This window comes from Kiloniella majae (genome assembly GCF_002118315.1).
Classification (GTDB): domain Bacteria; phylum Pseudomonadota; class Alphaproteobacteria; order Kiloniellales; family Kiloniellaceae; genus Kiloniella; species Kiloniella majae.
Map to the genome: position 1 here is coordinate 173,014 of NZ_MTSZ01000001.1, position 57,671 is coordinate 230,684.

51 protein-coding genes (2 of these 51 only partly in view) are annotated in these 57,671 nt (G+C 46.9%); 30 read left to right on the forward strand and 21 right to left on the reverse strand.

The features are described from left to right. Positions 1 to 903, reverse strand: the 5' portion of a protein-coding gene (gene preA, locus BKB51_RS00790; RefSeq protein ID WP_085899198.1) for an NAD-dependent dihydropyrimidine dehydrogenase subunit PreA. Its footprint begins 405 nt before the window's first position; the window shows 903 of its 1,308 coding nt (coding positions 1-903); its start codon is at positions 901 to 903; its stop codon lies beyond the left edge, outside the window. A 97-nt stretch (positions 904 to 1,000) separates the two neighbouring features. Then, a complete protein-coding gene (locus tag BKB51_RS00795) occupies positions 1,001 to 2,356 on the reverse strand; it encodes an NAD(P)-dependent oxidoreductase (protein WP_085899199.1) in 1,356 nt (451 codons plus the stop codon). 321 nt (positions 2,357 to 2,677) lie between these two features. On the opposite strand from BKB51_RS00795, the gene BKB51_RS00800 reads away from it, so the two are divergent. After that, positions 2,678 to 3,472 carry a substrate-binding periplasmic protein gene (locus BKB51_RS00800; RefSeq protein WP_085899200.1) on the forward strand — a complete coding sequence of 265 codons (795 nt, stop codon included), beginning with the start codon at positions 2,678 to 2,680 and terminating at the stop codon, positions 3,470 to 3,472. 21 nt (positions 3,473 to 3,493) lie between these two features. Here the strand turns inward: BKB51_RS00800 and BKB51_RS00805 are convergent, their stop codons facing one another. After that, complete coding sequence (locus BKB51_RS00805; RefSeq protein ID WP_085899201.1) at positions 3,494 to 3,958, reverse strand: Lrp/AsnC family transcriptional regulator; 465 nt, start codon at positions 3,956 to 3,958, stop codon at positions 3,494 to 3,496. A 428-nt stretch (positions 3,959 to 4,386) separates the two neighbouring features. Between BKB51_RS00805 and dgcN the strand changes: the two genes are divergently transcribed. The 5 genes from dgcN to BKB51_RS00830 all read left to right on the forward strand — a co-directional run bounded on the left by dgcN (position 4,387) and on the right by BKB51_RS00830 (position 9,113). Next, a complete protein-coding gene (gene dgcN / locus BKB51_RS00810; RefSeq protein WP_085900160.1) occupies positions 4,387 to 5,385 on the forward strand; it encodes an N-acetyltransferase DgcN in 999 nt (332 codons plus the stop codon). Then, positions 5,382 to 6,362 (forward strand): N-acetyl-D-Glu racemase DgcA, encoded by a 981-nt coding sequence (gene dgcA, locus BKB51_RS00815; RefSeq protein WP_085899202.1) that lies wholly within the window; start codon positions 5,382 to 5,384, stop codon positions 6,360 to 6,362. Before dgcN ends, dgcA begins: the two co-directional genes overlap by 4 nt. A gap of 32 nt (positions 6,363 to 6,394) precedes the next feature. After that, positions 6,395 to 7,243 (forward strand): D-amino-acid transaminase, encoded by an 849-nt coding sequence (locus tag BKB51_RS00820; protein ID WP_085899203.1) that lies wholly within the window; start codon positions 6,395 to 6,397, stop codon positions 7,241 to 7,243. A gap of 92 nt (positions 7,244 to 7,335) precedes the next feature. After that, positions 7,336 to 8,457, forward strand: coding sequence for an alanine racemase (gene alr, locus BKB51_RS00825; protein WP_085899204.1), 1,122 nt, complete (start codon positions 7,336 to 7,338; stop codon positions 8,455 to 8,457). 98 nt (positions 8,458 to 8,555) lie between these two features. Then, a complete protein-coding gene (locus BKB51_RS00830; protein ID WP_085899205.1) occupies positions 8,556 to 9,113 on the forward strand; it encodes a hypothetical protein in 558 nt (185 codons plus the stop codon). 691 nt (positions 9,114 to 9,804) lie between these two features. Here the strand turns inward: BKB51_RS00830 and BKB51_RS00840 are convergent. The 10 genes from BKB51_RS00840 to BKB51_RS00885 form a co-directional block, all read right to left on the reverse strand. After that, a complete protein-coding gene (locus BKB51_RS00840) occupies positions 9,805 to 11,988 on the reverse strand; it encodes a malate synthase G (protein WP_085899207.1) in 2,184 nt (727 codons plus the stop codon). A 141-nt stretch (positions 11,989 to 12,129) separates the two neighbouring features. Then, positions 12,130 to 12,663 carry an ureidoglycolate lyase gene (locus BKB51_RS00845; protein ID WP_085899208.1) on the reverse strand — a complete coding sequence of 178 codons (534 nt, stop codon included), beginning with the start codon at positions 12,661 to 12,663 and terminating at the stop codon, positions 12,130 to 12,132. Positions 12,664 to 12,680: 17 nt separating this feature from the next. Then, positions 12,681 to 13,682, reverse strand: coding sequence for an allantoicase (gene alc / locus BKB51_RS00850; RefSeq protein WP_085899209.1), 1,002 nt, complete (start codon positions 13,680 to 13,682; stop codon positions 12,681 to 12,683). Positions 13,683 to 13,734: 52 nt separating this feature from the next. After that, complete coding sequence (gene puuE / locus BKB51_RS00855) at positions 13,735 to 14,676, reverse strand: allantoinase PuuE (protein ID WP_085899210.1); 942 nt, start codon at positions 14,674 to 14,676, stop codon at positions 13,735 to 13,737. After that, positions 14,673 to 15,188 carry a 2-oxo-4-hydroxy-4-carboxy-5-ureidoimidazoline decarboxylase gene (gene uraD, locus BKB51_RS00860; RefSeq protein ID WP_085899211.1) on the reverse strand — a complete coding sequence of 172 codons (516 nt, stop codon included), beginning with the start codon at positions 15,186 to 15,188 and terminating at the stop codon, positions 14,673 to 14,675. Before uraD ends, puuE begins: the two co-directional genes overlap by 4 nt. Positions 15,189 to 15,220: 32 nt before the next feature. Continuing rightward, positions 15,221 to 16,405 carry a urate hydroxylase PuuD gene (locus BKB51_RS00865; protein WP_085899212.1) on the reverse strand — a complete coding sequence of 395 codons (1,185 nt, stop codon included), beginning with the start codon at positions 16,403 to 16,405 and terminating at the stop codon, positions 15,221 to 15,223. Positions 16,406 to 16,473: 68 nt separating this feature from the next. Next, positions 16,474 to 17,826 carry an 8-oxoguanine deaminase gene (locus tag BKB51_RS00870; protein ID WP_085899213.1) on the reverse strand — a complete coding sequence of 451 codons (1,353 nt, stop codon included), beginning with the start codon at positions 17,824 to 17,826 and terminating at the stop codon, positions 16,474 to 16,476. Positions 17,827 to 17,849: 23 nt separating this feature from the next. Continuing rightward, positions 17,850 to 19,193 carry a uracil-xanthine permease family protein gene (locus tag BKB51_RS00875; RefSeq protein WP_085899214.1) on the reverse strand — a complete coding sequence of 448 codons (1,344 nt, stop codon included), beginning with the start codon at positions 19,191 to 19,193 and terminating at the stop codon, positions 17,850 to 17,852. A 134-nt stretch (positions 19,194 to 19,327) separates the two neighbouring features. Further along, positions 19,328 to 19,675 (reverse strand): hydroxyisourate hydrolase, encoded by a 348-nt coding sequence (uraH, locus tag BKB51_RS00880; protein WP_085899215.1) that lies wholly within the window; start codon positions 19,673 to 19,675, stop codon positions 19,328 to 19,330. Between the two features lie 106 nt (positions 19,676 to 19,781). After that, positions 19,782 to 20,711, reverse strand: coding sequence for a LysR family transcriptional regulator (locus BKB51_RS00885; RefSeq protein WP_198946587.1), 930 nt, complete (start codon positions 20,709 to 20,711; stop codon positions 19,782 to 19,784). A 184-nt stretch (positions 20,712 to 20,895) separates the two neighbouring features. On the opposite strand from BKB51_RS00885, the gene BKB51_RS00890 reads away from it, so the two are divergent. The 10 genes from BKB51_RS00890 to guaD all read left to right on the forward strand — a co-directional run bounded on the left by BKB51_RS00890 (position 20,896) and on the right by guaD (position 33,909). Next, positions 20,896 to 21,828, forward strand: coding sequence for a LysR family transcriptional regulator (locus BKB51_RS00890; protein WP_085899216.1), 933 nt, complete (start codon positions 20,896 to 20,898; stop codon positions 21,826 to 21,828). 184 nt (positions 21,829 to 22,012) lie between these two features. Continuing rightward, entirely contained in the window at positions 22,013 to 22,366 is a 354-nt protein-coding gene (gene uraH / locus BKB51_RS00895; RefSeq protein ID WP_085899217.1) for a hydroxyisourate hydrolase, read from the forward strand. A gap of 5 nt (positions 22,367 to 22,371) precedes the next feature. Further along, a complete protein-coding gene (gene xdhA / locus BKB51_RS00900) occupies positions 22,372 to 23,865 on the forward strand; it encodes a xanthine dehydrogenase small subunit (RefSeq protein WP_085899218.1) in 1,494 nt (497 codons plus the stop codon). A gap of 4 nt (positions 23,866 to 23,869) precedes the next feature. Further along, positions 23,870 to 26,209, forward strand: a complete 2,340-nt coding sequence (gene xdhB, locus BKB51_RS00905) for a xanthine dehydrogenase molybdopterin binding subunit (RefSeq protein ID WP_085899219.1) — start codon at positions 23,870 to 23,872, stop codon at positions 26,207 to 26,209. Continuing rightward, positions 26,209 to 27,219: a xanthine dehydrogenase accessory protein XdhC gene (gene xdhC, locus BKB51_RS00910; RefSeq protein WP_085899220.1), complete on the forward strand. Its 1,011-nt coding sequence runs from the start codon at positions 26,209 to 26,211 to the stop codon at positions 27,217 to 27,219. Before xdhB ends, xdhC begins: the two co-directional genes overlap by 1 nt. 92 nt (positions 27,220 to 27,311) lie before the next feature. After that, a complete protein-coding gene (locus BKB51_RS00915) occupies positions 27,312 to 28,916 on the forward strand; it encodes an ABC transporter ATP-binding protein (protein ID WP_245813189.1) in 1,605 nt (534 codons plus the stop codon). Beyond that, positions 28,913 to 29,998, forward strand: a complete 1,086-nt coding sequence (locus tag BKB51_RS00920) for an ABC transporter permease (protein WP_085899221.1) — start codon at positions 28,913 to 28,915, stop codon at positions 29,996 to 29,998. Before BKB51_RS00915 ends, BKB51_RS00920 begins: the two co-directional genes overlap by 4 nt. A 5-nt stretch (positions 29,999 to 30,003) precedes the next feature. After that, a complete protein-coding gene (locus tag BKB51_RS00925; RefSeq protein ID WP_085899222.1) occupies positions 30,004 to 30,924 on the forward strand; it encodes an ABC transporter permease in 921 nt (306 codons plus the stop codon). A 182-nt stretch (positions 30,925 to 31,106) separates the two neighbouring features. Then, on the forward strand, positions 31,107 to 32,174 hold the full coding sequence (locus tag BKB51_RS00930) for a BMP family ABC transporter substrate-binding protein (protein ID WP_085899223.1): 1,068 nt from the start codon (positions 31,107 to 31,109) through the stop codon (positions 32,172 to 32,174). Between the two features lie 409 nt (positions 32,175 to 32,583). Next, on the forward strand, positions 32,584 to 33,909 hold the full coding sequence (guaD, locus tag BKB51_RS00935; RefSeq protein WP_218043932.1) for a guanine deaminase: 1,326 nt from the start codon (positions 32,584 to 32,586) through the stop codon (positions 33,907 to 33,909). Between the two features lie 12 nt (positions 33,910 to 33,921). Here the strand turns inward: guaD and BKB51_RS00940 are convergent, their stop codons facing one another. The 3 genes from BKB51_RS00940 to BKB51_RS00950 form a co-directional block, all read right to left on the reverse strand. Next, positions 33,922 to 34,416, reverse strand: a complete 495-nt coding sequence (locus tag BKB51_RS00940) for a hypothetical protein (RefSeq protein WP_085899225.1) — start codon at positions 34,414 to 34,416, stop codon at positions 33,922 to 33,924. Further along, entirely contained in the window at positions 34,409 to 34,792 is a 384-nt protein-coding gene (locus tag BKB51_RS00945) for a hypothetical protein (protein WP_085899226.1), read from the reverse strand. Before BKB51_RS00945 ends, BKB51_RS00940 begins: the two co-directional genes overlap by 8 nt. 199 nt (positions 34,793 to 34,991) lie before the next feature. Next, the gene (locus tag BKB51_RS00950) at positions 34,992 to 35,402 is read right to left on the reverse strand and encodes a DUF3010 family protein (RefSeq protein WP_085899227.1); all 411 of its coding nucleotides are present in this window, start codon (positions 35,400 to 35,402) and stop codon (positions 34,992 to 34,994) included. Between the two features lie 222 nt (positions 35,403 to 35,624). Between BKB51_RS00950 and BKB51_RS00955 the strand changes: the two genes are divergently transcribed. The 3 genes from BKB51_RS00955 to BKB51_RS00965 all read left to right on the forward strand — a co-directional run bounded on the left by BKB51_RS00955 (position 35,625) and on the right by BKB51_RS00965 (position 38,514). Continuing rightward, positions 35,625 to 36,371: a CARDB domain-containing protein gene (locus BKB51_RS00955; RefSeq protein WP_085899228.1), complete on the forward strand. Its 747-nt coding sequence runs from the start codon at positions 35,625 to 35,627 to the stop codon at positions 36,369 to 36,371. Positions 36,372 to 36,532: 161 nt separating this feature from the next. Next, the gene (locus tag BKB51_RS00960; protein ID WP_088245191.1) at positions 36,533 to 37,663 is read left to right on the forward strand and encodes a vWA domain-containing protein; all 1,131 of its coding nucleotides are present in this window, start codon (positions 36,533 to 36,535) and stop codon (positions 37,661 to 37,663) included. A 161-nt stretch (positions 37,664 to 37,824) separates the two neighbouring features. After that, positions 37,825 to 38,514, forward strand: coding sequence for a methyltransferase (locus tag BKB51_RS00965; protein ID WP_085899229.1), 690 nt, complete (start codon positions 37,825 to 37,827; stop codon positions 38,512 to 38,514). Between the two features lie 74 nt (positions 38,515 to 38,588). Here the strand turns inward: BKB51_RS00965 and BKB51_RS00970 are convergent, their stop codons facing one another. Then, positions 38,589 to 40,727 (reverse strand): YgiQ family radical SAM protein, encoded by a 2,139-nt coding sequence (locus tag BKB51_RS00970; RefSeq protein ID WP_218043962.1) that lies wholly within the window; start codon positions 40,725 to 40,727, stop codon positions 38,589 to 38,591. A 703-nt stretch (positions 40,728 to 41,430) separates the two neighbouring features. Here BKB51_RS00970 and BKB51_RS00975 point away from each other — a divergent pair. The 5 genes from BKB51_RS00975 to BKB51_RS00995 all read left to right on the forward strand — a co-directional run bounded on the left by BKB51_RS00975 (position 41,431) and on the right by BKB51_RS00995 (position 47,620). Beyond that, on the forward strand, positions 41,431 to 42,435 hold the full coding sequence (locus BKB51_RS00975) for a BMP family protein (RefSeq protein WP_085899230.1): 1,005 nt from the start codon (positions 41,431 to 41,433) through the stop codon (positions 42,433 to 42,435). A 233-nt stretch (positions 42,436 to 42,668) separates the two neighbouring features. Then, complete coding sequence (locus tag BKB51_RS00980) at positions 42,669 to 44,264, forward strand: ABC transporter ATP-binding protein (RefSeq protein WP_085899231.1); 1,596 nt, start codon at positions 42,669 to 42,671, stop codon at positions 44,262 to 44,264. Beyond that, on the forward strand, positions 44,254 to 45,303 hold the full coding sequence (locus tag BKB51_RS00985; protein WP_085899232.1) for an ABC transporter permease: 1,050 nt from the start codon (positions 44,254 to 44,256) through the stop codon (positions 45,301 to 45,303). Before BKB51_RS00980 ends, BKB51_RS00985 begins: the two co-directional genes overlap by 11 nt. A gap of 4 nt (positions 45,304 to 45,307) precedes the next feature. Continuing rightward, positions 45,308 to 46,255, forward strand: coding sequence for an ABC transporter permease subunit (locus BKB51_RS00990; protein ID WP_198946588.1), 948 nt, complete (start codon positions 45,308 to 45,310; stop codon positions 46,253 to 46,255). A 72-nt stretch (positions 46,256 to 46,327) separates the two neighbouring features. Next, positions 46,328 to 47,620, forward strand: coding sequence for an amidohydrolase family protein (locus tag BKB51_RS00995; protein ID WP_085899234.1), 1,293 nt, complete (start codon positions 46,328 to 46,330; stop codon positions 47,618 to 47,620). A gap of 182 nt (positions 47,621 to 47,802) precedes the next feature. On the opposite strand, the gene BKB51_RS20835 is transcribed toward BKB51_RS00995, so the two are convergent. Beyond that, positions 47,803 to 48,456, reverse strand: coding sequence for a hypothetical protein (locus BKB51_RS20835; RefSeq protein ID WP_198946589.1), 654 nt, complete (start codon positions 48,454 to 48,456; stop codon positions 47,803 to 47,805). A 303-nt stretch (positions 48,457 to 48,759) separates the two neighbouring features. Between BKB51_RS20835 and ilvA the strand changes: the two genes are divergently transcribed. Next, positions 48,760 to 50,037, forward strand: a complete 1,278-nt coding sequence (gene ilvA, locus BKB51_RS01005) for a threonine ammonia-lyase IlvA (RefSeq protein ID WP_085899235.1) — start codon at positions 48,760 to 48,762, stop codon at positions 50,035 to 50,037. Positions 50,038 to 50,131: 94 nt separating this feature from the next. Here the strand turns inward: ilvA and BKB51_RS01010 are convergent, their stop codons facing one another. Next, positions 50,132 to 50,554, reverse strand: coding sequence for a nuclear transport factor 2 family protein (locus BKB51_RS01010; protein WP_085899236.1), 423 nt, complete (start codon positions 50,552 to 50,554; stop codon positions 50,132 to 50,134). A 108-nt stretch (positions 50,555 to 50,662) separates the two neighbouring features. Between BKB51_RS01010 and BKB51_RS01015 the strand changes: the two genes are divergently transcribed. The 5 genes from BKB51_RS01015 (at position 50,663) to BKB51_RS01035 (ending at position 56,682) form a co-directional block, all read left to right on the forward strand. Further along, a complete protein-coding gene (locus BKB51_RS01015; RefSeq protein WP_085899237.1) occupies positions 50,663 to 51,088 on the forward strand; it encodes a hypothetical protein in 426 nt (141 codons plus the stop codon). A 292-nt stretch (positions 51,089 to 51,380) separates the two neighbouring features. Next, the gene (locus BKB51_RS21225; RefSeq protein WP_085899238.1) at positions 51,381 to 53,237 is read left to right on the forward strand and encodes a type I secretion C-terminal target domain-containing protein; all 1,857 of its coding nucleotides are present in this window, start codon (positions 51,381 to 51,383) and stop codon (positions 53,235 to 53,237) included. A gap of 113 nt (positions 53,238 to 53,350) precedes the next feature. Then, positions 53,351 to 54,742 carry an RNA polymerase sigma factor gene (locus BKB51_RS01025; protein ID WP_276327904.1) on the forward strand — a complete coding sequence of 464 codons (1,392 nt, stop codon included), beginning with the start codon at positions 53,351 to 53,353 and terminating at the stop codon, positions 54,740 to 54,742. Between the two features lie 144 nt (positions 54,743 to 54,886). After that, positions 54,887 to 55,345, forward strand: a complete 459-nt coding sequence (locus tag BKB51_RS01030) for a hypothetical protein (protein WP_198946590.1) — start codon at positions 54,887 to 54,889, stop codon at positions 55,343 to 55,345. Positions 55,346 to 55,587: 242 nt separating this feature from the next. Then, positions 55,588 to 56,682 carry a DUF418 domain-containing protein gene (locus tag BKB51_RS01035; RefSeq protein WP_085899240.1) on the forward strand — a complete coding sequence of 365 codons (1,095 nt, stop codon included), beginning with the start codon at positions 55,588 to 55,590 and terminating at the stop codon, positions 56,680 to 56,682. A gap of 47 nt (positions 56,683 to 56,729) precedes the next feature. Here the strand turns inward: BKB51_RS01035 and BKB51_RS20840 are convergent, their stop codons facing one another. Then, a complete protein-coding gene (locus tag BKB51_RS20840) occupies positions 56,730 to 56,894 on the reverse strand; it encodes a hypothetical protein (RefSeq protein WP_179188718.1) in 165 nt (54 codons plus the stop codon). A gap of 113 nt (positions 56,895 to 57,007) precedes the next feature. Next, positions 57,008 to 57,671 carry the 3' portion of a glutaminase gene (locus BKB51_RS01040; RefSeq protein ID WP_085899241.1) on the reverse strand. 266 nt of this gene lie beyond the right edge of the window, so only the last 664 of its 930 coding nucleotides appear in the window; the start codon falls outside the window, past its right edge; the stop codon is at positions 57,008 to 57,010.

Genomic DNA, 57,671 nt, shown 5'->3' on the forward strand with positions numbered 1-57,671 from the left:
GCCAGCATTTAGTTCTTCAATGATTTTAAAACCGTAGGTCATAGCAGCTGTACAAACCTGAACAGAACCAGATCCCAGTGCCATAAACTCGGCTGCATCTTTCCACGTAGTAACACCACCTATACCAGAGATTGGCAGACCATGCGTTTCAGGATCACGTGCAATTTCGGAAACCATACTTAAAGCGATAGGCTTCACAGCAGGCCCACAATAACCACCGTGCGTCCCTTTGCCATCAACAGTTGGATTTGGCGCCATTGCGTCAAGATCAATAGATACGATGGAGTTAATCGTATTGATAAGGGACACAGCATCAGCACCGCCGCGATGCGCTGCTCGTGCCGATTGTCTGATATCTGATATATTTGGTGTCAACTTAACGATAACCGGAAGATCTGAATGAGTTTTACACCAACGTGTTACCATCTCGACATATTCAGGAACCTGACCGACTGCAGCCCCCATTCCACGCTCTGACATTCCATGCGGACAGCCAAAATTTAACTCAACGCCATCACATCCTGTTTCTTCAACACGCTTTAGGATGTCAATCCAGCTCTGCTCTTCACAGGGGACCATCAAAGAGACAATCAATGCTCTGTCCGGCCAGTTCTTTTTTACCCGGGTAATCTCTTCCAGATTGGTTTCCAATGAACGATCTGTAATCAACTCAATATTATTTAAGCCAAGTAGACGACGATCCGGACCGTGGATAGCCCCATACCGAGGGCCATTCACATTCACAACGGGATCACCTTCTCCCAATGTCTTCCAAACCACGCCGCCCCAGCCAGCTTCGAAGGCTCGCACGACGTTGTATTCTTTATCTGTTGGCGGCGCAGATGCTAACCAGTAGGGGTTCGGAGATTTAATTCCGAGGAAATTGCAACTAATATCAGCCATAATCTTGTTCCTTAAATAAGGAGTGTCGTAAGAGCGGGAATATCCAAAAGCCCATTATTGATATTCCCAAAGGGATAAGCAGTAGCCAGCGACTGTGTTAAGCGCTCAGCACATCATTGATTGCTTCAGCAGCAACCTTTCCGTCTTCTACTGCTGCAACGGTGAGATCTTCACCACCTGCAATACAATCCCCTCCGGCCCAGACATCACCCAGGCTGGTACGGCGATTTTCATCAACCCTTATACGACCACTATCCAGTTCAATTGCTTCGGCAGATCCGTTCAACGGCGCGGCAACAAAGTTCTGACCAATTGCCTTGAACACCATATCGGCCTCCAACGTCAGTGTTTCGCCAGTACCGGACAAAGAACCATTTTTACTTTCCGTATACTCACATTCAATGGCAACAACCTTGCCATCCTCACCGATCAACTTGTTCGGTTTGATCCAGTGGCGGATCGTAACACCGTTGGTTTGTGCCAGTTCCTGTTCGTATTCACTGGCATTCATCTGTTCCTTGCCACGACGATAGAGAATGGTCACTTCCTCGGCGCCTAGCAGCTTGGTTTGAACAGCCGCATCAACTGCGGTCATACCACCACCTATAACAACCACTTTTCGACCAACGGAAATTTTCGACAGATCCGTTGCCTGACGTAGATCGGCAATGTAGGAAACAGCATCGACGACGCCATCAAGGTCTTCACCTTCGGCACGTAATGCATTGATACCCGCAAGACCCATTCCCAAAAAGACAGCATCAAAATTTTGTCTGAGATCAGCAAGAGAAATTGTCTCGCCCAGACGATTACCGTTTTCAATCGTTATCCCGCCAATAGAGAGCAGGAATTCAACTTCCTTTTGCGCGAAGTTATCAACAGATTTATAGGCGGCAATACCGTATTCGTTCAGGCCTCCAGCCTTTTCACGGGCATCATAGACAACCACGTCATGTCCATGCATTGCCAGACGATGTGCACAAGAAAGTCCCGCCGGACCAGCACCAACGACAGCAACACGCTTGCCGGTAAGTGCCGCTCGCTTGAAGATCTTATCTCCGTCTTCTAGTAGGTGATCAGTCGCAAAACGTTGGAGCAGACCGATTTTAACAGGCTTGCCCTCTGCTTCTTCACGAACACACGCTTGTTCACATAACGTTTCTGTTGGACAAACGCGAGCACACATACCGCCAAGGATATTCTGTTCAAAAATCGTCTTCGCAGATCCTTTTGGATTGTCGGCTGCAATCTGACGAATGAACATAGGAATATCGATAGATGTCGGACATGCAACAGTACACGGTGCATCGTAACAAAAATAGCAACGATCTGCTTCGACAAAGGCTTCGTGCTTACTAAGTGGCGGATGGATATCACTAAAATTCTTGCTGTAGTCTTCATCTTCAAGACGGCTAGACTGGATATCGGGCCGACTACCGGCGTTGGTACTCATCCATAATCTCCCTGACGTATATGTAATTATTATACTTTTGACGTAAGATCCGCCCTCTTGTGGGGTGGTATCTATCCCTGTTTGGTATAATTCTAAGGTGAAATAACCGCGCTAGTCAATTTTTTTTATCATTTGATAAATTTTTTATTATTTCACGATTACAAAATGAGCAATTTAGAACCGGGAAGCATATAGTTTATAGTATTTTATTGCGGCATTTTATTCCGTTATTTTATGGTTAACATTTGTCCGCTACAATTTCATTGCTTGTTGGTCCATTGCCAGTTGACAATATAAGGGGGCAATAAAAGGCTATGATAAATGTTAGCGATAGGAAGTGCCCGTAGAGCCCGGAACATTTCAAGCTCTATAAACATTCCGGTTTTTATGTATATTCTGGGTATTTTATTAAGCCCCTTCTTACTCCTGAAACCTGTCATCGCTGATGAGAAGATAAGATACGGCATCTCTCATTGGCCGCCCTATAGCATGACCGAGCAATCTCAAATTTCCGGCATTAACTACGATGTCGGACTGGAGATGGAAAAACGCCTCGGCGTTGAATTCGACATAAGAGTTTGCCCCTTTAAACGATGCCTTCTCGAGCTGGAAAGCGGCGCACTGGATCTGTTTTCCGGTGTCGCAAAAAACGCCGACCGCGAAAAATATATGGCCTATTCCTCCCCTCCCTATTCAGCGGTATCAGTTGTTTTCTATGTCCGGAATGGAGAGGCAGGCATTTTAAAAAACTATGATGATCTTTATAAACTTCGGGTTGGCTATGTTGCCAAATCCCATTACTTTGATCCCTTTAACAAGGATGAAACGATCCCTAAAGTCGATGTCGATAAAGAACAGCGATTACTTCCCATGCTCAATTCCAACCGCATTGATACCTATGTCGGAACAGACCCCAATGCATCCTATGAAGTTCTAACCATGGGCTTTAAAGGGAAGTTGGAAAAAGCACAGTACAATCCCAATGTCGAAGTGCCTCTCTATTTTGCCATGTCCCGCAAATCAAAGCATCTGGCTATTATCGACCATGTCGGTCAAGTCGTTCAAGACATGCACGATGACGGCACAATGAAGCGAATACACAATAAATATCAGTGACCATAGGCTAGGATGACTTTTCTAGAGATTATCACCAACCGGATACCCACGCCATGGCCGTACCGTGCGCAAGGTAAAGTTCGATTGCATATGTGCCACGCCCGGTAAACGGGACAAGGCCGATCTGTGAATACGTTCATAGTCGGCAACATTCTTGGCGACAATCCTCAAGAGATAATCCGCCTGCCCCGCCATAAAATAACATTCCGATATTTCAGGGGTTGCCTTAACAGCCGTTTCAAACTTATCAAAAGCCTCTTCACTTTGGGATGTCAGGGTTATCTCCATGAAAATCTCGATGGAATAACCCAAAGCCTTGGGATCAAGCCTTGCGACATAACCCGCAATCTGACCGCCAGTTTCCAAAATTTTCACACGACGATGACAGGCAGAGGGGGAAAGACCGACTTCGTCCGCCAAGGTAGCGATTGGTATTCTGCAATCCTTTTGAATAGCTGTAAGAATTTTCGCATCAATCTTATCCATAGAATATTTTCCTGACTTAATCTTCAATATTCGAATTTTATTCCAAAATTAAAATCACATATACTAAAATTTAGGAAACATTACGAGTTCAATTTTGTCATAATATTCGCGAAATTGGCCGATACCAGTAATACTAAAACTGTCCCGACAAGTGATTACCCAATATCACGCCCGAATTTCAGGGGTGCAGTAAGACATTGGTTGAAGGTTCAAAAAAGAAGTCTATTCTGTCTTTGAATGAATTCTCGTCTGAGGTTAGGATTACCGATCAAAATAAAGGATCGTTGATCCAAATCTTTCGGGATATTCAGGGAAATCGCAAAAGAGTAGCTTCCGGCAACCGTCCAGGACAGTCACATCAAGACAGTCACAAAGGGCACAAGAACAAAACCTTGCATCAAAAATGGTGCATTGAGGGAGTAACAAGTATGAGCATTAAAACACCTTATCTTCTTTTCCTCGGCAATGCCGCTGATCCCCTTGCCGCCAAGGTCGCCCAGGGCATTAAAGACTGGCGTCCGGAAAACTGTGTCGGACAGCTTCGTCTTGATGGCTGTAACGCTGATCTGGGGCTAACCGACATGACACCTGCCGAAGCAATTGCCAATGGCGCCAAAAGCATGGTTGTCGGGGTTGCCAACCGGGGCGGTGTTATTGATGCAACGTGGGTAAAGGCCCTGATCGAAGCCATGGAAGCCGGCCTTGATCTGGCCGCAGGTCTTCACAACAAACTTGCAGACGTTCCTGAACTAGCAGAAGCCGCAAAACGCCTTGGCCGTGAAATTCACGATGTGCGCCATCCATCCCGCAGCTATCCTGTTGCCGCAGGGACAAAACGTCCGGGCAAACGCCTGCTCGCCGTGGGAACCGATTGTTCTTGTGGTAAAATGTATTCCACCCTCGCCATTGAAAAAGAACTGCGCGCCCGTGGTGTTAAGGCTGATTTCCGTGCCACAGGTCAAACCGGGATCCTGATCACGGGTGATGGTGTTTCCGTTGATGCCGTGGCTGCTGATTTTATTTCCGGCTCTGTAGAAACCCACTCACCCGCCAATGATGACGATCACTGGGATATTATCGAAGGTCAGGGATCTTTGTTCCATGCCTCCTTTGCTGGCGTGACACTCGGTCTGATCCATGGGTCACAGCCCGATGCATTGGTCCTTTGCCACGAACCCACACGGACACACATGCGCGGACTTCCTGACTTTGGACTACCATCCATAAAAGAATGCATGGATGCAAATCTGGCCGCAGCAAAACTGACAAACAAAAATGCAAAGTTTGTCGGTATCGCCATCAACACATCAAAGTTGAGCGATGAAGAAGCCAAAGCCTATCTGGCAAAAACAGAAGAAGAGTTTGGCCTGCCGACTGTTGATCCTGTTCGTACAGGAGTAGCCGCAATCGTGGATAACCTGTCATGAGCCGCAAGATAACTATTTCTTCTACACCTTGGCCAATCCGCGGGTCTTTTACCATTTCCCGCGGGTCCAAGACCGAAGCTGTCGTTCTCAACGTTTACATTGAAGAAGACGGCATAAAGGCACAGGGCGAATGCGTTCCCTATCCCAGATATGGTGAGTCTGTGGAATCTGTGACGGCACAGATCAATGAAATCCTGCCAGCCCTTGAAGGCGGCATGACACGCACAGAGCTACAAGCCGCCATGCCCGCAGGTGCCGGACGTTTTGCCGTTGATGCAGCCCTTTGGGATCTGGAAGCCAAGAAGGCTGGCAAACGCGCGTGGGAAATCGCTGGTATTCCTATGGAACCAGCGACCACCGTTTATACTCTATCCCTGTCCGATCCGGAAACAATGGAACAGGACGCCCGCGACAATCAGGACAAACCCCTTCTAAAGCTCAAACTGGGCGGCGAAGGTGATCTTGCCCGTGTTGCCGCTGTGCGCAAAGGCCATCCAACAGCCCGTATCGTCGTTGATGCCAACGAAGCCTGGACCAAAGAGGTGTACAACGCAATTGTACCTGAACTGGTCAAGCTGGGCGTTGAAATGATCGAACAGCCCTTTCCCGCTGGTGATGATGACCTGCTCAAAGAACTGGATCGTCCAATCACGATCTGTGCCGATGAGTCCTGTCACGATCGGGCTTCCCTGCCCAAGCTTGTTGGCAAGTATGACATGATAAACATCAAGCTGGATAAAACAGGTGGCCTGACCGAAGCCCTCGCCATGAAACAGGAAGCGGAAAAGCTCGGCTTTGAAATCATGACGGGCTGTATGCTTGGGTCATCCCTTGCCATGGCCCCGGCGATGCTTATTGCCCAGGGTAGCAAGGTTGTTGATCTGGACGCGCCGTTGTTGCTGGCAGAAGATTGTGAACCCGGTCTGGTTTTCACTGGTGTTGAAATTGCCCCACCTGAAAAAGCGCTTTGGGGTTAAGCCCCTGTTGGGTCATAAGGAATTTTAAGAATATGAGCAGAACAGTTTATGTAAACGGGTCTTTCCTCCCCGAAGAAGATGCCAAGGTTTCCGTTTTTGATCGCGGATTTCTATTTGCAGATGGCGTTTATGAAGTTTCAACCGTCTTGGAAGGGCGTTTGATCGACAACGAAGCGCATCTTGTCCGCCTTCAGCGATCATTGGATGAGCTACAAATGACCAGCCCGGTTTCCATGGATGAAATCGTGACCATTCAAAACAAGCTGATCAAACAAAACGGCCTGAAAGAAGGCGGTTTGTATTTGCAAATCACCCGTGGCGCCGCAGACCGTGAATTTGGCTTCCCGAAAGACGCAACACCGTCACTGGTGATGTTCACACAGGAAAAGAACCTGTTGAACAGCCCCTCTGCTGAACGCGGCCTTGCCGTGATCTCTGTCGAAGACATTCGCTGGCAACGTCGGGACATCAAAACCGTTGGTCTCTTGGCCCCTGCCCTTGCCAAACAGGCCGCCGTGGTTGCAGGTGCGGACGATGCGTGGATGTACGAAGATGGTTTTGTAACCGAAGGCAGTTCAAACAACGCCTATATCATCAGCAAGGAAGGCAAGATCATTACCCGTCATTTGGGCAATGAAATCCTGCACGGCATTACCCGTCGTGCCGTGCTCTCCCTTGCCAACGAAGCCGATATGGAAGTGGAAGAGCGCCCCTTCACACTGGATGAAGTGCGCAATGCCGCCGAGGCCTTTGTAACTTCGGCTACCACCTTTGTGACAGCCGTTATTTCCCTTGACGGTGAGAAAATTGGGGATGGCAAGCCGGGTGAATTAACCAAGCGTTTGCGTCAACTCTATATTGAACAAGCTCTCGCAAGTTAAGCCTCAGGTTTAAGGAAAAACTCAATAAATGTAAAATAGGCTGTCCATCCCTAATTGGCAGCCTATTCTTTCATCAAGCAGGACCGCCATAGATGACACACCTACCTACCCGCAACGCTGTCCCTCAAAGCACCAGCCCTGAACTTATTGTCGATCTCAATGCGGTGGTTGATAACTACAAAACACTACAGGGTATGGTGTCGGGCGAGTGTTCAGGTGTTATAAAAGCCAATGCTTATGGCATGGGGAGTAATCAAATTGCTCAAGCCCTCAGTGAAGAAGGCTGTGAAACCTTTTTTGTAGCGCTGGCTAGCGAAGGTGTGGAAATCAGGGCTTTACTGCCCAACGCAACGATATTTGTACTCTCTCCTTTCCTCGCTCTGGATTGCGAGCTTCTCAAAGAACACAAACTTGTTCCCTGCCTCTATGATATCGAAGGTATTAACCATTGGATTTCGGCCCACAGCGGCCTTGCGCCCGTGGCGCTGCACTTTGAGACCGGGATCAATCGTCTGGGACTTTCTGCACAAAATTTGGAAACACTGCTTTCCGATAAAACAAAACTTGGGCAACTCGACATCAAGCTGGTGATGAGCCACCTATCGAGTGGAGATGAGCAACAGTCCCGTCACAATCCGGAACAACTCAAAGCCTTCAAAATGATACGAGCTGAGTTTCCGAATGTCCCAGCAAGCCTTGCCAATACCGGCGGCATTCTGCTTGGATCGGAATATCACTTTGACCTCGTGCGACCCGGAATTGGCCTTTACGGTCACGATCCGCATTATTATGAAAACAATTGTTCTCGCCTGAAAACAGTCGCAACCTTCAGAGCACCACTGGCGCAGATAAAACACCTAAAATCCAATGATTCCGTAGGTTACGGTGCAACAGAAATGAGCAAGGATAGTGAAATTGGCGTAATTCTCTGTGGCTATGCAGACGGGGTTATGCGCGCTTTCTTCCGACATGAAACCAGAGAAGGCCACAAAGTAGCTCTTAATGGGTTCAGCACACCAATGCTCGGTCGTGTCTCTATGGATATGATCACTATTGACCTCACAGACATTCCATCAGATGCTTACAAAAAAGGCGACATGGTTGAAATTTTCGGCCCCAACAGCCTGGTCGAAGACGCCGCCGTCATGGCTGGCACCTCAGCTTACGAGCTCTTCACCCGTGTCAGTGACCGGACAGTTCGGAAGTATGTTTGAGATTGTTAAATAATAAGTAAGATCAATAAAATAGATTATTTAAAAGGTAAATTTATTTCTGAATATATTGATTGGTAATTATTTACAGGGATTAATAAATGCCCGTTGGCTTTTACTTATTTATCTTATTTTCAAAACACGATGTCAGGATTTTATATGACAATTTAAAAAAGAACCAAGCAATCAACCACAAAGCATTAAATAGATTTTCGATATGTTTTCTATCTGCTTTATTAATATTAATCGCCATTGAAACGCCGCTAATTTACTTTCTCATAAGCAAATCATATGAGGAATTTCATTATTCATACCCTATTCTCATATTTCTATTTATTATTATCGGTTTCTACGTTGTCTATAAAAACTATTTTAAGATATTAACGAATGAGTTCCTATCTTATAATCAAGGACAAGTTTCAAAAGGAGTGATCGTTAATAAAATATATCATCATTATGGCATGTGTTCTGTCGCATACGAATTTACAGTGGAAAACAGAACATACAAAGGGCAATCCAATATAGGATCTTGGTTTTCTTCTTCTCAGTGGAAAGAAAAAGCTGTTGTTGATATTGTTTACTGGTCAAAAGATCCTAATTTCTCTACACTTTATCATTCAAAAGAACTTAAACATTATTCCTTATCTTATACGAGTTAGGTGATAAAGTTCTTTCACTTAAAGCATAACAATAGACACTAAAATGAGTACTTCAAAACTTATATTGAGTTTATTTAGTTCTAGAGATTTCAAAGAAATCTTAAAACAGCTTGAAAAAAAATGACCTGAACATAGCAAATCTTCAGATTTATAAATCAAAGCTTTTTAGACGTATTTTGCTAATAATATTCTTAATTCTGCTGATTTCTGCTATATGTTTTTACAGTTACATACAAAGCGATAAATTATTCCCCCTCTATGCAGGGTTATCAATTAATTTTCTTCTTATTTTTTCTATTTTTCTCGCCCCGATGAAACAGCATGAAAAAGTTATAATCGCCTGTACGAAACCATCCTTTATAACGGGACAAGTAACACGTCGATGGCTGGATAAATACATGCGATTTAGTGTCGATTATGCGTTTTATGTAGAAGACAGAAAATACACTAGTACCTACCATGCAGGTATAGGATTTTATTTTAGTAAGTGGTCAAAGAATAAGCCAACAAAAATTGTATACGCAACAACAAATCCCAAATGTTCTTGCCTATTTGAAAAAGCTAATTTTATACGTTGGTGTTTATCAAAAACAGAGTTAACTCAGTTTGAAAAAAGAAATAAGGAACTCAAATGGTGAACAAAAAAATTTCATTCACCATTTGAAGATAAGTTAAAGTATAAATTCACCCTTTACCCTTTCAACTCCAACCGCTTAGCATGTAATATCGGCTCGGTATATCCAGACGGTTGCACAGCACCTTTAAGAACCAGATCACAAGCCGCTTGAAAGGCGATTGAGGTGTCAAAATCATCGGCCATAGGCTTGTAGACTGGATCGTCTGCATTTTGCCCGTCGACGACGGTTGCCATGCGTTTCATGGTTTCCATGACTTGGGCTTCGGTGCAAATGCCGTGATGGAGCCAGTTGGCGATGTGTTGGGAGGAAATGCGCAGGGTTGCGCGGTCTTCCATCAAGCCGACGTTGTTGATGTCGGGGACTTTGGAACAGCCCACACCGTGATCGACCCAGCGGACAACGTATCCCAGAATGCCTTGGGCGTTGTTATCCAGTTCGCGTTGTACCTCGTCCGGGGACCAGTTGGTGTCTTTGGCAACAGGGACTGAGATCAAATCGTTCAGAGATGCACGCTCTCTTTGCGCCAGTTCTTTCTGGCGATCAAAGACGTTGATCGCGTGATAGTGGGTTGCGTGTAGGGTTGCCGCTGTGGGGGATGGCACCCAAGCCGTATTCGCGCCCGCTTGCGGGTGGCCGGACTTTTGGTCCAGCATATTGGCCATCAGGTCCGGCATGGCCCACATGCCTTTGCCAATTTGCGCACGGCCACTAAGGCCACAGGCAAGGCCAATATCCACATTCCAGTCTTCATAAGCCTTGATCCACGCGGCGTTTTTCATATCGCCTTTGCGGATCATGGGGCCAGCCTCCATGGCCGTGTGGATTTCATCACCCGTGCGATCCAGGAAGCCTGTATTGATAAAGAACACCCGATGTTTGGCGGCACGGATTGCTTCTTTTAAATTCAGCGTGGTCCGGCGCTCTTCATCCATAATCCCGATTTTAAGAGTGTGGCGTTTCAGCCCCAAGAGATCTTCGACCTTTGTGAAAATCTTGTCGGCAAAAGCCACTTCGTCAGGCCCGTGCATTTTAGGTTTCACGATATAGACAGAGCCTGTCCGGCTATTTCGTATAGACGCTTCTTTCGAACCGGAAGATTTGAGAAGATCGTGTTTGGCGATAACCGCCGTGATCATCGCATCTATCAAACCTTCGGGAACTTCGCGGGCGTCATCCCCGACCAGAATAGCCGGGTTGGTCATAAGATGCCCGACATTGCGGACCAGCATCAGGCTCCGCCCTTGCAAGGTGAGACTTTCGCCCGTACCAGTCTGATAGGTTCGATCATCTTTTAATCGACGGGTAATGGTCTTGCCACCCTTTTGCAGATCCGTGGACAGGTCGCCCCGCATCAGGCCGAGCCAGTTACGATAGACAGCAACCTTTTCCTCTGCGTCAACCGCAGCGACGGAATCTTCGCAGTCCATAATGGTTGAAAGCGCAGCCTCAACAATAACATCCGCAACACCCGCCGGATCTGTCTTGCCGATGGGATGGTTACGATCAACAGAGATTTCCAGATGCAGCCCATTATGACGGATCAAAAGAGCAAAGGCATTATTGAGATCACCGCGATAGCCTCTGTATTCAGCGATATCAGAAAGGGTTGCTCGTTGACCATTTTCCAGTGTCGCAACCAGTTTGCCGTCATCAACCTTATAACAAACAACATCTTTGTGAGAGCCACCGTTCAGCGGCGCAGCCTGATCAAGAAAATCCTTGGCCCAATCAATGACCTTTTGCCCCCGAACCGGGTTAAACCCAGCCTGTTTTTCTGCCCCATCGGTTTCCGGGATCGCATCGGTGCCATAGAGCGCATCGTAAAGGCTTCCCCAACGCGCATTGGCCGCATTCAGGGCATAACGCGCGTTCATCACAGGCACCACAAGTTGGGGTCCGGCGATAGAGGTTATTTCTTCGTCCACATTTGCTGTTTCAATGGCAAAATCAGCGCCTTCGGGAACCAGATAACCGATTTCTTCCAGAAATGATTTATACGCCCCATGATCTGTAATAGGACCGGGGTGAGCTCGATGCCAGTTATTCAGCTGGCCTTGCAACTCTGCCCGCCGCGCGAGCAGCTTTGCATTTTCCGGCATAAGATCTTGCAGCAGTTCATTCATGCCAGCCCAAAAATCATCAGGGGTAACACCTGTCCCGGGCAGGGCTTCGTTATTCACAAAATTATGCAGCGTTTTATCAATTTGCAGCGCGCCGACCTTAATGCGATCAGTCATTATTATCTATTCCAGTCTTCATATTTAAAATAAGGGCCCGTAATAGCTGTTTAACTTAACTCTTCACGCCTTAAGAAAAAATCAAGCTAAACAGCTATAATTATATAGTGTTCATCATATGGTAATTTTACAAAGAGGCTATTAAGGAATTTTCAGAAGAGCACCTCCCCCCTCAAACCAGCGTTCTTCCAAATTAGCCGCGCCTTCATCCGCAGGTCCTTTTCTGTCCAAAATCAGGAAATCCTGAGTTGGCTCTAACACCAGCAAGGGATGATGCCAGACATTTTTATGATACTGAATGCCCTGTACGCCAGATGCAAGAAAAGCCCGACATCCTGCAGCTGTTGGGTTTTCATCCTTACACACCACAACCAACCAAGGGGCAGGCTGCATGGGGATAAAAGCCTGTGATCCCAAGGGATGGCGTTCCATCATATAAATCGCAATTGGCAAAGGTCTTGGCGTCCCCCGAAAGATAGAGAAAATAGCCTCACCTTCTCTATCCCTGACGTCTGCCTGTGCCAAATCATGGAAACGACGGGTCGTTCCCTCGTTAATCAGGTAGCTTTTGTCATGATCCGCTTCGATAACCTGACCAAAGGGAGCAAAGGCCTCTTTGGTTAGGGGTTCAGGCCTCAAATCTATAAGAGTGGTTTCAGGTGATTTTGATGTCATCGGCTTATACTCATTCCCTACTTAGCCAATCTACCGAAAATACGTAATCGAGAAACTCCACCGTCCGGGAAGATATTCAGACGAACGTGAGTAATCGGTTTTGACGCGTTAAAGTGTTCACTATCAAAGATATGAATGCTATCGGCCTGAAGTTTCTGTTGAGGTAACAATTCATCCCAGAACATGGACTGCGTGATGATGGACTCATCTGTCCCTTCACTGACATGTGCCGCACAGATCGAACAGCTATCGGGGTAGTTCCCCTTGAAGTGTGCAGTATCAACCTCGATTTTATCAACGGTTCCCGCGTGCCCCAACGCAATAACAATCCAGTCATTACCGGGTTCACGACGACGACGCGTTTCCCAGCCATCTTCCATATCAACACCGCGTCCAGCGGTTAGCAATGACCAGACATTGCCATAGTGCGCGTCGTTATAGCCGACAACACGGCCACCATTGGTCAGCGCAGAGAGTTCATGAATGCCCGTGGCATCGCGACCATCCCAATCGCAAAAGGGTTCACCATAAACACGCAACCGCGCCACACCGCCATCGGGATAGATATGCAACCGCAGCCAGTTATAGGGTGTTTCGTCCTCGACCTTTACAAAGTGATGCGCAGAAGCACCCAGCGAAGTGGCAGGAACGATTTCGGCCCACTTGGAATTTTCGTCGGGCTCATCAACCGAAACACAGGCTTCAATTGAAGCGGCTGGCGGGTAGTTTCCCGTAAAATGAGACGTATCAATATCAACGCCGCGAATGGTGCCTTTGGCCCCTAAGCGGATCAGACAATGATCATGTCCTCCCCCCCTACGGCGGCGACTTTCCCAACCGTCCATCCACTTGCCGTGGTCATCAAATTTACCTTCGATAAAAACCGCATCACTATCAGCAATCATGCGTTCCTTGGCAGCAAAAAATTCATCCGTTGCCGAAACCACCTGTGTGCCAAATTTTGGCGAGGCAAGATTTACATATTTGGCGGCGTATTTTTCCAGTTCAGAATTACTCATTTATTTATAACCTTTGAATCCCATCAAGGTTAATTCCTTGCTTGCTAACAATTTAAGATCCTGTAACGGGATGATTTTTAATCCAGTGGTTGGCGATATCAATACGGCGCGCGCACCAGACATGATCGTGTGATTGAATGTAATCGACAAATTTCTTCAGACCAGCAAAGCGACCCGGGCGGCCGATCAAGCGACAGTGCAATCCGATGGACATCATCTTGGGTTCTTCCGCCCCCTCTTCGTAAAGAGTGTCAAAGGCATCCTTCAGGTAAGTGAAGAAGTGATCCCCGGTGTTGAACCCCTGTGCCGAGGCAAAACGCATGTCGTTGGTATCCAGAGTATAGGGCACGACAAGATGCGGCTTATCCACAACTTTTGACCAGAAGGGTAGATCATCAGAATAATCATCAGCATCGTAAATAAAGCCGCCCTCTTCTGCGACCAGCTCGCGGGTGTTTTCCGATGTCCGTCCTGTGTACCAGCCCAACGGACGCTCGCCCGTTATGCACTTCTGGATTTCTATCGCCTTTTGCATATGTTCACGCTCTTCTTCGCGCGACATACCGTGATAGTTGATCCAGCGATAACCATGACTACAGATTTCATGGCCATCTTTCATCGCCGCTTCAATTACTCCAGGATGGCGCTCCATCGCCATAGCAACGGCAAAGAGCGTGATTGGAATATTGCGTTCTCTAAACAATTTCAGAATGCGCCAGACACCTGCACGGGATCCATATTCATAGATTGATTCCATGGACATATGTCGTGCGCTCTCAAAGGCCGCCGCGCCGATAATTTCGGATAAAAAGGTTTCTGATGCCGGATCGCCGTGCAACACACAGTTCTCGCCACCCTCTTCATAATTGAGCACAAACTGTACCGCCACACGGGCTTTTCCCGGCCAGACAACAGTTGGTCTGTCGTTACCATAGCCCACAAGGTCTCTGGGATAGTTCTTTAAATCGTTAGGGGAATAATCAGAACTACTCATCCTACTCTGTCCTCTAGCCGAAAGCGTATAATACGCGCAATCTGTTGCAGAGCCGTTTCAAACTCTTTGGCCTGATCATTTTCGAGACGCTCAACAAAAGCATCCAGTATCATAAACTTCGTTGCCCCCTTCACCGCAAAGATGAAGGGAAAGCCAAAACGATCCAGATAGCGTTTGTTCAAATCAGTAAAGCGTTCGAACTCATCCTGGCTCAACTGATCAAGCCCAACGCCGGCCTGTTCGTTTTTGGAATCTTCTGTAAGCTCCCCCGATAAAGCAGCTTTTCCAGCCAGATCGGGATGTGCTCGGATTAAGGTCAATTGCGTTTCCTCACTAGCCCTTTGCATGACGTCCGCAAAACGGGTGATCATTTCGTCCCTATTTTGGAAAGGACGGTAACGACCCGCCCCCTCCGCAACCCAAGGAGAATGTTCGGCAATATCACCAAAGGCTTCAACGAAGGACTGGTCAGACATTGCGTTTACGGTTTCCAGTGAATAGCTATCTGTCATTTAACGTTCTCATACATCTAGATGTCCAGCTTTCACTCTTTGTTTTGGGCAATCCAGGCCCCCAAGGTCGTCCGCTCTTCCTCTGTCATGCCAGTTTCATTCCCAAGCGGCATCGCGTCGCTATCAACAGACTGCGCCTTGATACGATCAAGATAACGCTTGATATCAGCAATGCTTTCAAGCTTTACCCCCTGTGGCGCTTCTTCAACCCAATCAACGCTTGGCTTTGTTGCATGACAGGTTGTGCAATGGGTTTGAACAATATCCATGACCACCGTATCAGTCACTTGGTCTGATCCATAATCACGGTCCACCGGTGCAGTCATAATCATGGCGATGATCACCCCGACACCTGCAACAGGCAAGGTCCAGGCGAACTGTCTAAAAGTATCCCCAGCCTCGTGACGGTTCAGCAAATGACGAACAGCACCACCGATAATCAAGATCAGAGCAACCAATAACCAACTGTGGGGGTGCCCCGTCAGCATCGGGTAGTGATTACTGACCATCATCAAAAGCACTGGCAAGGTCAGATAGTTATTATGCACAGATCGCTGTTTGCCCATAATGCCAAAACGGGCTTCGGGTTCCTCCCCGCGCATCAAGGCTGCGGCAACCTTTTTTTGGTTTGGAATAATAATCCCGAATACATTCACCGCCATAATCGTACCCACAAAGGCACCAACATGAATTAACGCGCCACGACCAGAGAACACATAACTGAAGAGAATGCTCGCCGCCATAATCAGGATAAAGAGACAAACAGCCAGAACGCCCGTATTTCTACCGAGGGGGGAACGACAGATACCATCATAGATCAACCACCCGCCAATCAGACTGGCAACCGAGATGGAAATCGCCTGCCATGGTTCCAGTGCCATGACATTCGGATCAATCAAATAGGAACTGGCGTTGTAATAATACTGAACAACCAGAAGCGCGAAGCCTGTCACCCAGGTCAGGTAAGCTTCCCATTTGAACCAGACGAGATCATCAGGCAGCTTTTTGGGCGCAACGAGATATTTCTCGACATTATAAAAACCACCACCGTGCACCTGCCACGCAGATCCATAGACATCCTTGTCCAAGCCCTCACGCTTGCGAAGAGACAGGTCCAAACCAATGAAGTAAAAGGATGTTCCGATCCAGCCGACACCTGCAATCAAGTGAGCCCAGCGAAAAAGCAGGTTCAGCCAATCTGCTGCAAATGATTCCATAAGAGTTCATCCTTCCCGATCGTAATTCACGCGCTATATCGCGTTTTCATTCTTACTTCTTGCGTGATCTATTGCGCTTTGTTTGCGAGATCCACAGCAATGTTTCTGTGTTTTTGTAAAAGAGGCCGCATATCAAGTCGGGTAATTTTACCCTCTTTGACGAGTAACTCCCCACCAACAGCCGTATAGTTTGCATTCGCAGGCGTGCAGAGCATCAGCCCCGCGACAGGGTCCAGTTCAGCGCCTGAATGATAAAGCGGGTCCAGTTTGAAAGCTGCAAAATCAGCCTGATATCCCGGTGCCAGAATACCAACGTCATCCCGGTTAAGAACGCGTGCGCCGCCAACAGTCGCAACTTCTATCGCTTCGCGAATTTTCATGCCGCGCGCACCGTGCTTAACACGTTGTAACAACATCGCCTGCCTTGCTTCGCCCAAAAGATGTCCGCTGTCATTTGATGCCGATCCATCGACACCAAGGCCAACTTTCACCCCTGCGTCGTACATTTCACGGACGGGTGCTATGCCAGATCCCAAGCGCATGTTTGAGCAAGGGCAATGGGCAACACCTGTTCCACTTCGGGCAAAAAGAGAAATCTCGTCCGGGTTCAACTGAACACAGTGTGCGTGCCAGACATCATCACCAATCCATCCCAACTCCTGTGCGTATTCACCGGGTGTCAGACCAAATTTCTCCTTACTGAACGCAATATCCTCGACATTTTCAGCCAGATGTGTGTGCAGTCCCACCCCCATTGAGCGGGCCAGGACAGCTGATTCCCGCATCAAATCCTGAGAGACAGAAAACGGCGAACAAGGTGCTAAAGCAATGCGAAGGCGCGATCCCTCGGACGCATCGTGATAGGTTTCAATAAGACGCTGACTGTCTTTTAAAATAGCGGCCTCATTTTCCACAAGACTGTCAGGCGGCAAACCACCGTCACTTTCCCCTACAGACATTGATCCGCGCGTGGCATGAAAACGGATGCCCATTTCCATTGCTCCCTCGATAGAATCATCAAGTCGACTGCCATTGGGAAAAAGATAGAGATGATCACTCGTTGTTGTGCAACCAGATAGCAAAAGCTCTGCAATCCCGACCTGTGCTGAGACCTTGATTGCATCCGGTGTCAAGTGAGACCAGACAGGATAGAGTGACTGTAACCACGGGAAAAGCGGTTCATCCTGTGCAAATGTTCTGGTCAGGGATTGGTACAGATGATGGTGCGTATTCACCAAACCCGGAAGAACGATATGATCCCTGAGATCAAGTATTGTGTCAGCCTCGTGAGGAAGTTCATCAGCAGGCCCCACAGCCTTAATAACACCATCCACGGCGTAGAGAGCACCATCTTTCAACTCTCTGCGGTTCTCGTCCATCGTGAGAAGAACCCGCGCGTTTTTAATCAGCAGAGTTTTCATATCGTTCTATTTGTCCAGTACTCTTATGCTTCGTCAGAAGCGTCTTTTGGAATAATCAGGTTCAGGACAATTGCCAGAAATGCCGCAGGAACCAAACCAGATGTTAACAGTATTTTTGCTGTTTCAGGCATTGTTGCCACAGCTTCGGGTACAGACTTAAGCCCCAAACCAATTCCCAAAGAGACCGCGATAATCACCATGTCACGACGAGTTAAAGCCGTCATGGACAGTAACTTGAGCCCTGCCCCGGCAATCATGCCAAACATAATAATCGAAGCCCCGCCAAGCACTGCATTCGGCATAACCGAAATTACAGCACCTATCTTTGGAAATAGACCAGCGACAATAAGAAAAATCGCACCGCATGTTACCACATGCCGGCTCATCACACCCGTTAAGGCAACCAACCCGACATTTTGGCTGTAGGATGTGTTAGGCATTGCCCCGAAAAGCGCCCCAACAGCCGTTCCCAGACCATCAGCCATCGTCCCACCAGCAAGCTCTTTATCCGTCGCTTCCCGACCAGCACCACCCGTTGTGATCCCGGAAATGTCACCAACTGTTTCTATGGCACTGACCACAGAGACCAACAGCATTCCCAAAACTGCCGCCGTATTGATCTCAAATCCGTATTGCAACAGGGACGGAACAGAGAACCACCCCGCAGAAGCAACCCGGCCAAAGTCAACCATTCCCATTGGAATAGCGACAAGATACCCAACGATCAAACCAATAAGAACTGCCGAAGCTGAGAAAAAACCCTTGGTCATAAACTTCACGCCCAGCGTCACTACAATAACCAGTGTCGCAAGGAAGATATGATGCCAAGCTCCAAAGTCAGGCACTTTACCTGCCCCACCCGCAGCGTATTTAATTCCCACGGGAATAAGAGCCAGACCAATTGACAGCACGACAATACCGGTTACCAAAGGCGGCAAGATACCACGAATGCGGCCAATAAAAGTCCCGAGGATGAAGTGAAAAACACCCCCGATAGCCGCCGACGCAAAAAGAGCGCCGAGACCCGCCGTTTTCACAATGGGGATCATAATGGGAATAAAGGCAAAGCTTGTTCCCTGAACAATAGGAAGACGTGCCCCAATCGGACCAATACCAATGGTCTGCATAAGCGTTGCGATCCCCGCAACAAACATCGCCGTCTGGATCAGGAATATTTTGTCCCCACCGGATAACCCGGCAACACCAGCAATAATAATCGGCACAGTGACGTTACCCGCAAACATTGCCAGAACATGTTGCAAGCCAAGCGGCACAGCCTCTTTTAACGGTGGGCAATAGTTTGGATCTTTCAGGGTTTCCGCATCCACGGTCCCCTCTGAGCCTTTAGATTGAGTTACTTCAGTCATATTAAGGTTTCCCCCTGTTGGTTAAACCAGCCGGATATTATTTTTAGTATCCCGGCTTTTTGGGATGTGACGCTTTGGTATTTTGAGAAATGAAAGCAACACCCCGGCGACTATCGGACAAGTCAGGCTTAAAGCTAACTCCCGCGATAGGTTGAATAGCCATATGGCGATAGCAACAGGGGAACGTGATAATGCTGGCCTGCTTCAGCAATGCCAAAGCGAATGACAATAACATCAAGAAAGGCCGGATCAGGAAGATCCAAACCTTTGCTTTTCAGATAATCGCCAGCATGAAAGTGAAGTTCGTAACTACCTTTGGAAAATTCGTTTTCCCCGAGAATAGGACCATCAACACGCCCATCTTCATTTGTAATTACATCCTTCAGTGGGATGGTTTCACCAGTACGGAAAAGCTCTATCCGCAATCCCGATGCTGCGATACCAGATGCTGTATCCAGTACGTGCGTTGTTAAATATCCCATATTACCTCACCCTGAAGAGCTTTTTCATTATTATGTGAGGCAGTATGTCGCAGTCCGTATGAACGCAAAAGAAGTCTTTTTAGATCATATTGATGCCATTAAGAGATCAATTGAGTGAAATATAGTCACGTAATGCCTTCTCTGCATGCCTAGCAAAGATAGAAGGCGCAAGGGAAAGTTGGCGTGTAGAGTTGGTTAGAACAACAAGTCGATCACAGGGAATATCTTTATCCGTAAGTTCGATGTGCGCCAATAATCCCGCCTTTCTCTCTACCTCAATCCCGAGGATAGTCTGAAAAGTTACATAGTCAGATTTTCGCGCCATAGATCGCATAAAACGTAGGGAATTCGCTTTGATAAAAGACTTCGGCTTTGATTTTAGCTTGCTCAGCGGTACATCAATAATCCGCGCCAAAGAAAGATTTCCTGCGGGCAAAGCCAAGGGATATTTCAAACAGTCCTGAAAGGTGCACTTATCCCTTTTGGCAAGAGGGTGTTTGGGCGCAACAACCGCACCAACCTTGAGCTCCCAACTCACCATTTCACGTAAGCTGTCATGATCGGGTGGATTAAAGGTAAAACCAATATGCGCCGCCGCTGAGGAAATCATACGGCTAACTTTTTCAGAGCTAGTTATGGTGACTTCCAAGGTAATACCTGGATAGCTTTCGTGGAAGCTCTGCGTTAAATCCGGCAAGACAGCATCAGCGACGGATTCAACCGATGCAATCCGAACAATACCCTGCTTGATCCCTCTCAGATCATCCAATTGCTCACTGACAGCTTCAAAGTCGGACAAGACAGTTCGTGCATGCTGAAGCAATAACTCACCAGCTTCGGAAATACGCAAGCCCCGGCCAACACGTTCAAAAACCTGAACACCAAACTCTTCTTCAAGACTCAGAATCTGTCTGTTTACTGCTGACGAGGCAATGTTCAATTGTCGTGCTGCTTCGCGGATAGAGCCATATTCCGCAACTGCCACAAAGTACCGTAAAGCGGGAGAATACAATGTATGAGAACGCTCAATTTTCAATTATTCATTCCCCTCAGAAACAAGAGCCCCCAAAGGTATATTGAGATATATACCAGACATAATAAGGGGCAATTTCAGACAATCAGTTTGAAAATATGATCTTTTCTTATAGCCTAAGACAAAATCATCACAACAAGAACCGTCAAAGAATGAAATCTCATAATAAAAACTGTCGGATCATTTCATGCGCATAGATAACGCCTTTGTCTCAACCGCTTTCCGATACTTTGCAGCTACTGCTGAAGCAGGCTCTATCCGAGCGGCTGCGCGGGAACTGAATATTGCCTCGTCAGCAGTAAACAGGCAAATTTTGATGTTGGAAGAAGCTCTCGGAATGCCGCTTTTTGAAAGGACAGGGCGGGCGATGGTTTTAACCGAAGCCGGGCAGGTTCTTCTCAGTCAAACCAGAATTTCCTTGCGGGATTACGAAGATGCACTGGGCGTCATTGATGAACTACGCGGCCTTCAACGGGGGCGCGTCAGAATTGCAACCGCTGAATCGGTTTCCGTTAATCTGCTTCCAAAAATACTGGCCAACTTTTCAGAACAGTACCCATCCATTGAAACATTTTTGACAGTTACTGTCGCCGATGCTGTTACCGAGATGGTTCATTCTCGCGATGCGGATTTAGGCTTTACTTATAATCCTTCAGCCCTTGACGGTCTTGAAATTGGGTTTGAGAAAAGTATCGAAGTTGGTGCCATTGCATCTTCGAACCATCCCTTAAGTAAACAAAAGCAAGTCAGCCTCGCCGATTGTTTCCAATACCCTTACGCCTATCCAGCTCCGGGCCTTAGCCTGCGCCTTGCACTTGATGCGGCAACTGAGAGTATCAACAGCGCTCATCATAAAAAAAGAAAACCAATTCTGGAAGCAAACTCGTTGAGAGTCATGGCGGCGATGGCACAGGAAGGGCGTTGCATCACCTTTCAAACCCGTGTGGGAATAGAGCACCACCTCAAATCCGGAGCCCTGACATTCCTGCCTCTCACGGATACGAACCTACCTATGGATCGCCTGATGCTTATTAGGCAGTCGAGTAAAACACCATCCCCCGCAACTCAGATGTTTGAAAAATTTGCCGTTGATTATTTGGAACGGCACCCAATCAAGTGATGCCTTTTTTAGTCCTCAGACATCTAAACATTATTCTTTTTAGATCACAAAAATACTGCCATACTAATATGTAACGATAAAAAGCGTTAGCAATGTTACAGGACTAAACCTTACAGGGCTAAACGTCATATTCACATAAAGTTATATACTATACCTAGTATACAATTCAGGGGAGTAAAGTCGCATGGGGCGACTGACAACACATGTATTGGATACCGCACGCGGTATACCAGCTAAAAATATGACCATTGAGCTTTGGAAGCACAAGGGTGAGAACTGTAGTTTTGTGAAACGCGTTCAAACCAACGACGATGGTCGTGCAAATAGCCCTCTGTTAGACGACACAGAATTTACAACTGCCCAATACGAACTAAGATTTATGGCTGGTGACTATCTGAAATCACAAGATGATAACCTCCCCGATCCTTTATTCCTTGATATAATTCCGATCCGTTTTGGGATTGCTGACAAAGATGCCCATTACCATGTGCCCCTTCTTATTTCGCCTTTTGGCTATTCAACCTATCGCGGGAGCTAACAGTAATGCGACAAAGTGTTAAATTCCTTCGCGACGGCGAACTGGTCGAACTTAACAATGTAGAGCCAAATGAAACCCTGCTCGACTATTTACGCTTGAGAGAAGGGTCATGCGGTACCAAAGAAGGATGCGGCGAAGGTGATTGCGGTGCCTGTAGTGTGGCGATTGGCTCCCTGAAAAATGGAAAGCTGGAATATCAAGCTGTTAACAGTTGTATTCAGTTACTGGGGATGATGGACGGAAAAGAGATCATAACCGTTGATGATCTTTCAAAAAGCTCTCGGGCAAAAGGTTCTCAGGAACTCCACCCTGTTCAAGATGCAATGTTACGCCACCACGGATCACAATGCGGTTTCTGCACCCCGGGCATTGTGATGTCACTCTTTACCCTTTACCACGCGGAAATAGAAGCAAACAGAAATACAATCAACGATCAACTGGCCGGAAATCTGTGTCGTTGCACGGGCTATCGTCCAATTATTGATGCCGCACTGGAAAGCTGTACAGGAAAAGCCGAGGATCGCTTTCACGAAGACGCCCAGGTAAGAACGGACAAACTCAATAAACTGGATGACAAAGAAGATCTGTTTATCGGGGATGACGCAAAATTTTTTGCCGCGCCAGCATCCACGAAAACGCTGGCCTCAATTTACGAAAAACATCCCGATGCGGTGATCGTCGCGGGTGCAACCGATGTCGGCCTCTGGATTACCAAACAACTGAGAGATCTTCCCAAGATCATTCATATCGGGCGCGTTGCAGAACTTCAAAAAATCACCCATAACAACGATGAGATTACCATTGGTGCTGGCGTAACCTATGCCAATGCAAAGGAAATACTGGCCACTATTGATCCAGATGTTGCCGAGATTATCCGCAGGATTGGATCAACTCAGGTTCGCGCATCAGGCACAATTGGCGGTAACATTGCAAATGGGTCCCCTATTGGGGATAGCCCACCTTTACTTATCGCCCTGAATGCAAAGCTATCCTTGCAAAAAGGAACACATTCCAGAGAAATTGATCTCGAAGACTTTTTCATCGATTATGGCAAACAGGATCGAAAAGAAGGTGAATTTGTTAGCAAGATCCGTGTGCCGAAGCTGTCTAGTAATGAATCTTTCCGCAGTTATAAAATAAGTAAACGCTTTGATCAGGATATATCCGCGCTACTGGCAGCATTCAGACTGACCATTGATAACGGTAAGATTACACAAGCCCGTATTGCTTATGGCGGTATGGCTGGTACACCGAAACGGGCCGAGCATACAGAAAAAGCGTTACAAGGCATCGACTTGAATGCATCCCAAACATGGGAGAAAGCTGCACAGGCTTTGGAACAGGATTTTACCCCTCTCTCTGACATGCGTGCCTCTGCTGGGTATAGAATAGAGGCTGCAAAAGGTCTTTTGATTAAAGCCCTTCATGAAATATCGAACGAGAAAGCTGGTCAACAGGGCAATCAAACAAGAGTTATTGGTGTAAGGGAGGCTGTGTAATAAAATGCTTCACAAGTCACCTGTCACAAACGACTCAACAGCTACTGTCGGTAAAAACAACAAACACGATAGTGCAGAACGGCATATTAAGGGAACCGCGCTCTATATCGACGACATTCGTGAACCGCAAGGCACAGTTCACCTCGCCCCCGGCTATGCACAGGCCTCTTGCGGTAAAATCAAAAGCCTCGATGTAAGTGCTGTAAAATCTGCCCCCGGCGTTGTCGCCGTCTTAACAGCCAAAGACATTCCCGGGGTTAACGATTGTAGCCCGGCAATGGGCGATGACATGATCCTTGCTGATGGACACATTCTCTTTCATGGACAGGTTGTCTTTGCCGTCGCAGCGAAAAGCCACCTAGAGGCAAGAAAAGCCGCCAGATTGGCCAAGATCGAAATAGACGAAACAGCACCGATGGTGAGCGTGGAAGATGGCCTTGAAAAAGATGCATCCGTCTTGCCACCTTACGAGTTTTTACGCGGTTCTCCGGATGAAATGATCAATTCTTCCCCCAACAAGATTGCTGATAGTTTTCATATTGGTGGACAGGAACACTTTTACCTCGAGGGTCAGATCGCCATGGCCATTCCCGGGGATGATGGTGAGATACTGGTTCATTCATCAACCCAGCATCCGACAGAAATTCAACACACCGTTGCCAAGATGCTTGGTGTACAAGACGCTGCCGTTGTTTGCGAATGCCGCCGCATGGGGGGCGCCTTTGGTGGTAAAGAATCACAGGCCGCACAATGGGCTGCATTATCGGCCTTGGCTGCCTACGTCACAGGACGCCCGGCAAAGATGCGGCTTGATCGCGATGACGATATGATCATGACGGGCAAACGTCATGATCAGGCCTGTCACTGGCAAGCTGGATATGACGATCAGGGGAAGCTGACCGCCGTCAACGTTGAGTTCAATTCACGTTGTGGCTGTTCTGCAGATCTTTCCCTTGGAGTTAATGACCGCACGATGTTCCATGCGGATAATTCCTATTACTATCCGCAAGCACGCATCCTGTCCCGCCGCGTGATGACCAATACCGTTTCCAATACCGCCTTTCGGGGCTTTGGTGGCCCCCAAGGCATGGTCTTTTCAGAACGCATGATGGACACGATTGCCATTAAGCTGGGTATGGACCCACTTGATGTACGAAAGATCAACTTCTACGGCGATGAAGATCGCGATATCACACCGTTCGGTATGAAGGTTCAGGATAACATCCTCGATGAGCTTGTTTCAGAACTGGAAAACACCAGTGATTACCGTAACCGCCGTAAAGAAATAGACGCCTTTAACGAAAAAAGCCCCTTCCTCAAAAAAGGCCTCGCGCTTAATCCGGTAAAATTCGGGATATCCTTTACCCTCAAGCATCTCAATCAGGCTGGTGCCCTTGTCCATGTTTATACCGATGGATCTGTACAGGTTAATCACGGCGGCACCGAAATGGGACAAGGACTTTACACCAAAGTTGCGCAGGTTGTTGCCGAAGAATTTGGTATTGATCTAGAGCATGTTCGAATAACGGCGACCAAAACAGATAAAGTACCCAATACCGCCCCCACAGCTGCTTCATCAGGTTCTGATATGAACGGTATGGCAGCGAAACAGGCTGCTGAAACTATCAAAAATCGACTGATAGACCTAGCAAGCAAGCTCTATCAGGTGGATAAATCAACCATCAGCTTTGCCCATAACAAAGTAAAAATTGGGGACCGGGAAATTGCCTTTGCGGAACTGACACAACAGGCTTTTCTGGAACGGGTATCACTTTCTTCAACAGGGTATTATGCAACACCACATATTACCTGGGACCGAGACACCAAAGATGGCCGCCCGTTCCTGTATTTTGCCTATGGAGCCTGTTGCGCGGAAGTCACCATTGATACACTGACCGGAGAGATGAAAGTGGACCGGGTCGACATTCTGCACGACGTCGGAAAATCCCTGAACCCAGCCATTGACATCGGACAGATCGAAGGTGGTTTTGTTCAGGGCATGGGCTGGTTGACCACAGAAGAACTCGTCTATGATGATCAGGGACGTCTTCGGACTCATGCACCATCAACATATAAAATTCCGACGGCTTCCGATGTACCTGAAGATTTCCGGGTAAGTTTATGGAATTCAAGTGGAAACAAAGAAGATACTATCTATAGATCAAAAGCCGTTGGTGAACCCCCGGTCATGTTAGCTACGGCTGTTTTCTCGGCCGTAACCAATGCTATAGCCTCGCTTTCCCCCGGACAAGTACCGCAAATAAACACACCAGCCACCCCTGAGAATATTCTTCGCTCGGTTCAAGATATGAAACAAAAAGACAGAACGGCCGGAGAAGAATAATGAAAGTCTGGTCACTCATCGCAAAACATCTGGAAGACACGGGTTGTTGCGCCATGGTGACCATGACAGAAGTTTTGGGCTCTGCCCCGCGAGAAGCTGGAACACGTATGATTATTCGTCCAGATGGTGGCTTTCACGGAACGATAGGTGGTGGGACACTCGAATGGCATGTTCAGGCAGAAGCACAGAAACTCATGCGCAACCCGAAAGCGTTGTTAAACTTCAGCCAACATGCCCTTGGTCCGGAACTTGGTCAGTGCTGTGGTGGCGCAGTCAAGTTGCTCATCGAAGTCTTTACCAAAGAGCAGCTACATGAAGTTAAAGAGCTAGCGGCCCAAGAAGAAACGGGCCCCTTTTCAACACAAGGCCATTTTACTGCTGATCGTGTTATCCGTGAAGTCATCAATAAGACACACAATAAGCTGAGCTTTGATGCCAACGGTGATATTCTGGAAAACTTCGGCGAAAAAAAGCGTCAGGTTTATCTCTACGGTGCGGGACACATCGGGCGCGCGTTGATGCTCAATATCGCGGCGCTGCCCTTTGATCTTGTCTGGATTGATTCCCGTCACAATGCCTTGCCATCGGTTACAGCCGGTAATGTCGAGAAAATCTATACACCAACACCTGTAGAAACCTTGGCCACGGCACCAGATGGTGCTTTTATCGTGATTATGACCCACAGCCATTCGCTTGATCTTGATTTGGTCAATGCTGCCCTTGCAGCAGAACGCTTTGCTTATGTCGGGGTAATAGGATCGGACACAAAAAAAGCGCGCTTTAAAAGCCGCCTGAAATCATTTGGCATGGAAAAAACAAACGTCGAGAAACTGATCTGCCCGATTGGGATCGACGGTATAAAGTCCAAACATCCGGCGGCAATCGCCGCATCCGTGACTGCAGAATTACTTATAAAAGACGAGGAAGTATCCAAACAGGAAGCAGGTTTGGATTCCAATAATATGACAGACTTAAATAGAGTTGAAAAAACTGTGAAGTTTGTCCAATAAGACAAAAAAATGAATAAAAACTAGTAAGTTAAAAACCGGAGAGTTAAAAACTTACTGAACTGGGATAATAGGCTTATTGGGAGGGCAAGCAATTGGGGGATCATGTATCCACAAAAGTCGGCACAGCTGCAACGACAGATTATCTGTTGGAAGCACGCGGAATCACCAAGATGTTCGGGGATTTGGCCGCGAATGATGATGTTACGCTCAAACTTGCCCCGGGTGAAATTCACGCCCTGCTCGGCGAGAACGGGGCGGGAAAATCAACGCTTGTCAAAATTATCTATGGATCATTACAGCCCACCAAAGGCTCTCTGCATTGGCTGGGACAAGAAGTATCCATAGCCAACCCCGCTGCAGCCCGGAATTTGGGTGTCGGAATGGTGTTTCAACACTTCTCCCTGTTTGAAGCCTTAAGTGTTGTTGAAAATATCGCCCTCGCCCTGCCCAAAGACACAGATATCAAAAACCTTTCCCAGAAGATATCTAATGTTTCCAAAGAATATGGTCTTCCGCTGGAACCCACTGCTTTGGTTGCGGACCTATCCGTCGGCGAACGACAGCGTATCGAAATTGTCCGTTGCCTTTTACAAGAACCACGCCTGTTGATTATGGATGAACCAACAGCAGTTCTAACACCCCAAGAAGCAGATCAACTATTCCTGACACTGGAGCGTCTGGCAAAAGAAGGTTGCGCCGTTCTTTATATCTCTCACCGTCTGGATGAGGTTAAACGACTGTGCCACGACGCAACGATCTTGCGTATGGGCAAAGTTGTCGGACATGTTGACCCACAGGAAGAAACAGCTGCCAGTCTTGCCAGATTAATGGTAGGTGCCGATGTTCACGCGATTAATGCCAATAGAGAACACAATCCTGGTGAGACACTGCTGAAACTCAACAAACTATCCCAAGCTGCTGATGGTCCTTTTGGTGTTTCCCTTGTGGATATCAATCTGGATGTCAAAGCAGGCGAAGTTGTTGCCATTGCAGGTGTTGCCGGCAACGGACAATCAGAACTATTTGATGCGATTTCAGGTGAGCGCATCGCAGATAGTGCTGGAAACATTCAAATCGACGGACGTGATAGCGGTTTGGACACGATAACGGAACGTCGGCGAAACGGGGCAGGCTTTGTTCCGGAAGAACGGCTGGGTCACGGTGCCGTTCCGGGCCTTTCCTTGTCAGAAAATATCGTTCTGACCCGCCATTCTGATGATGCAGGTCTTTCAAAATCCGGGTTTATTGACCGAGAACATGCTGTTGCAATCAACGAACGGATCACCCGAGATTATGATGTTCGCAAAGGCAAACCAGACCCGGAAGCCAGATCACTGTCTGGCGGGAACTTGCAAAAATTTGTTGTTGGCCGAGAGCTGGATCGTAAACCAAAGGTTCTTGTGATCAACCAGCCTACGTGGGGCGTAGACGCCGGGGCTGCGGCCTTGATCCGGCAGGCAATGATCGATCTGGCCTTGGCAGGATCTGCTGTTCTGGTCGTATCCCAAGATTTGGACGAAATTTTTGAAGTCGCCGATAGAATTGCGGTAATTTCACGCGGTCAACTCTCAGAGGCTTTCCCGGCCAGTGATCTTACATTAGAGAAAATAGGCTTGCTGATGGCCGGTGCCCATGAAAAGAAGATCCCAAAGAAAAACCAAGAGAAAACCGGGACAGATGAGAAGGTAAGCGCATGAAACTCGTGTTGGAAAAACGTTCCGAACACTCGGAATTCATGACCCTTATGTCACCGCTTTTGGCGATTGCTCTGACGGTTTTCACTGGTGCCATCATTTTTGCCGTTCAGGGGCTCAATCCCTTCGAAGCACTCTATGTGTATTTCATAGAACCTTTGACATCAATGTGGTCACTGGAAGAGGTCTTTGTTAAGGCTGCTCCTCTCATTTTGATTGGTGCTGGTCTATCCGTTTGTTATATGGCCAACGTCTGGAATATTGGTGCAGAGGGCCAGTTGACCATGGGCGCGATTGTGGGATCAATTGTTCCTATCGTTTTCACATCCTGGCAATCACCGCTAACACTGGTTGCGATGATTACGCTCGGCGCTTTGGGTGGTGCGCTCTATGCTGCAATACCCGCTTTTTTAAAGAACAGATTTAACGCGAACGAAATCCTGACGTCCCTGATGTTGGTCTATATTGCGCAACTCTTTTTAGACTGGGTTGTTCGCGGTCCCTGGAAAGACCCAAAAGGCTTTAATTTCCCACAATCCATTGCCTTTGAAGGTTGGCAGTTATTCCCAACCCTCGGGGATGGTCGTGTGCATATCGGAATTATCCTTGCGGTTATCGTCGTTGTTATCCTCACTGTTCTCATGAGCAGAACACTAAAGGGCTTTGAGATACTGGTTATCGGGAACTCCCCTCGTGCTGGGCGTTTTGCAGGGTTCTCCAGAAAAAAAATTGTCTGGTTCTGCCTACTGCTTTCCGGTGGTTTGGCGGGAATTGCTGGAATTGGCGAGGTCGCAGGCCCAAGCGGACAACTACAGCCAACGGTCTCACCCGGCTATGGTTTTACAGCTATCATCGTGGCCTTCCTTGGTCGCTTGAACCCCATCGGCGTTCTCTTTGCCGGGATCATGCTTGCCATCACCTATATCGGCGGAGAAGCCGCGCAGATTGATCTGGGCGTATCTGATAAAACAGCACAGGTTTTCCAAGGCATTTTGCTTTTCTTTATTTTAGCGTGTGACACCTTAATCCTCTATCGGATCAAGATGCTGACCTCGACCAAACAACAATCAGTAGCGGCGGAGTAAGACAAATGGATGCAACACAAGCTGTCATCTTGACAATTATCACCGCCTCAACCCCTTTGTTACTTGCTGCAATTGGTGAATTGGTCACGGAAAGATCAGGTGTTCTCAACCTGGGTGTCGAAGGCATGATGGTTATGGGGGCTGTCTGTGGATTTGCCGCAGCCTACACCACTGGTAATCCCTACATAGGTATTCTCGCCGGTGTGCTAGGGGGCGTTGCCCTCGCCTTTTTCTTTGCTATTCTGACACAAACACTCGCGACTAATCAGGTCGCGACCGGACTGGCTCTTACGCTTCTAGGGCTTGGTCTATCAGGGCTTATCGGGGAATCTTTTGTTGGACTTCCCGGTGTAAAATTACAACAGCTTTCCATCCCGTTCTTCAGCACAATTCCCTTTATCGGACCAATTCTCTTTGGACAGGATATTTTGGTCTATACCTCTGTCGCTCTGATTTTTGGAACGACCTATGTTCTGTTTAAAACCAGAATAGGCCTGATCATTCGATCTGTCGGGGATAATCACAATTCAGCCCATGCATTAGGGTACAATGTAATCGCCGTCCGGTATGCCTGTATTATGTTCGGTGGGGCTTGTTCCGGTCTTGCAGGAGCTTATCTCTCTCTGGCCTATACGCCACAATGGATTGAGAACATGACAGCCGGGCGCGGCTGGGTCGCGTTGGCTTTGGTGGTCTTTTCGACTTGGTTACCCAAACGTCTTGCAATCGGCGCTTATCTCTTTGGTGCTGTGTGGATCATGGGTCTCTATGTACAGGCGCTTGGCTTCGGTATACCATCACAGTTCCTGTCATCATTACCTTACGTTGTAACCATCATCGCGCTGGTCATTATTTCTGGCAACAAAACGCTAACTCGTGTAAATACACCAGCATGTATCGGTCAAACCTTTGTTCCAGATCGGTAATATAGAATTCTCTGGTTGATCGAAACACCCGTGGCTTTACGTCATAGAGAACAACCGGGGAAACAGAATTAATACGGACGTCATCGCATAGATCGGCCAGCGCTGGTGTCAAAATAATGAAACGGCCACGAGGAGTTCTCTTGATCTTAAGAGAGCTCACTAATCAGGGAAGGATAACCCAAATGAAGAAAATCTTGGGATTTGCCGCCGCGATCGCACTATCCTTAGCGATAGTTCCGGCATCTGCTGCAGATAAGCTGAAAGTCGGTTTTATTTACGTTGGCCCCGTTGGTGACCACGGTTGGAGCTATCAGCACGACCAGGGCCGTAAAGCCATCGAAGAAAAATTTGGCGACAAGGTTGAAACAACCTTTGTCGAAAAAGTAGCCGAAGGCCCCGACGCAGAACGTGCAATTGAACGTCTGGCCCGTAAAGGTTCCAAACTGATTTTCACAACTTCCTTTGGTTTTATGGAACCAACTCTGAAAGTTGCCAAACGCTTTCCAGATGTAAAATTTGAACATGCAACGGGTTACAAACGTTCCGATAACGTTTCGACCTATTCTTCACGTTTCTACGAAGGCCGTTACATCATCGGACAGATTGCCGCAAAACAATCTAAATCCGGCGTAGCGGGCTACATCGCGTCTTTCCCAATTCCGGAAGTTGTTCGTGGTATCAATGCCTTTATGCTGGGCGCACAGTCTGTTAACCCAGATTTCAAACTGAAAGTCGTTTGGGTAAACTCATGGTTTGATCCAGGTAAAGAAGCCGATGCTGCTAAAGTTCTGATCGGTCAAGGTGCTGACATCATCACACAGCACACAGATTCAACTGCACCACTTCAAATCGCACAAGAACAGGGCGTACACGGTTTCGGTCAAGCATCTGATATGATTGCCTTTGCCCCAAAAGCACAGCTTACTTCCATCATTGATGACTGGGCGTCTTACTATGTCAGCCGTACACAGGCTGCGCTAGATGGCACTTGGAAATCCGAAGACACATGGGGTGGCCTGAACGAGAAAATGGTTGTGATGGCAGATTACACAAATCTTCCCGACGACGTGAAAAAGATGGCTCAAGAAACTGAAGCCAAGATCACATCCGGTGAACTGCACCCATTCCAGGGACCGATTACCAAACAGGACGGTTCAGTTGCCGCCAAAGAAGGTGAAACAGTTGCCGTTGGTGAGCTTCTTGGCATGAACTGGTACGTTCAGGGTGTTGACGATCAGTTGCCACAATAAAAGTTACAAAGGTGCCCAATAACTTAACATGTTGAATTCGGCATCTTGAAGAAAACACTGGGACACCACCAACCCCTGAAAAATCAGGGGTTGGTGCCCAGATGAAAAGATAAGCTTTAAAAGAAAAGCTGGATAGCCAGAATGATCGGGGCCTAAAGGGCTTACCTTTTCATTCAGCTATCAAAACAAGATTACAAAAAAAAAATGATAATCCCAAGACCTATTGTCTGGTGGGTAAACCTGCAAAGATCAATAATCTTGGATATAGAAACTTGCCTGTTGGAAAAGGCTTGGCATCTATCTTGTCGTGCACAAAACATGACCAGATGCCCAAGCTTTCTTACACCAAGCAGTCGAGTATGCAATGAAGATCAACTGCCGAATTTCCGGCTGATAACGCCAAGGTCATATGATGACAAACAGAGATCAAACAGCTGCCACGTTACTCCGCGGTGCGACCGTTAATTTTACCGATAATCCCCGTATCAAGGGTGATGATAACTCGGTCCAGTACGAAGCCAAGGGCGCTGTTGTTATCAGCGAAGACGGGCGTATTCTCTGGCAAGGTGCCTTTGTTCAATTGCCGGATGAATTTAAAGATCTGCCGTGCGATGATTACGATGATAAAATCATAATGGCCGGGTTTATTGATCCACACATTCATTTTCCGCAATACCGTATTCTCGCGGCCCCCGGTAAAGATCTTCTGGACTGGCTCAATCGTTTTACCTTCCCCGAAGAGAGCCGCTATAGCTCGGAAGAATATGCTGCCAAAGCAGCAGAGTTTTTCCTTGATCGTCTGTTTGCCAATGGCACCACTTCTGCCCTCGCCTTTTGTTCTGTTCACAAGACTTGTGCCGACACCTTATTTGCAGCTGCTGAAAAGCGCGGTATGTCCATGATCACCGGAAAGACAATGATGGACAGGCTTGCGCCTGATGCTGTTCTAGATACGCCAGAAACAGCGGCAAGAGACTCACAGGACCTAATCAACAAATGGGATAACAAAGGTCGCCTGAAATACGCCATCACACCACGTTTTGCCGTTACCTCGACCGATGCACAGTTACAAGTAACTGGCGATCTTTATAAAGATAATCCTGATTGTCTCATGCAAACTCATCTGTCAGAAAGTCCCGGCGAGATTGCTACAGTACAAAAACAATTCCCGTGGTCCAAGGATTACACCGACGTTTACGACCACTTTAACCTGTTGGGCGAAAATTCTTTTTTTGCCCATGGTATCCACCTGTCCGAACGGGAATGCCAGCGCCTTGCCGAAAGCAAATCCACTGTGGTGCATTGCCCGACATCCAACAATTTCCTTGGGTCCGGCCTGTTTGATATCGACCACCTGTCCAAACCGGAACGCCCCGTGGGTGTCGGCGTAGCCACAGACGTCGGCGGCGGCACCAGCTATTCCATGCTGCAAACCTTGGGCGAAGCCTATAAAGTCGCCATGCTCAAGGGACGGAAAATAACCGCGCACGATGCCTTTTATCTCGCCACCCTTGGCAATGCCAAGCAGCTCAAACAGGATAAAGACATTGGTAATCTGGAAGCAGGAAAGTACGCTGATATAGTTGTATTAGATCCCAAAGCCACGCCCGTACTTGAAAGCCGTCAGGAAGTTTCAGAAAACCTCGAAGACGTCCTCTTCTCCCTCATGATCCTCGGCGACGACCGCGCAATCTCAGCTACCTATGTGGCGGGAGAACGGGTTTATAAGGGATAAAATTATTCATCTTCATCCATTGGGACGGCTGTCAGTCAACTCACAGTCGTCCCAATCAACTCTGTGATAGCCATTGGACAGATATTTCCAACTGGTCTTAAAAGCTGTGTAATCTAGTTCTAAATCGTTATAGAGACCCAATCCTTTAAGTTTTCTTTCAAATTCTTCCCGGGATTTATAAAAGAGGGCTTCTCCTGACTCTGTAGAGAGAATGAAATAGTTTTCCTCATTACGGATACGAATTTTATATCCGTTACGTCCTCCATCACATTCCAGATATTCCGCAGGGAGTTGTAAACCAACATAATATCCAGGCATAATATCATGATCGACGACTGTCGCCTGAATAATAACGTCACCATCTCTACGAATAGTGTAATTATCCGGCCGGGTAAAATTGTGATAATAATATTCTTTATCAGAGTTGAATGCCTGAAAAACGAGATAAAGCATTCCCCAACCAAGCATGACACCGAAATATATAAGATATCTTTTGATCTTACTCAAAATCTTTGTCCTCGTAGCGATATACGATTTTAAAAGGAGTTCCCTTGCCATGCTCATCTATCGCAAGTTCATTTAAAAAATTTCTGGAGGTGATCCTGACTTTATCCACAATATCTGCGTCTTGGGGCATAGCCATTACTTTGGGTTCAAAATCATATCCTGCGTCATATATTCGACCATTCGCCGGATTGGTGGACACATGACCATGAACTTTAAGATCATCAAGAGGCATAGGAGCTGCTATCTGACTATCTTTACTGGTTCTCCACACTGTTAATTCCCTGCCGTCAACGACAAGAGGTTTTCCACCCGCATTTCGCCACCACCACTTCGCCTGTTCATAAGTCAGCTTATTCCTCTTACCAGCATGACCCATCAACAAACATTCTGAACATCCTGTCGTCTAACTGTTCTCTTTTCTGTTCTGCTTGTTCCTTGTCATTACCGTATAAAATTCCAGTATAATCCATTCCAATAACTTCCCTTATCAAATGATGAGAGATAAGGATTAGTCCAGAAGTCTATTAATACAATTCATCTCAATAGTTCACGTAAATTACGATCAAACCTTACAATCACTTTAACAACCAGACACCAGCCAAATACGCCACTTCTTGATACTTCATTAGACTGTTAGGGTAGATAATATCCTGCTTTTTCTCCATCGCGGCCAAGGCTTGTGGTGTAACTAGCTGTACTTCCAGATCGGGGATAGCTTGTATTAAGGCCTCCATTTTGAAGGTATCGGGGCCGCCAGCGAATTTGCCTTTTTTGGCGCGCTTTTTAATGGCGACTTTCAAGATATCGTTTTCTCTAAAGAAATTCGAGATTTTGCGCTGAAAATTAATAACATCCACAGCTTTGTCACTATCCCCAAGGGAAATCTTGCGCGTCGGTAGCTCGTGATGGACCGGGCCATCTAATGTAGCTTCTATAACGACCAGAATAGCTTCGTTACTTTTAAGTTCGATACCGCAAATCTTCATCAGATTTCCATCGTTAAGAGTTTAAATCTTCTTCAGTCTTAAAGCAGTTAAAGCAATCTGCAAAGATTTGAATAATCCCGTCACCAATCAGACAAAGATAAATTGAACCTTATGTTCTGTACGTCCGACCTATTAGGTATCCAGCGGAAACCCGGCAACAATATCTGGAATGGAAAAGGCTCTGATTTCCGCCCTGATTCTTATTTAGCAGGAGTACGAAAAATGAGTAACATCCAAAAAATCAAAACCCTTTGCGCCATCACTTCCGGCCTGTTTGCTGTGAATTACCTGATACTTGCAACGACGCCTGCCATGGCAGAATGTACAACTCAAGCTACAGGACAAACTTCAGGGCAAAACAATTGCAGTCGTAACACGTCGGCTACAACGACATCACCACGGACAGCCACTGCAAAATCTTTGTCCGTGAAAAGGACACAATATAAAGTTGTTGTGCCGCCCCGGCCCACGGCACCCAGAACGATTGTGCAAAAAAGAAAGAACGTCGCCCCGATCAGATCCCAGAACAAACGAGGCAGTGGTCCAGTTTACGGTCTGCCCAATGGCACGCCAGATCTGGTTGTATTGCCTGCATCAGCAGGAACAAACGGTATGCCGAACAGCGGTTATTGCGGCAGCTGGAATGGCGGTAATCAATCCATTCGCTGGATCATCAGAAATGCCGGTACAGGAATGGCCCCTGCGAGTGTGGTCAGTGTCGGGTTTGATGTTCCCCTTGGTCAGCCTTGGAATGATACCTACCCAACGCAACAAAGCTTGAATGTGCCACCACTGGCCCCCGGACAACAATTTGCGATGTCACACCCAATTGATCCAGTATCCTGGTCACCAACCGCACATCCCATAGTAAGCTTTGGTTTCTTTGCTGATTATCACGCAACCATCGATGAGGTTTCCGAAGCAAACAATCATGTGGAATACGCCCGTTGCTTGGGACCAGCGACATAAAAACGGACACCTATTTAAGTTTGTAAATAAGACTGTGGGTTTATTCCACGGTCTTATTTGCACCTTAAAGTAACCTTTTCTTGCCTTTTTCCTCTCCCTTTTACACCACAATAATCCCACATCTTGAAAGCCTATTCTCACAAAAAGATAGGAACGATCTGATGAAAAAATCAGTACGCGGATTAATGACAGGGCTTTTAACATCAACAGCACTTTATGGATTTTCTTCCCCCCTCATCGCCTCAACTGCCTTTGCAGATAATCAACAGGGGCAACCACGCATAGAAGTTGCTTTTGTTCTGGATACCACCGGGTCGATGGCCGATCTGATTGACGGGGCAAAACGCAAGATCTGGTCCATCGCCAACACGATCGTTGATATTCACCCCGATGCCAATATTGAAATGGCCCTGATAGGTTATCGCGACATCGGTGATGACTACGTCATCAAATCATATGATATGAGCCCTGACATACAGGGACTTTATGGCAATCTGGTTCACTTCCAAGCCAATGGCGGCGGCGACACCCCCGAGGCCGTGAACGAAGCGCTGGACGCTTCCGTTCGCCAACTTGATTGGACAGAAGGCGAAGACACCCAACGTATTGTCTTCCTTGTCGGAGATGCCCCGCCACATATGGATTACGACAACGCCCCGAAATACCCCGAGGTTATCAAGAAAGCCAGAAAAGAAGGCATTATTGTTAATGCTGTACAGGCAGGCGGTGATCGGGAAACCAAGAAAATCTGGAAAGAAATCGCCCAACTGGGTAACGGACGCTATATCCCCATTCCACAGGATGGTGGGCAAATCAAGATTATCGAAACGCCTTTTGACCGGGATATCATTATCCTGCAAAAACGTATTGATGAAACCGTTATTGCCTATGGATCAGAAGAAGAACAGTCAGCGGTACAGGATAAAATGGAGCTGAAAGAAGCGGCACCAAGTTCTGTACAGGTTGAGAATTCCAAATTTTATTCCAAACGTTCTTCGGTCAAGGAAGTTATAACGGGCGGTGGTGATCTGGTTGCCGATATCAAAAATGGTGCCGTCTCGCTTGATAAAGTTGAGGACGATAATCTACCAAAGGAATTACAGGGTAAATCCGATGGGGAAAAACAGGCCTATATCAATGCCAAGCTAGAGGAACGCGAACAGCTTGAAAAAGCCATGAGCAAGCTGATCACAAAGTATGATGCTTACGTTGCACAAAAAGCAAAAGAACAGGGCAAGACGGACTCATTTGATCAGGCTGTTCAGGAAACCCTAAAAAAGCAACTGTATTAAACTATACGTGATTGGGGGTGATAGAGCTGAATTCATCCCCATATGTTATAGTACAAAAACAAGAACTCCCATATGGTATCGTTAATACCAAGAACACAAAGTAATGAGTAAATTAAAGGCCAAGAGAGAATAAAACGGATCAATAGCATCGGTGATTATATATGAAGAAATTCAGCGCGGGATTACAGGAACTAACCATTCTCGAAACCGAGAAAATTCGCGTCACTCGCTATTCTGAATTTCTTCTTCTCTATCTGGAAAATCTGAATTTCTCGCAACAAATAATTTGCGATTTTGGCTGTGGCACCGGGGTGCTTGGTATCTATGCCGCCAAACGTGGCGCTCAGCTTGTAACCGGATTTGACATTGATCCCGATGCAATAGATTTAAGCAAAGAAAACATAGAGATAAACGATTGTTTTAATTTTCAACCTCACCCGATTGGTAACAGTGTTATTGATGAAACATACGATTTCATTATCTCTAACCCTGCGTCTCTACCGACTGTAAAAGCATCTGGGAAAGAGTTTTTCAGCGGCGGGATCTATGGCATTGATATGATTCAGGATCTTTTTGATTTCAGCGCCCAGCATCTCAAAAAAGACGGGCGTTTATTCTTTTTACAAACCAGCCTGTCATCGATCAACAAAGCCGCGAACTATGCTCATGACAAAGGCTTCAACTATAAAATCATCGGCGTTTTTCAAACCGAAATCAGAGATCATTATCAGGAATTCTGGCATCGCGTTGAACACAATCAACGCACAGGCGATGCCCACTTTGTTGAAATCAACGGTGTCCATTCCGAGATTGTTTACTTGGTAGAGGCCAAATACCGAGAAAGGCCCTAAACGAAAAAAGACCTGAAATGTTGGTCATAACATTCCGGGCCTTTTTCATATTCTAAACCAAAACAGACTTTGGTTTAAGTCCGTGTCCGCCGTCTTTGACCTGATGGTTTACGACGCGCAGGTTTTCCAGTGGGTTTCGCTTTGCCGTGTGCTGTTGCGCCGCGGGCTGGACCGTCAGAAGAAGTCCCGGAAGCTGGTCCTTTGTCATTTGCTCGACGACGCCCCTGCCCGGCATGCGTTGTAAAGAAAGCTTTCCCGCCTTTACTACCGTCTTTCTTTTTAGCGTAACCTCTGGCACCCGGCTTGTTATCACCTGTACCAATGGGTTGATGCGCAGGAACCAGATGTTTTTTACCCGGACCAATAAGATCAGCACGTCCCAGATTTCTGAGTGCTTCGCGCAGGATTGGCCAATTTTCAGGGTCGTGATAGCGAAGGAAAGCTTTGTGCAAGCGACGCTGTTTCATACCCTTTGCCGTATGGACCACTTCACCACTGTGACGACGGATCGGGCGTAACGGATTGCGCTCGCTGTGATACATTGCCGTGGAAAGGGCCATAGGGGATGGAATAAAGTTCTGAACCTGATCTGCCCGGAAGCCATTTTGCTTGAGCCAGACAGCAAGGTTCATCATGTCTTCATCTTCACAGCCCGGATGTGCCGCAATGAAGTAAGGAATGAGGTATAGCTCTTTACCAGCCTTTTTCGCCGCCGCATCGAACATGGACTTGAAGCGCTCATAGGTACCAATACCCGGCTTCATCATCTTGGAAAGCGCGCGTTCTTCAGTGTGTTCCGGAGCGATCTTCAAATAACCACCCACATGGTGGGTCACCAGTTCTTTGATATAGGTCGGGCTTTTGACCGCAATGTCATAACGAAGACCGGACTGGATAGAGATCTTTTTAACGCCCTTGATATCACGTGCCTTGCGATAAAGCTGGATCAGGCTTTCGTGACTGGTATCAAGGTTTTTACAAACATCCGGATACACGCAGGACAGGCGACGACAGACCTTTTGAATTTTGTCATCCTTACAGGCCATGCGGTACATGTTGGCGGTTGGGCCGCCCATATCGGTAATCTGCCCCGTAAAGCCATCAACCTTGTCGCGGATATCTTCAATTTCCTTAAGGATTGATTCCTCGGAACGGCTTTGAATAACCCGGCCTTCGTGTTCGGTGATGGAACAGAAAGAACAGCCACCAAAACATCCGCGCATAATATTCACGGAAAAGCGGATCATATCCCACGCGGCAAGCTTGGCATCACCATAAACTGGATGCGGCGCACGGGCATAGGTCAGATCGAACACGCCATCCATTTCTGGCGTGGTAAGCGGGATCGGCGGCTGGTTAATCCAGATATCGCGATCACCGTGTTTTTGCACCATAACACGGGCATTACCTGCGTTACTTTCCAGATGAACAACGCGAGATGCCTGAGCATACAAGGCTTTATCTGCGATAACTTCTTCGTATGACGGCAGGCGGACAGCGGTTTTATTCTTATCTGCATCACGCAGTTTCTTACGGGCTTCAGCACGATCGGGTATATGATGAAGATCATTGTCGTCATCAATGTCCGTCATATCGGCAACGGTCCAGCCTTCGGGAATTTCTTTTCGGGCAACCACGGTACCACGGATATCATCAATATCCTTTGGCGCTTCCCCCGCTGCAACCCGGTGGGTCAAATCAACAATGGCACGCTCTGCATTTCCATAAAGAAGGATGTCGGCTTTACTATCAATCAGCACGGAACGACGGACCTTGTCAGACCAGTAATCATAATGGGCTGTTCGACGCAGAGAGGCCTCGATACCGCCGATAACAATCGGCACATCTTTGTAAGCTTCGCGACAGCGCTGTGAATAGACGATGACAGAACGGTCCGGGCGTTTGCCGCCCTCATCATTCGGTGTGTAGCTGTCATTGTGACGAACCCGACGATCAGCCGTATAGCGGTTGATCATTGAGTCCATATTACCGCCAGTTACTCCATAATAGAGATTTGGTTTGCCCAGCGCCTTGAAAGCATCTGCATTTGACCATTCAGGCTGTGCAATGATGCCGACCCGAAAACCCTGTGCTTCGAGAAGTCTTCCCATAATCGCCATGCCGAAACTGGGATGATCCACATAGGCATCACCCGTGACGATAATCACATCACAACTGTCCCAGCCAAGCAGATCCATTTCTTCACGAGACATAGGCAGGAACGGAGCAATGCCAAAACGCTGCGCCCAGTATTTTCGATAGGAAAAGATGTTCTTGGCTTCGCTTCCAGCTTCTTTTTCGGCACCAACGTTACCCGCTTTTTTTCGGGCTTCGTTTTTCATACCGCTTTGGGGCGCACAACTGGCTGCATTTTTGGCAATATTGCAGGCTTCCGACATTACTTTGGCCTTCGCTAATTTCTCACTGACGATCAATCGCGGTCTTTGCCGCATGGCTCTTATAGCATGATCTGTTTCATCGATGATCAATACCAAGCTTAAATCTATTGCCCCCTTTTAACTACTTGAGCGCTTAGGTCAAGTATTCCTGTTTATCCTGCCCCGCAGAGCTGCCATCTGTTTTTCGAAGAGCTGAAGACTAAAATACTGATATGATTGACACATTATTAGCATCTCTATAAGTAAACATCACCATGACCAAGTACAGAGTTTAAAATATACAAAGATTTTCCGCTGTTTTATTTGACCAAGTGATAAAATAAATTTAGCATTTGATGCACAGTGAAAAGAGACGGAACAATCTGTCCTGACTGTAGAAGTAAAGAGCTCTGTACAAGTCGATTAACAGGAACAGCTGTTCCTGAAAGCAAATAAACAACGGCTAACGGTGAAATACCGATCTTGTATTTGGGCGCTTTCAGAGCTGTTTTACATCTATCCAGGGAGGGATTTCATCATGACAGGTTTATCCAGAAGAACCGTTCTTGCGCTTGCTGCCGCAGGTTTGGCAAGTGCAACGCTTGGCGCAACAGGTGCTTTTGCAAAAACCATTAAGGTCGCAGGTATCTATACACAGCCTATTCAGCAAAAATGGGATGCACGCCTGCACGAGGCACTGGTTGCCGCAAAAGAAGCCGGTGAGATCGAATATGTCTTTTCAGAAAAAGTTGCCAATACCGACTACGTTCGTGTGTTGAGAGAATATTCTGAAAGCAAAGTTGATCTGATCGTTGGTGAAGCCTTTGGTATCAGCCGCGAAGCCCGCAAAGTCGCAGATGATTATAAAGATGTTGCCTATTTGATGGGTGATCCCTTTAAACCCCACGGGGATAATTTCTCTGTCTTTGATAACTACATTCACGAACCCTGTTATCTTATGGGTATTCTTGCCGGAAGCATGAGCAAATCAGGCAAGATCGGCATGGTCGGTGGCTATCCGATTGGTGAGGTCAACCGTCTGTTCCACGCCTTTATGGCGGGTGCGCTATCCGTGAACCCCAATGCACAGTTCAAAGTCAACTTCATCGGATCCTGGTATGATCCCCCGAAAGCAAAAGAAGCCGCCTTTGCACAGATCGAAGCCGGGGTTGATGTTCTCTATGCAGAGCGTGCAGGTGTTGTTGATGCGGCACGTGACAAAGGTATTCTGGCCTTTGGTAACGTGAACGATATGAACAAGGAAGAAAATGGTAAAGATGTTGTTGTTACCTCTGCCCTTTGGCATATGGAATCAGCAATTGGACATGCCATTAGCCAGGTAAAAGCAGGTACCTATTCTGCTGCTGATTATAAAGAGTGGACCATGATGCAAAAGGGAGGAGCTTCCCTCGCCCCTTATTATGAGTTCGAAGATAAGATACCAGCAGATGCCAAGGCTAAGGTCGAACAAGTAAAAGCAGATATCCTCTCGGGTAAGTTTGTTGTTGAGATCAACGACAACGAGCCCAAATCGACCTATTAGCCGCCTTCCATCCCCGATCTTGTTTTTCCTCAAACCATTTTGGGGGGGGATCGGGGATTTTTTTGAAGGAGTATTTATCAGTTTTTCTTCAAAAACGTATTTAGGCGAATAGATAAAGATGTAATTATAATTGATACTTAAGCTTTGTTTGGGTATCAATCCAGGAATTATCCATTTCTTTCTCGTCCCGCTATTTCAAGACAATTCTGTTCTTGCATTTCTTGAGGCATAACATGGCTTTGCTTGCCTTTCATAACATTACCAAGCGCTTTGGCTCTCTTGTCGCCAACGACGATATTTCCTTTTCACTCGATAGAGGTGAGGTCATTGCCCTGCTCGGGGAAAATGGCGCAGGAAAAACGACCCTGATGAATATCCTGTACGGTCACTATACGGCGGATGAGGGATATATAGAAGTCGATGGACAGAAACTGCCCGCCGGGCAAACAGATGCCGCAATTAACGCCGGAATTGGCATGGTTCATCAGCATTTTACATTGGCTGAAAACCTTACTGTCCTTGAAAACATCATGCTTGGCACCGAAAGTTTGTGGTCACTGGGCCAAAAACGCGCGCCCGCCAAGGCAAAGCTGGCACAGATGTCAAAGGATTATGGCCTTAAGGTTAATCCCGATGCCCGTATCGCTGATCTGTCTGTCGGGGAACGCCAGCGGGTCGAAATTCTGAAAGCGCTCTATCGGGATGCCCGGGTTCTGATACTGGATGAACCCACAGCGGTTTTGACACCACAGGAAGCTGACAGCCTGTTTAAAACCTTAAAAAGCCTGACCAAAGAAGGCTTTGCCATTATCTTTATATCTCACAAACTTCACGAAATTCTTGCCATCAGTACACGGGTAGAGGTTTTACGACGCGGAAAAATTGTTGGCAGCATTGAAACAGAAAAAGCTGACCGAAAACTGCTGGCCGAAATGATGGTCGGCCGCACCGTTGAACGCCCGGTTCTGGAACAAATGACAATTGGAAAACCAATTGTCGAACTTGAAGACGTCAGCGTCGAAGACAAAAACAAAGACACCAGTGGTATTCCAAAACTCAATCAGGTCAATCTTACAGTTCATCAGCATGAAATTGTAGGTATCGCCGGTGTTGCCGGGAACGGGCAATCAACCCTTGCCGATCTGCTTTCCGGTCTGGAAAAACCTGATGCGGGCACTTTTACTCTGCTAGGTAATGCCGTAACCAGCGCTTCACCTGCCGACATTGTGCACCGGGGTGTCGGACGTATTCCCGAGGATCGTCATAGCTCTGGCGTCGTTGGCGAGATGATGCTGTGGGAAAACCTTATCAGTGAAGACTTACGACATGCACCCGTGTCCAAAGCCGGCGTTTTAATAGATCGAAAAGCCTGTCTGGAACGGGCCAACAAACTGATCGATGCCTTTGATATCAGATGCGAAGGCCCGGAAGCAGAAACCAAGCTGCTTTCCGGCGGGAACATGCAAAAACTCATTCTCGCTAGGGCTCTATCGCCGCAGCCTGATTTTATTCTCGCCAATCAACCTGTGCGCGGTCTGGATGAAGGCGCGATTGCCTATGTACATGGACAACTTCTTGCGGCCAGAAAACGTGGTGCTGCCGTTCTCCTCATTTCCGAAGATCTAGATGAACTCTTTGCCCTGTGTGACCGGATTGCCGTTATGTACCACGGCAACCTGACACCAAGTTACGATGCCAAAACTCTGACAACTGCCGAAGTAGGTTTGATGATGGCCGGAACAAACCATTCAGAACAGACACACTCTGAAAACACAAATCATTCGGTGACAACGAATTCTGGCAACGAGGAACAGCCCCATGCAAATTGAACCTCGGGAACACGTTGCCGCCTGGCGTATTGCCTTGGCACCAGTTGCCGCTGTCTTTATCTCACTGTTAATTGGATCTGTCCTGATCCTGTGGGTTGGTGCATCTGTGTTAGAAGCTTATAGCCTGTTGGTCAAAGGTGCTGTGGGGTCCAGCTTTGCCCTGACAGAAACACTGACGCGCTCTATTCCGCTGATTTTTACCGGACTGGCGGCAACAATCGCCTTTCGCGCCAAGTTTTATAACATCGGAGCCGAAGGACAGCTTTATTGCGGGGCCTTGGCCGCAACATTTTTTGGCACCGGCCTGATCACCCTGCCCCCGTTGCTGATGATCCCTTTCCTGATGCTGGTTGGTGCCTTGGCAGGTGGTGCAGCTCTTGCCGTGCCCGTTATGCTAAAAACCCACCTTAAAGTGGATGAAGTTGTCACAACCCTGTTGCTCAACTTTGTGATCCTGCTTTTTGTCGGGTATTTTCTGGAAGGTCCTTTGAAAGACCCAATGTCCATGGGCTGGCCGCAAGCTGAACCCATCATTGACGAAGGTCTTTTTCCCAGTCTCGTTGATAAAAGTCGATTACACTTTGGCTTTGTCTTTGCCATTATCGGATCTGTCCTTTGCTGGGCCATGATGCGTTTTACCGTATGGGGCTATGAAATCAGAGCTGTCGGGCTTAATGCCTCTGCTGCCAAGTTTGCAGGCATTAACGTAAACGCTACTGTCATCCGCACAGCTTTAATCAGCGGTGGACTTGCCGGGATTGCCGGGGTCAGCGAAGTCGCCGGGCTAAAGGGATATCTGACGCTCGACATTTCCCCCGGATTTGGCTACACGGGCATCGCCGTAGCCATGCTGGCACAGCTAAACCCGCTAGCAGTGATCCTCTCGGCACTTTTCATTTCCATGATTTATGTCGGCGCAGATTCCATGAGCCGGGCAATTAACATTCCGACCTATATCGCAGATGTTCTGGTTGGTCTTTCCGTCCTTTCCATACTTGTCAGTGTGATGCTAACCCGCTATCGCGTGAGGTTCAGATAAAGCCATGATGGATATTCTTGAAATACTCGTTTCTGCTGGCTTCTGGGCGGCAACAATTCGCATCGTAAGTCCACTAATTCTTGGCACACTCGGTGAACTTATCTGCGAGAGAGCTGGCGTTCTCAACCTTGGGATCGAAGGCATTATGACCATGGGCGCCATGTCTGGATGGATGTGGGTCTATATGGGGGGTGATTTATGGACGGGCGTTATGTTTGCAGCCTTTATGGGGCTGATATTCGGCCTGTTGCACAGCATATTCACCGTTTATCTGGGCCTTTCCCAGCATGTTACCGGGATCGGGATTACTCTCTTTGCCTCTTCGCTTAGCTATTACGTCTATCGTATGTTGTTGCCGGATGCGACCACGCCCCCGAAAATTGAACCTTTCCAGGTCTATGAAGTTCCCTTCCTGTCAGAAATTCCGGTTATTGGCGAAGCACTCTTTAGCCAGACGCCCCTGACCTATCTCGCCCTGATCCTTGTGCCTGTTGTCTGGTATGTGCTGTACAAGACGCCACTTGGGCTTGCCGTACGTATGGCCGGGGAAAACCCCATGGCAGTCGAAGCACAAGGCATTAACGTTCTTTCTATCCGGACCGGGGCCGTGATGGTCGGTAGTGCCTTTATGGCAGTGGGCGGCGCCTTTATTACCATGTCTGCCTTTGATGCCTTTTTCTTTGGTATGATCAATGGCCGTGGCTGGATCTGCATTGCGCTGGTTATATTTGCTTCGTGGAAACCCGGAAAGGCCTTGATAGGCGCACTACTGTTTGCCGGACTTGATGCGTTACAGGTACGTGCACAGCAAACGGCTGGCGCTTTAATCCCTTATCAATTCTTCCTGATGATGCCTTATATTCTCAGTATCGTTGCAATGGTTATCATGGCCCGCAAAGCCAGTTACCCCAAAGCCCTTCTGGTTCCCTTCCGCAGAGGCGAACGGACATGATACGAACGAACACAATGTTGGCACTTGATCTCGGCAACTGTATTTAACGAACGGTAATTAACGGAAAACCCCATGTTTGATCTCATTATCAAAAACGCCCGACTTGCTGATAGCACAGATGCTAAAAACAGCGTTGATATCGCCGTTAAGGACGACCGTATTGTCGAAATAAATCCGCATATTACGGATGGCATTGTCGAGGGACAGACAGAGATCATTGATGCCAAAGGCCATCTGGTTACTGCCCCCTTTATTGATCCGCATTTCCACCTTGATTCCACCCTCAGTCTTGGCCACCCCAGATTGAACGAAAGCGGTACTCTGCTGGAAGGTATTCAGCTTTGGGGAGAACTAAAACCGCACCTGACCCACGAAGCAATCAAGGAACGTGTGCACGCCCTCGCCCGCTGGTCCATCGCCCGTGGCACCTTGGCAATACGCAGCCATGTGGATACCAGCGACGACCGCCTGCTTGCTGTTGGTGCCCTGCTGGAAGCCAAGAAAGAACTCGCCCCCTGGATTGATATTCAGCTGGTCGCCTTTCCTCAGGATGGGTATTTTCGCTATGAGAAAGCGGCAGAGAACCTGAAACGTGCCCTGGATATGGGCGTTGATGTTGTTGGCGGCATTCCCCATTTCGAACGCACCATGGATGATGGTGCCCGTTCAGTAAAAGCACTTTGTGAAATTGCGGCTGATCGCGGTTTGCTGGTTGATATGCACTGTGATGAAAGCGATGATCCCAATTCCCGCCACATCGAAACCCTTGCCAGCGAAACCGTGCGCTTGGGCTTACAGGGACGTGTGGCCGGATCTCACCTGACATCCATGCATTCCATGGATAATTACTACGTCAGCAAGCTCCTGCCTCTGATCAAGGAAGCTGAGATCACAGCGATCCCTAACCCGCTGATCAACATAACGCTGCAAGGTCGCCACGACAGCTATCCAAAACGACGCGGCATGACACGGGTCAAGGAAATGACAGCCATGGGCATTAACGTCGCCCTTGGCCACGATTGTGTTATGGACCCTTGGTATAGCTTTGGCAGCCACGACATGCTCGAAGTCGCCCATATGGCAACTCATGTCGGTCAAATGACGGGCGTTGCAGAAACCAAAGCCATGTTCAAAGCTGTCACCGAAAATTCAGCCCAGGTCATGCACCTGCCGGATTATGGCATTGCCAAAGGCAACTTCGCTGATCTGGTGATCTTACAAGCAAAAGACCCCATCGAAGCCATCCGCCTGCGCCCTGCCCGACTGTATGTGATACGTCGGGGGAAGGTTATCAGCACAACCGCCCCCGTAGAGGCACAGCTTAATCTGGATGGGAAAAAGGAAACGGTGAATTTCCTGAGATAGCTGTAAGCAGCAGCACTTCAAGCTGCGTTTATCGAGTTTTTGATATAACATCAAAGGCGAATGAAATCAGATAACACGCGAATATCAATCAGATCAAAGCCTTAACTACTTTGTTTCATTAGTGGTCATCAGTGCATCTATTATACTGATTTATAGTCTAATAGATTAAAAAGATAAATTTGTTACTCTTGTAGAGATTTAATAATTTGTCGAATTTTCGTGGCATTTTCACTGGAGTTTTCAAAGATAAACGCACTTGAACACGGCGCTTGAAGGACGGTCATCAAATTTGGTTCAATACTTGACGGAATAGTTGCCGATGGTCCTCGTAATGGAGGGCGCGTATCGGTAGGATTCCTCAATGCTATTAAATATAAAGAATCAGAAAGGTTATCAGGCTCGCCAAAAGTTGAGTTGTTCCAAGTCACCGTAGTTGTGTTGGATACATTTCCTAAAAGCACCTCTCTAACATCGATATCGAAGCGCGCATAGTCAGTTAAAAATGAGCGTTGTTCTATTATACTCCTTTTTTCTGCTCGCTCTTTTTCTGATAGCCCCGTTTGCTTTTCGAGAGCAGCAATTGTTTGTTTCCTAAAATTTTTATCTTTAACAATCTCATAATTAATTACTTTGCCTACAACTACAGCTTCGGCATATTTGACATCTTCCAAAACCATTCTTGCGCTAATAATGCAGGCATTTGCAGGACTCGAAAGAAAAATAACGTACGAGCTTAAACACAATATAATCAGACGCTTTATGTTGTTTTTATTCTCGATTTTATTGGTATCATTACGGCCACCAAGGACTTCATTATTTCCGATAATCTTTGTCATTGAATTCACCTTGTTAGATTCAATATAGACAGTCCGCTTTTGGGCGATTGTGGAAGTACTTGTATTAGAAAAGACATTATATAAAACACCCAAAAATACAATCTTTAGTGTAATATTAAACTCTATAACTAATACCTTTTTCTTGACGCTAAAACGCTTTGACAATTGAAGGTAATAATTGTCAAAGATGCAACGCGTTTACAGAACTGCCGCGAATGCATGAGAGCTATTCGCATATGCCCTATACAAAAACCGGCAGAGCGACTATACAAATAGCTGTTGTTCTTCAAGGGTTAAGAGATAATGACTGCATTCAAGGGTTCCGTTCAGAAAGCGCGGCAAAATATTTCGACTGTTTTTTCGGAAACGCCGCTACAGCACAACCGTTTTCTGTCGGATAAATACGACTGTAATGTTTATCTCAAACGTGAAGACCTGACCCCGGTCCGCAGTTATAAAATCCGCGGGGCCTTTAACTTTTTCAGCAAGGCACTTGAGAATGGTCATGGTGCTACAGATGACCAGCAGTTTGCCGAGCAACAATTTGTATGCGCTTCTGCGGGGAACCATGCACAGGGCTTTGCCTATACCTGTAATCATTTCAAAAAGCGCGGCACGGTCTTTATGCCAACGACAACGCCGCAGCAAAAAATACACAAGACCCGTGCCTTTGGCGGTCAGTATATTGACGTAAAACTGGTCGGGGATATCTTTGACGAGGCCTACGAAGCAGCCCACAGGTTCGCCGATGAAGAAAATGCCTTTATGGTACCACCCTTTGATCATCCCGATATCATAGAAGGACAGGCAACGATTGGGCTGGAAATCATGCATCAACTGGGAGGCGAAGCTCTTGATACCTTGATCATGCCCACAGGCGGCGGCGGATTGGCGGCGGGCGTGACCCAATACCTTAAAGAAACATCCCCCGACACTGATTTCTGGTTTGTTGAACCCGAAGGCGCACCAAGCCTAAAAGAAAGCCTTGCCGCAGGCGAACGCATCAAACTGGACAGCATTGATAACTTTGTTGATGGTGCTGCCGTTGCCCTAATCGGGGAACATAACTTTGAAGCACTCAAGGATTTTTCTGCGGATCGCGTTCTCCTTGCCCCCGAAGATCGCCTGTGCGCCACTATGATTACCATGCTCAATATCGAAGGTGTTGTTCTGGAACCCGCCGGTGCCCTAACTATTGATATTCTGCAATCCCTCGATCCCGAAAGTATCAGAGGCAAGAACGTTGTCTGCGTTACCTCTGGCGGGAACTTCGACTTTGAACGCCTGCCCGAAGTAAAAGAGCGCGCCCTGAAATACGCTGGCCTCAAAAAATACTATGTTCTGCGCATGCCCCAGCGTCCCGGTGCATTGAAAGACTTCCTATTCCTTCTCGGCGAAGATGACGATATCGCCCGTTTCGAGTACCTGAAAAAATCTGCCCGCAACTTCGGTTCGATCCTGATCGGGATCGAAACCAAAAACCCGAAGAACTTCGAAACACTGATGGAAAAATTCCACGAAAACGGCATCCAGTTTCAGGACATCACCAACAATGAAATTCTGGCGAACTTTTTGATTTAGCAATTAAAATTAAAGAATTTTAAAAATAATTCTCGATCAATTCCATAGGTCATGAACAAGTTATTCCGTTAAATGAACTTCATTCAGCCCACCTTTACAATGCTGTAGTGACATCCCGTTGTATCAAGCCAGAATCAGCGACCTGCCACACTCCTTTTACACAACCATCTTTATCAATGTCCCAGCAATGCGAAAACCGGACTTCTATTTTGTTCGGCACATGCTTTCCTACTATATGATAATGCCCCAAAACCACCACTGTGTTCTCGCTATCAATAAAGCGGTCAGGATGTGCACCAAAAGACTCAAAATTCGCCAATAACTTCGGGTAAAACTCACCGAACACTTCGACAATACCCCGATAAATACCGCTTCCCGGAAAACCAGGTGATACATTCCAGACTGGCTCTTTCGTTAACAAAGACAAAAGGCCTTCACGGTCTTTTCTCTTCAGTGCCAAGTATAGGCTTTTGATGGTACGGATATTCGCTGAATCTTCTTCATTTAAAATCAACAAATCTAGTATCTCGTTTACATTTTAATAAAAATTACACTCCATTAAATTTATATAAAAACTAAATATTGTACAGTAATTTTCTTAAATAAATTAAATTGGATTATTTCAATGTCAGAAATGACTAACATCGCGATGATTTTGGCAGCTTTTTTAAGCGCTATTGCAGCCATCCTTCACATTGCTATCATATTTGGTGGCGCGTCTTGGTATCGGTTTTTTGGGGCAGGCGAACAGATGGCCATGGCTGCTAAATCTGGGCGCATCTACCCAGCATTCTTCACACTCATGATCGCCCTGGTCCTTACTATATGGGCTGCATATGCACTTTCGGGTGCTGAACTATTTCCGCCCTTGCCATTTTTGAAATTAATTCTCAGCTTAATCACTGTGGCATATTTATTACGCGGCAGCTTGATCTTCTGGCTTGTATTTTTTGATCGCAGTAAGATGACCCCATTTCTTTGTTGGAGTTCAATAATTTGCCTCTTCTATGGGATCGTCCATCTCTATGGTATCTTTCAAATTCCAGACTAAGACAACAAACCAAACTCCTAACAATAAAAAATAAACCTTTCTCAGTGTTTACTTTGCACCACTGCTGTCATTTAGGGATAGGTTGGTGGAATTTCTTTTCATGGGCAGTGGACTAAAATTGGCATCACAGAGTCACCCAAAAGTAGGCACTATTTCTCTAACGAGAACAGAGGTAATTTTATTAATTCAAAAATAATTTAAAAAAAATGGAATAAAAAGAAATCCGGGCTGTAGTCCTAGTAACTTTCGAATTTGTTTGCTTGTCAGACAAAAGAATATACGGGACAAAGCTATGACGACGCGCATTGAAAAAAATTCTGCACTCATCGAAGAAACAACCCCTGTTTCACAAGATCTTGATACGAGCTTAAACCATCTGATTCCCCCTGATACAGATACCAATAGCATAATATCTTCGCAGGCTTCTGCCAGTTCGAATGACCCTTTAATTGAATTCGCCAGTGCTTTGGGTAATCCCGATTACTTTGCCGAGATCATTGCAACCCTTTCCGAAGAAGAAAAAGAAGAGCTTGCCAAGATATTGGATCAGGCCCCCATCGAGACGGCAGCGGGGGATGCCGTAGCACTCGTTGGGGGCGGAGGAAGCCAATACAGCGATGACTTGGGAACCGCAATCGACCTGTTAAACCGACAGGGTGTTATTGATCCGACAGAGTTGGAATTTGGTCTTATTGGTAATCAGCCTGATACAACGGATCGGGGGAATACAGGCAATTTAGATACCCCGCTCGCTCCTTTTTTAAACCTGTCACTGAACTTACTGCCCACTTCAATCCGCGATCAAGGGACCTTTAACAATCGGCCAATTACCTTGAGGGGCGGAGATGGAAACGATGTTCTGGTCGATAGCGGTATTATTGTTGGTGATGGCGCAAATAATGTTTATCAAATTAGCTTTGCCCACAATCTGTCCCCGACAGAAACCATTCTATTACAGGGTTTCCCAGCCGGGACGGTCCTTAATCAGGGTACAATGGTTCCCGGAAGCAACGGCACTGCATGGGAAGTAACTGCGCCTTTTTCATCCATTATCTTTTCAGCCGATAATGCCTGGACGGCTGGTTCCTATAACATTCAAGCAACCAGCGCCGGACTGGCATCGTCGGTCACGATCACCCACCAAACGTCAACATCATTTGGGGATGACCACATCACAGGACTTTCCACAGACGATACGATCTTTGGGGATGGTACTTTCATAACGAACGCTGTTGCTGGTGATGATGTTGTCAACGGTGGCGGCGGAAACGATTACATGAATGGTGATAGCTACTATCTGACCAACTCTGTGGGGGGGAATGACACGCTTTCCGGGGGAACCGGGAACGACAGTATTCATGGAGATTCTGATGTCATCAACGATTCAGTCGGTGGCGATGATATCATTTACGGTAATGATGGGAATGATAATATCTATGGGGATGGCAGACTTCTAAATGATTCAAACGGCGGAAATGACATCATTTACGGCGGGGATGGGGATGATGGTATCGTTGGGGACGCAGGGAGCATAAACGTCTTTGACACGAACACCTATTCCGGTGGAGATGACATCATTTATGGTGGAAATGGAAACGACCGTATTTGGGGAGATTCTATACATCAAAACGGCTATATCCAAGGTTTCGGGTTTAACTTCGCATTGGGAGGCGATGATATTATCGATGGGGGTGATGGCGATGACATCATTTACGGGGATAGCCAAACCTATCCAATGAGTACTGGTCATAATGTCGGGGGGGATGATATAATCATTGGTGGTCGCGGGAATGATACCATGTACGGCGTTGGTGGAAGTGATCGATTTGTGTTTCGTCAGGCAGACATTGCCACCAATGGCCCGGTTGAAACAGATACCATCAAAGATTTCCGGTTTGATGATGTGATTGATCTCGGCGATTTACTCAATACGGCGCAGACGGTATCCAATCTCGATCAATATTTGGATTTCAGTCAGGGCACAAACGGTGTTAATATTAACATTGATACCAATCAGGATGGGGCTACAGATCACGTCATTGTTCTCGAAAACCAAACACTCTCTAGCCTTGGTTGGCCGACTGGAACCTCTGATACTGACATCCTGACCAACATGTTAAACCATAATACGCTTGATACTCTGGCTTAGACAGCTATGGTGCAACGGTTATTTTACCACCAAAAGATGTTATTTCATACGCGCGGCATCAATGCTTACGCAAAAGCAATTAGACACAAACAAATTTGATAAGGCCCAAGCAATTGAATTTTGAGCAAAAATTAGAATCCTCTATGCCAAAGCTTAAACGCTATGCCAAATATTTAACAAAAGACGACGACCTGGCTTCCGATCTGTTTCAGGAAACATATGGCCGTGCCCATGCCAAAAAGCATCTCTATAACGATGCTTATGAAATGGAACAGTGGTTATTCCCTATGATGAAGAACCTCTGGATCAACCAGATAAAGCGTCGGCAAAAGGAGTTGCAGTCTCAAACCGAAATTGAAAATGACAGCATCCAGAACAACATCTGTTTTGCCAAGGAAATAGAGCACCGTTCCCTCTTGAACCGTGTGCAGGATGTTCTTAAGAACCTGCCGCAAAAGGATCAGGAAGTTCTGGAACAAATCGTTTCCTTTGGCCACAGCTATGAAGAAGCAGCCAAAAGTCTTTCTGTTCCAATTGGCACAGTAATGAGCCGATTGTCACGTGCTAGAAAACGCCTGAAAGAGAAACTACAGCTCGGTGAAGAGTTTATCTTTATGTTCATCCCTCCTGTGTTTTACGACCCGGCGGATGTGGACAAATCTTTGGATACTCTTTTTATGGATCCAAACCCTGCATCAGATCAGGATGACACCTCAAAGAACGCAGGTTCGCCCCCTTCTGTTATGACGTCCCGTTCCAAACGACTGGCATGGAAAAGCAAATCTGATCTTTTGGCGCTGTATTATAAAAAGCGTCAAAAAAATACACAGCGCGATCCCTATGACTATCAACTCCATGCCTCTTTTATCATTTTGGGGGTAGAAGGCTTGTTTGAAACGCTTCCTGCACTCCAGACCGAGGAAGATTTGGCTTTAACCGGAACAGCATCAATTGATCCACAAGCAGAAGATAGAACCGTTCAGTTTTCAGAAATTCAAGAGACACGCATAGCACAAAATAAAGACCATTCCCTTTTGGAAGATACCCAGCACCTCAACCTATTAGACGAAGAGCTTGATGATCCTTTGGCGTCCCTTATCATCACAGGCGCATCAAAAGAAACTGCGTTGTCCCCAGAAGACACCACCAGCCTAAGCGGACAATCATACCACCAAAGCATTGGTACAATTCTGGAATTATTGAGTACACAAGGTGTATTGGACCCCACAGAGATTTTAAGCACCGCTGCACCAATCGACGGGACAGAAACGTTGTCGTCTGCCGGGATCGACACACCAAATCAAGCCACGACATCGATTATTCCCTTCAGCGATTTACTGGGGTCAGGTTTTTCACCTGTGTTTACGGATCCCCAAACAACCACAAATACCGCTAGCGACGGCTTTGTTGTTGTCACCACGTCTGGCGGCGGCAGTATACTGGAAACAGTCTTAGGGAACGATCCTACTTTATTAGGCGGAGACCCGACACTTCCCATCATATAGCCCCTTTTCATAAATAACCTCACAAGTACCGTTTAAGAAAACTCCTTCAACACAAAATCCCCGATCTTTGTGAACAGGACAGCTCTGTTCAAAATTCAGAGATCAAATCAATAAACTCTCACTTATTTAGCTATGGATAACAAAATGAAAACAGTAACTTGCATCGCCCTCGGCGCACTTATCACCCTAAGTCAGCCCGCTATGGCAGAGCCATCCATCAATAATATGCAAGGGTGCCAGGCCCTCATTGATTTTCTCGATGCCAAGCTTGATCAGACATCCTATGATTCATCTGATGTTACCAAGGTTCAAGGTGGTCTGGCAGCCTATAACAGCTATATACAAAACGAAATCATTACACCGGGACTGCTAAAATTCAGTAATGGTGACAAATCAAAAGCCAGTAAACTTCAAGAACAGGTGGATGCTTATAAAACCCAAGTCGTGGCTGGATATAACAAGAGATACCCACAAAACCGTCTCTTCATGGATCATGTTGTCGCCCTCAATAACTGTACACAACAGGCCATTCCACAAGGTGCAGATCTACAGGCCCTAAAAACATCTATGGAAACAATGGTTGCGATTTTAAAAGCAAGCTAAACAATACATTTTTCTACTTTTATTACGTAAAAGCAGTCGTTTCCAGCGGCTGCTTTTTTGTTTTTTTTGTTCTAAAAATAGAGTTTTATAAATCAGAATTCAGACATCATATTTTCTGTTGCTTGTCAGTAATCTGTCAGCTTGGTTAGTGTACGACCACATCCTATAAAACCCGATAGAGTTATTCAGTAAAATAAATAAACACCTAGTATTACTTAAAAGTCATTATACAGGAAAGATTTATGACGACGACTGCACGACTTGAAGGTCTGGATTTTGCCCGTTTCATAGCATTTATTGGTATGGTTCTGGTCAATTTCACAATTGCCATGGGCGCAGAAGGGCAAGGATCTTTCCTGGCAACAAGCTTTGTTAGCGCTTTGGAAGGGCGGGCAGCAGCAACCTTCGTCGTACTTGCCGGCATAGGCCTTGGATTAGCGGCAAGCAAAAGCAACCCAAATCATGAGTTTAACGACAATCTTGTCTGGCTCACCACAAAACGGGCAGTATTCCTCCTCGTCATTGGCCTTTTAAACAGTCTGATTTTTGATGCTGATATTTTGCATTACTACGCACTCTATTTCTTTTTTGGTGTCTTCTTTATCCGCATGAGTTCCGGCGGGCTTATAGTCGCTATAATCGCCCTACTCATCGGCTTTGTTATTATGCTCTTCACCCTTGATTACGATGTGGGTTGGGACTGGAAGACATATACCTATAAAAATTTTTGGACTCTGGAGGGTTTTGTTTGCAATCTCTTTTTCAACGGTTGGCACCCCGTTGTTCCCTGGCTGGCATTCTTTCTTTTTGGTATTTTTCTCAGCAGGCTGTCCATGGATCAAGCGCACACACAATTTCAACTTTTCATTTTCGGCTTGATTGCCCTGCTCACTGTTGAAGGCTTATCGCTTTTCACCCTTGCCTTGCTTACTGGTGCAGAGCAAGATTTGCTAGATATTGCCACCACTGAGCCTATTCCGCCAATGCCCTTTTACATGATTGCGGGCATGGCGAGTGCCTGTATGGTCCTAGCCTTTAGCCTTTGGATTAGTTCTGTCTTTTCCAAGTCATCTGGCCTATCAAAAATGCTTGGTTTTAAGCTCTGCAAACAAATAGGCCGCCAGACGCTTACCCTCTATGTTGCCCATATACTTCTGGGTATGGGGACCTTGGAAGCACTAGGACTTCTTGATGGACAAAATGCATCTGGAACCACAGATGATGCAATTCTTGCCTCTGGAATTTTTCTGCTCGCTACAGCTTTCTATGTATGGGCATATTCCAAGTTCTTCGCACGTGGCCCTGTCGAAAACCTGATGCGTATCATCACCGGATAAGGCACTTGGCAAGGTGAAAATTTCGGGACGATAGATCATTTAGAAGCCTATAATGCATAAAAGGCTATCGTACCGGTAACAACACCCCAGACACACATGTTGATAAAAGACCGCAAAATACCGCCATCTTCTTCAACCGTTACGCCCAGCTTCTGAACCACAATATCACCAGGGAAAAGAAAAGCAGTTTCAAGCCAACGCAGAAAAGTCATGTCGCTTCCTCCACAAACATTCATTTAATATATATGTTTATGGATAACTTTAACAAAGTCAACTTAAAAGCCCCAAACTCTGGTGGGACCATTGGACGCAGCAGAGGTTTAATTTAAAAAATGGACAGTCCGGTTTTGGTCGTAAAAATCTCTAGGGCTTTTCCACCAACAAATGAATTTCCGTAATGATCAAGTTCAGGAGACCAGACCGCAACGGAAAATTCCTTTGGCAAAACCGCAATAATGCCGCCGCCGACACCACTTTTTGCCGGCAACCCAACGGTATAGGCGAAAGATCCTACTGCATCATAAAGCCCACAGGTCAACAGCAAAGCATTGATCCGCTTTGCATCCCGGCTTGTCATAACCTGTTCATTCGCAACCGGAGAGTACCCTCCACAAACAAGCGGCATAGCCGCACGCGCAAGATCCAGACAAGAGGTTGTCAGGGCACACTGCCGGAAATACACATCCAGCAGGTCTGGAATGGGTGTATGGATATTCCCAAAGCTGCACATCAGGTTCGCCAGGGCGGCATTCCGATAGCCCCATTCCTTTTCAGATGTAGCAACTTCTTCGTCCGGGCGGTTTTCCTCATTGCCCGAAAGCATGCGGTAATAATCAACAATTCGACGCGACGCATCTGCTGATCGTCCCGCAAGAATATCTGTTATTACAATGGCACCGGCATTGATAAAGGGATTACGGGGTATTCCCTGTTCATATTCCAACTGCACCAGAGAATTAAAAGCAGTTCCTGATGGTTCTCGCCCAACG

Coding starts and splice junctions, on each gene's coding strand:
- alc (WP_085899209.1), bottom strand. CDS start 13,682: ATGAGTAATTCTGAACTGGAAAAATACGCCGCCAAATATGTAAATCTT.
- BKB51_RS00960 (WP_088245191.1), top strand. CDS start 36,533: ATGAAAAAATCAGTACGCGGATTAATGACAGGGCTTTTAACATCAACA.
- BKB51_RS00865 (WP_085899212.1), bottom strand. CDS start 16,405: ATGGAATCATTTGCAGCAGATTGGCTGAACCTGCTTTTTCGCTGGGCT.
- BKB51_RS20840 (WP_179188718.1), bottom strand. CDS start 56,894: ATGACTTTTCTGCGTTGGCTTGAAACTGCTTTTCTTTTCCCTGGTGAT.
- BKB51_RS00820 (WP_085899203.1), top strand. CDS start 6,395: ATGAGCAGAACAGTTTATGTAAACGGGTCTTTCCTCCCCGAAGAAGAT.
- dgcN (WP_085900160.1), top strand. CDS start 4,387: ATGAGCATTAAAACACCTTATCTTCTTTTCCTCGGCAATGCCGCTGAT.
- BKB51_RS00985 (WP_085899232.1), top strand. CDS start 44,254: ATGCAAATTGAACCTCGGGAACACGTTGCCGCCTGGCGTATTGCCTTG.
- BKB51_RS01035 (WP_085899240.1), top strand. CDS start 55,588: ATGACGACGACTGCACGACTTGAAGGTCTGGATTTTGCCCGTTTCATA.
- BKB51_RS00805 (WP_085899201.1), bottom strand. CDS start 3,958: ATGGATAAGATTGATGCGAAAATTCTTACAGCTATTCAAAAGGATTGC.
- uraD (WP_085899211.1), bottom strand. CDS start 15,188: ATGACAGATAGCTATTCACTGGAAACCGTAAACGCAATGTCTGACCAG.
- BKB51_RS00975 (WP_085899230.1), top strand. CDS start 41,431: ATGACAGGTTTATCCAGAAGAACCGTTCTTGCGCTTGCTGCCGCAGGT.
- BKB51_RS00950 (WP_085899227.1), bottom strand. CDS start 35,402: ATGAAGATTTGCGGTATCGAACTTAAAAGTAACGAAGCTATTCTGGTC.
- guaD (WP_218043932.1), top strand. CDS start 32,584: ATGATGACAAACAGAGATCAAACAGCTGCCACGTTACTCCGCGGTGCG.
- dgcA (WP_085899202.1), top strand. CDS start 5,382: ATGAGCCGCAAGATAACTATTTCTTCTACACCTTGGCCAATCCGCGGG.
- BKB51_RS00890 (WP_085899216.1), top strand. CDS start 20,896: ATGCGCATAGATAACGCCTTTGTCTCAACCGCTTTCCGATACTTTGCA.
- BKB51_RS00870 (WP_085899213.1), bottom strand. CDS start 17,826: ATGAAAACTCTGCTGATTAAAAACGCGCGGGTTCTTCTCACGATGGAC.
- xdhB (WP_085899219.1), top strand. CDS start 23,870: ATGCTTCACAAGTCACCTGTCACAAACGACTCAACAGCTACTGTCGGT.
- BKB51_RS00945 (WP_085899226.1), bottom strand. CDS start 34,792: ATGGGTCATGCTGGTAAGAGGAATAAGCTGACTTATGAACAGGCGAAG.
- BKB51_RS00840 (WP_085899207.1), bottom strand. CDS start 11,988: ATGACTGATCGCATTAAGGTCGGCGCGCTGCAAATTGATAAAACGCTG.
- xdhA (WP_085899218.1), top strand. CDS start 22,372: ATGCGACAAAGTGTTAAATTCCTTCGCGACGGCGAACTGGTCGAACTT.
- BKB51_RS00965 (WP_085899229.1), top strand. CDS start 37,825: ATGAAGAAATTCAGCGCGGGATTACAGGAACTAACCATTCTCGAAACC.
- BKB51_RS00930 (WP_085899223.1), top strand. CDS start 31,107: ATGAAGAAAATCTTGGGATTTGCCGCCGCGATCGCACTATCCTTAGCG.
- BKB51_RS00925 (WP_085899222.1), top strand. CDS start 30,004: ATGGATGCAACACAAGCTGTCATCTTGACAATTATCACCGCCTCAACC.
- BKB51_RS01015 (WP_085899237.1), top strand. CDS start 50,663: ATGTCAGAAATGACTAACATCGCGATGATTTTGGCAGCTTTTTTAAGC.
- uraH (WP_085899217.1), top strand. CDS start 22,013: ATGGGGCGACTGACAACACATGTATTGGATACCGCACGCGGTATACCA.
- BKB51_RS00800 (WP_085899200.1), top strand. CDS start 2,678: ATGTTAGCGATAGGAAGTGCCCGTAGAGCCCGGAACATTTCAAGCTCT.
- BKB51_RS00970 (WP_218043962.1), bottom strand. CDS start 40,727: ATGTCTCGTGAAGAAATGGATCTGCTTGGCTGGGACAGTTGTGATGTG.
- ilvA (WP_085899235.1), top strand. CDS start 48,760: ATGACTGCATTCAAGGGTTCCGTTCAGAAAGCGCGGCAAAATATTTCG.
- puuE (WP_085899210.1), bottom strand. CDS start 14,676: ATGAGTAGTTCTGATTATTCCCCTAACGATTTAAAGAACTATCCCAGA.
- BKB51_RS00990 (WP_198946588.1), top strand. CDS start 45,308: ATGATGGATATTCTTGAAATACTCGTTTCTGCTGGCTTCTGGGCGGCA.
- BKB51_RS20835 (WP_198946589.1), bottom strand. CDS start 48,456: ATGACAAAGATTATCGGAAATAATGAAGTCCTTGGTGGCCGTAATGAT.
- BKB51_RS00955 (WP_085899228.1), top strand. CDS start 35,625: ATGAGTAACATCCAAAAAATCAAAACCCTTTGCGCCATCACTTCCGGC.
- BKB51_RS00995 (WP_085899234.1), top strand. CDS start 46,328: ATGTTTGATCTCATTATCAAAAACGCCCGACTTGCTGATAGCACAGAT.
- BKB51_RS00830 (WP_085899205.1), top strand. CDS start 8,556: ATGCCCGTTGGCTTTTACTTATTTATCTTATTTTCAAAACACGATGTC.
- BKB51_RS00875 (WP_085899214.1), bottom strand. CDS start 19,193: ATGACTGAAGTAACTCAATCTAAAGGCTCAGAGGGGACCGTGGATGCG.
- BKB51_RS00920 (WP_085899221.1), top strand. CDS start 28,913: ATGAAACTCGTGTTGGAAAAACGTTCCGAACACTCGGAATTCATGACC.
- BKB51_RS00845 (WP_085899208.1), bottom strand. CDS start 12,663: ATGACATCAAAATCACCTGAAACCACTCTTATAGATTTGAGGCCTGAA.
- xdhC (WP_085899220.1), top strand. CDS start 26,209: ATGAAAGTCTGGTCACTCATCGCAAAACATCTGGAAGACACGGGTTGT.
- BKB51_RS00795 (WP_085899199.1), bottom strand. CDS start 2,356: ATGAGTACCAACGCCGGTAGTCGGCCCGATATCCAGTCTAGCCGTCTT.
- uraH (WP_085899215.1), bottom strand. CDS start 19,675: ATGGGATATTTAACAACGCACGTACTGGATACAGCATCTGGTATCGCA.
- BKB51_RS01030 (WP_198946590.1), top strand. CDS start 54,887: ATGAAAACAGTAACTTGCATCGCCCTCGGCGCACTTATCACCCTAAGT.
- BKB51_RS21225 (WP_085899238.1), top strand. CDS start 51,381: ATGACGACGCGCATTGAAAAAAATTCTGCACTCATCGAAGAAACAACC.
- alr (WP_085899204.1), top strand. CDS start 7,336: ATGACACACCTACCTACCCGCAACGCTGTCCCTCAAAGCACCAGCCCT.
- BKB51_RS00980 (WP_085899231.1), top strand. CDS start 42,669: ATGGCTTTGCTTGCCTTTCATAACATTACCAAGCGCTTTGGCTCTCTT.